Source organism: Aquisalimonas lutea, from assembly GCF_030409225.1.
Taxonomy (GTDB): domain Bacteria; phylum Pseudomonadota; class Gammaproteobacteria; order Nitrococcales; family Aquisalimonadaceae; genus Aquisalimonas; species Aquisalimonas lutea.
This window is the reverse complement of sequence record NZ_JAUFPK010000001.1, coordinates 824306-881976: the sequence shown is the minus strand read 5'-3', so window position 1 is coordinate 881976 and position 57671 is coordinate 824306. Positions and strand designations below refer to the sequence as shown.

Below are 57671 nucleotides of genomic sequence, written 5' to 3'. Positions count from 1 at the left end.
GCACCATGCGCATCCTCATTCCGCCGGCCTGGCAGAACGTCGACAGCATGGACGCGGACCTGCGCGCGTTCTACGAGTACCACTCCATGCACGTGGAGCCCTGGGACGGCCCGGCGGGCATCGTGCTCACCGAGGGCCGCCACGCCGCCTGCGTGCTGGACCGCAACGGCCTGCGCCCGGCGCGCTACGTCATCACCAAGGACCGGCACATCACCCTGGCCTCGGAGATCGGCGTCTACGACTACGCGCCGGAGGACGTGGAGGCCAAGGGCCGGCTCAAGCCCGGCGAGATGCTGGCGGTGGACACGGAGACCGGCGAGCTGCTGCTGCCGCGGACCATCGACGACCGCCTGAAGAAGCGCAAGCCGTACAAACGCTGGCTGCACCAGCACCTGCGGCGGCTGGAGTCGACGCTGGAAGAGACCGAGCTGGAGGACAGCGGCAGCCCCATCGGTGCGGATGAGCTGCCGGTGTTCAAGAAGCTCTACAACCTGACCCTGGAAGAGAACGACCAGATCCTGCGCGTGCTCGCCGAGGGCGGCCAGGAGGCGGTGGGCTCCATGGGCGACGACACGCCGCTGCCGGTGCTGTCGCGCAACGAGCGCGCCCTGTACGACTACTTCCGCCAGCAGTTCGCCCAGGTCACCAACCCGGCCATCGACCCGCTGCGCGAGCAGAGCGTCATGTCCCTGGAGACCTGCCTGGGCCGCGAGCTCAACATCTTCGAGGAGACCGAGGAGCACGCCAAGCGGCTGGTGGTGGAATCCCCGGTGCTGTCGCGCACCAAGTTCCTGGTGCTGCTCAACCAGGACGACCCGGCCTACGCCAACCACGTGGTGGACCTGCAGTACGGCGCCGACGAGGGCCTGCAGGCCGCCATCGAGCGTATCGCCGACGAGGCCGAGCAGGCCGTGCGCGACGGCAAGGTCATCATCGTGCTCAGCGACCGCTACGTGGAGGCCGACAAGCTGCCGGTCCACGCCCTGCTGGCCACGGGCGCGGTGCATCACCGCCTGGTCAGCCGCGGCCTGCGCTGCGACGCCAACATCATCGTGGAGACCGCCACGGCCCGCGACCCGCACCACTTCGCGGTGCTCATCGGCTACGGCGCCACGGCGATCTTCCCGTACCTGGCCTATGCGTCCATCCGCGACATGCGCCGCAGCGGCCAGATCAAGCTCACCCCGGTGGACCAGCTGCGGCGCAACTACCGCAAGGGCATCAACAAGGGGCTGTTCAAGATCCTGTCCAAGATGGGGATCTCCACCATCGCCAGCTACCGCGGCGCCCAGCTGTTCGAGATCGTGGGGCTGGCCGACGAGGTCGTGGACACGTGCTTCACCGGCACGGTGAGCCGCGTCCAGGGGAGCCGCTTCCGCGATCTCGAGGACGACCAGAAGACCCTCGCCCGGGAGGCGTTCTCGCGCCGCGCGGTGGTGCGCAAGGGCGGGCTGCTCAAGTTCGTGCAGAACGGCGAGTACCACGCCTTCAACCCGGACGTGGTGCAGCTCCTCCAGGAGGCCGTGGAGACCGGTGACCGGGAGGTGTGGAACCAGTTCGCGAACCTGGTGAACCGGCGCCGGCCCATGGTGCTGCGCGACCTGCTGGACCTCAAGCTCAGCGACGCGCCGCTGGACATCGACGAGGTCGAGCCCATGGAGGCCATCCTGCCGCGCTTCGACTCCGCCGGCATGTCCCTGGGTGCGTTGTCTCCCGAGGCGCACGAGGCGCTGGCCATGGCCATGAACCGCCTGGGCGGGCGCTCCAACTCCGGCGAGGGCGGCGAGGACGAGTCCCGCTACGGCACCGAGCGCATGTCCAAGATCAAGCAGGTGGCCTCCGGGCGCTTCGGCGTCACGCCCCACTACCTGGTCAACGCCGAGGTGCTGCAGATCAAGGTCGCCCAGGGTGCGAAGCCCGGCGAGGGCGGGCAGCTGCCCGGCCACAAGGTCAACGAGATGATCGCCCGGCTGCGCTTTTCCAAGCCCGGCGTGGCACTCATATCGCCGCCGCCCCACCACGACATCTACTCCATCGAGGACCTGGCGCAGCTGATCTTCGACCTCAAGCAGGTCAACCCGGAGGCGCTGGTATCCGTGAAGCTGGTGTCCGTGGCGGGCGTCGGCACCATCGCCGCGGGCGTGGCCAAGGCCTATGCGGACCTGATCACCATTGCCGGCTACGACGGCGGCACGGGCGCCAGCCCGCTGACCTCGGTGAAATACGCCGGCGCCCCCTGGGAGCTGGGCCTGGTGGAAACCCACCAGGCGCTGCGCGGCAACGACCTCCGGGATAAGGTGCGGGTCCAGGCCGACGGCGGCATGAAGACCGGCCTCGACGTCATCAAGGGCGCCATCCTCGGCGCCGAGAGCTTCGGCTTCGGTACCGCGCCCATGGTGGCCATGGGCTGCAAGTACCTGCGCATCTGCCACCTGAACAACTGCGCCACCGGCGTGGCGACCCAGGAGAAGGTGCTGCGGCTCAAGCACTTCATCGGCACCCCGGAGAAGGTGGCCAACTACTTCCGCTTCGTCGCCCAGGAGACCCGTGAGTGGCTGGCCAAGCTCGGCGTGCGCCGGCTGCAGGACCTCATCGGCCGCACGGACCTGCTGGAGCTCCTGCCCGGGGAGACGGAGAAGCAGCGCCAGCTGGATCTGCGGCCGCTGCTGTCCGACGGCGGCGTGCCGGCGGACAAGCCCCGGCACTGCACGGAGCCCAGCAACGTGCCCTTCGACAAGGGCGAGCTGGCCGAGGAGATGGTGCGCACGTGCCTGCCCGCCATCGAGGCGAAGTCCGGAGGCGAGTTCCACTTCCGCGTGAAGAACATGAACCGCTCCATCGGCGCGCGCCTGTCCGGCGAGATCGCCCGGCGCCACGGCAACTACGGCATGGCCGACCAGCCCCTGGTCCTGCGCCTGGAGGGCAGCGCCGGCCAGAGCTTCGGCGTCTGGAACGCCGCCGGGCTGCACATGCACCTGGCCGGCGACGCCAACGACTACGTGGGCAAGGGCATGGCCGGCGGCAAGCTGGTGCTCTATCCGCCGGAGGGCAGCACCTTCGCCTCCAACGAGACCACCATCATCGGCAACACCTGCCTGTACGGGGCCACCGGCGGCAAGCTGTTCGCCGCCGGCATGGCCGGCGAGCGCTTCGCCGTGCGCAACTCCGGGGCCCACGCCGTGGTGGAAGGCATGGGCGACCACGGCTGCGAGTACATGACCGGCGGGGTGGTGTGCTGCCTCGGGCCCACGGGGCTGAACTTCGGCGCCGGCATGACCGGCGGCTTCGCCTTCGTCCTGGATCTGGAGAACGAGTTCGTGGACAGCTACAACCACGAGCTCATCGACATCCACCGGGTGCAATCGGAGTCCATGGAGGCCCACCGGAACTACCTCAAGGACATGATCCGGGAGTACGTACGCGAGACGGGCAGCGAGTGGGGCCAGGAGATCCTGGACAACTTCCGCGACTACAGCCGGCGGTTCTGGCTCATCAAGCCCAAGGCCGCCGACCTGCAGAGCATCCTGGATACCCTGCGCCAGGCCGCGTAATCCGCTCCGGCGCGGCACTGCTGCTGCCGGCCGTCTCCACCTCCGGATCACCGGAGAACGACCAACGCGACGGGAACCCATGGGAAATATCTTTCAGTTCATCGAAGTACCGCGCCAGGACCCGCGGAAAGAGCCCGCGGAAGTCCGGGTCAACCACTTCAGCGAGATCTACGACCAGTTCGACAAGGAGACCGCCGCCGCTCAGGCCGATCGCTGCCTGGACTGCGGCAATCCGTACTGCGAGTGGAAGTGCCCGGTCCACAACTACATCCCCAACTGGCTGAAGCTCATCGCCGAGGGGAACCTGTTCGAGGCCGCGGAGCTGTCCCACCGCACCAACTCGCTGCCCGAGGTATGCGGGCGCGTGTGCCCCCAGGACCGCCTGTGCGAGGGCGCCTGCACGCTCAATGACGGCTTCGGCGCGGTCACCATAGGCAACATCGAGCGCTACATCACCGACGAGGCGTTCAAGGCCGGCTGGCGGCCGGACATGACGGGCGTCGTGGATACCGGCAAGAAGGTCGCCGTCATCGGCGCCGGCCCGGCCGGGCTGGGTGCGGCGGACATCCTGGTGCGCAACGGCGTCAGGGCGGTGGTCTACGACCGCTACCCGGAGATCGGCGGCCTGCTCACCTTCGGCATCCCGCCGTTCAAGCTGGAGAAGGAGATCGTGCGCACCCGCCGCAACATCATGGAAGAGATGGGCGTGGAGTTCCGCCTCAACACCGAGATCGGCACCGACGTGGACTTCGCCGAGCTGGAGCGCGAGTACGACGCCGTGTTCCTGGGCATGGGGACCTACACCTACATGCGCGGCGGCTTCCCGGGCGAGGACCTGCCCGGCGTCTCGGAGGCGCTGCCCTTCCTGGTGTCCAATATCAACCGGCAGCTTGGCTACGAGAACGACCCGGGCGCGTTCATCGACGTCAAGGGCCAGCGCGTGGTGGTGCTCGGCGGCGGCGACACCGCCATGGACTGCAACCGCACCTCCATCCGCCAGGGGGCACGCAGCGTTACCTGCGCCTACCGGCGCGACGAGGAGAACATGCCCGGCTCCCGGCGCGAGGTCTACAACGCCAAGGAGGAAGGCGTGCGCTTCCTGTGGAACCGCCAGCCGGTGGAAGTGGTCGGCGACGGCAAAGTCGAGGGCGTCAAGGTGGTCACCACCCAGCTCGGCGCCCCGGACGAGCGTGGCCGGCAGCGTCCCGAGCCGGTGCCCGGCACGGAGGAAGTGATTCCGGCGGACCGGGTACTCATCGCCTTCGGCTTCCGGCCGAGCCCGGCGGACTGGTTCGGCGACTATGCCATCGAGACCGATGACCGGGATCGCGTCACCATCCGTCAGGACGAGGCTTATTTCGGCCAGACCGGCAACCCCAAGATCTTCTGCGGGGGCGACATGGTACGGGGCTCCGACCTGGTGGTCACCGCCGTGTTCGAGGGGCGCGAGGCGGCGAAGGGGATTCTCAACTACCTGGACGTCTGAAGTGTTCAGTTTTCAGTAGGCAGTCGGCAATCCTCCGCACCCACCCCTTGGCGGCGGCCACGCGACCTTTGCCGGTCGATTGTGGGAGGGGCTTCAGCCCCGACTTTCCAGTGTGTCTGCGTTCTGGAATGATCGGGGCTAAAGCCCCTCCCACCATGCACTCCGACAACCGAGACGCTCCCGGAGGTTTTCTTTGTGACCACCACCGCGCCCCTCCAGAACGACCTGCTCCTCCGGGCCCTGCTGCGCGAGCCCGTGGAGCGCACGCCCGTGTGGATGATGCGCCAGGCCGGGCGCTATCTGCCCGAGTACCGGGCCACACGGGAGCGGGCGGGCAGCTTCCTGACCCTCTGCCAGACACCGGAGCTGGCCTGCGAGGTGACCCTGCAGCCGGTGGACCGCTTCCCCCTGGATGCGGCCATCCTGTTCTCGGACATCCTGACCGTTCCCCATGCCATGGGCCTGGGCCTGTACTTCGTCCCCGGGGAGGGTCCGCACTTCGAGCACACGGTGCGGGACGAGGCCGGCGTGGACGCCCTGCCGATCCCCGATCCGGAGCAGGAGCTGCGCTATGTCCCCGACGCGCTGCGCCTGGTGCGCCGGGAGCTGGGCGGCCGGGTGCCGCTCATCGGCTTCAGCGGCAGCCCGTGGACGCTGGCCACCTACATGATCGAGGGCGGGCCGTCGAAGAACTACGCCTGGAGCAAGGCCATGCTCTACGAGCGCCCGGAGCTCATGCACCGGCTGCTGGACAAGCTCGCGCAGTCCGTCACCCACTACCTGAACGCCCAGATCGCCGCGGGCGCCCAGGCTCTGATGATCTTCGACACCTGGGGCGGGATTCTCACACCGCGGACCTACCGCGAGTTCTCCCTGCAGTACGCGGAACGAATCATCTCCGGCCTGTCCAAGGATGCAGAGGGTCGTCGCGTTCCGGTGGTGTTCTTCACCAAGAACGGGGGGCCCTGGCTGGAGGCCATGGCCGGTTGCGGTGCCGATGGCCTGGGGCTCGACTGGACCCAGGACATCGCCGAGGCCCGCCGCCGGGTCGGCGATCGGGTTGCCCTGCAGGGCAATCTGGACCCGAGCGTCCTGTACGCCTCGCCCGCGACCATCCGGCAGCAGGTAGGCGCGGTTCTGGCGGACTACGGCCACGGCACCGGTCACGTGTTCAACCTCGGCCACGGCATCCACCCCGAGGTGGACCCCGAGCACGCCGCTGCCATGATCGAGGCGGTGCATGAGCTCAGTCCCCGCTATCATCAGGGGGAGACCCGGTAAACAGGGACAGTACGCATGAAGGTGCGGACGCTTTCCGCAGGGGTGGTCGTGGTGCGCCGCGAGGGCGATGCCTGGCGGTGCCTGCTCCTGCGCGCGTTCCAGTACTGGGACTCCCCCAAGGGCCGGGTCGAGGCCGGCGAGGAGCCCCTGCAGGCCGCGGTACGCGAGGTCCTGGAAGAGACCGGGATCCGCGATCTGCACTTTCTCCTGGGGCATGACTACGTGGAGACCGGGCCGTATGCCCGCGGCAAGGTGGCCCGATACTACCTGGCGCAGACGCGCACCCGGCACGTGGTGCTGGGCGTGAGTCCGGAGCTGGGCCGCCCCGAGCACCAGGAGTACCGCTGGGTCAGCTTCCGCCGGGCACGCCAGCTCGCCTCGCCGCGCGTGCGCCGGGTCCTGGAGTGGGCCGAGGGGCGCCTGCGGCGCCTGGGCACCCAGGACGACCCCACCGACAGCCACGCCGCGCAGGCGGGCCGACCCTGAGACTACGCGATTTCCCGGATGTCTCCGCCGGAACCCCGGTGTATCGTCTGCAACCGGGGTGATCCCATCGACGCCCGACGGGGCGGACACCACGAACGTGCGAGGACGATCCATGGAGAATGCGGCGCAACCCGGACAGTACTTCCTCGACCCGCGGAAATTCCGCGATCCGGAGACCACGGCCAGCGGCGAAGCCCGGGCGCATGTCGCCCTGCGGCGCCTGGAGACGCTGTGGTTCTGCACGGGGACGTTGTGCAACCTGGCCTGCCGCAATTGCTACATCGAGTCCTCCCCCCGCAACGACAGCCTGGTGTATCTGTCCGCCGCCGAGGTGACCGCCTACCTGGACGAGATCGAGCAGGAAGGGCTGGGCACGCGATCCATCGGCTTCACCGGCGGCGAGCCCTTCATGAACCCGGACATGCTCGCCATCCTGGAAGAAACGCTGGCCCGCGGCTTCGAGACGCTGGTGCTCACCAACGCCATGAAGCCCATGATGAAGATGGCCGACGGCCTGCTCGCCCTGCAGCAGCGCTACGGCCACCTCCTGACCGTGCGCGTCTCCATCGACCACTACAGCCGGGCCGTCCACGAGGAGGAGCGCGGGCCGAAATCCTGGGCCCCCACCGTGGAGGGCCTGCACTGGCTGTCCAGCAACGGCTTCACCGTGGATATCGCCGGGCGGCTGTTCTCCGGCGAGACGGAACAGCAGATGCGCGACGGCTATGCGCGGCTGTTCCGCCGCGAGGGCATCGATCTGGATGCCCATGATCGCGCGCGCGTGGTGCTGTTTCCGGAAATGGACGAGCGGATCGACGTGCCCGAGATCACCGAGGCCTGCTGGGGCAAGCTCAACGTCTCTCCGGACGACCAGATGTGCGCCAGCTCGCGCATGGTCCTCAAGCGCAAGGGCGCCGAGCGGCCCGTGGTCGTCCCCTGCACCCTGCTGCCCTACGACCCGCAGTTCGAGATGGGCCACACGCTGCGCGAGAGCTTCGCCTCCGTATCCCTCAATCACCCCCACTGCGCCAAGTTCTGCGTCCTCGGCGGCGCCAGCTGCGGCGGATAGCACCCGATAATCAACCGGTATCTCTGGCAATATTCAGACCATCGTAATTCACCACGCCAGAGGCTTTCGGTTGGGTCGTTGGTTGGCGAGAACCCGTTGGGGTGGGCTCCGAGCTCCGCTTACGGTTCACCTGCTTCGGCTTGAAGCAGGGAACCTATCCTCCGCTCCGGCCTGGCCGGCTGACAGCACATCCCTGTGCTGACAGCCGGTGGCGGCATCCATGCCGCCACCCCTCCGGGGCCGGACGGCCTGCGCTCCGGCGCTACGCAAGTCGCCCACCCCAACGGGTTCTCGCCAACCAACGACGGCTATCGTCACGCGCCGGTGCGCGCCCCATGGACCGAACCTCGGCACGCGCGGGAGCGGGAGGCCGGTCCCGGACCGTCTGCGGCCAGGACGGCCGCAGTCGAGCCTACAGGGACGTATATACGGCGTGTCCGGGACCGGCCTCCCCGCCCCGGCGCCCCGGATATGCCCATGGAGTTCAGCAGCCGGCCCAGCCGCGTCAACCGTCGGAACCCGCACCCATAACGCCGTCGACCTTCCGCCCGGCCGCAAGCCCTCGTACCTAACCCTTGGGCGGAGTCGTGACGGGCAGGCATAATGCAGCCATCATTTCGCTGCAGGACGGCCCATGACCACGCACAGCACGACCATCGGCTACTTCCCCGGCGTGCGCATGCGGCGCATGCGCCGGGACGCCTTCTCCCGCCGGCTCATGCGCGAGCACCGCCTGAGCTGCGACGACCTCATCCAGCCGCTGTTCGTCACCGACGGCGAGGGCCAGCGCGAGCCGGTTCCTTCCATGCCGGGGGTGGAGCGGCTGTCCATCGATCTGCTGCTGGAAGAGGCGGGCCGGCTGCTGGAGCTGGGCGTGCCGGCCATCGCCATCTTCCCGGTGACGCCGCCGGAGCTGAAGACCGCCGACGCGCGTGAGGCGAGCAACCCCAACGGGCTGGCGCCGCGGGCGGTGCGGGCGGTCAAGGCGCAGTTCCCGGAGCTGGGCGTGATGACCGACGTGGCCCTGGACCCGTTCACCAGCCACGGCCAGGACGGCGTGCTGGACGAGCACGGCCACATCCTCAACGACGACACCGTGGAGATCCTCGTGCGGCAGGCGCTTTGCCACGCCGAGGCCGGTGTCGATATCGTCGCGCCGTCGGACATGATGGACGGGCGCATCGGCGCCATCCGCGAGGCCCTGGAAGCGGCGGATCACCAGAACACGCGCATCATGGCCTACTCCGCCAAGTACGCCTCCAGCTTCTACGGCCCGTTCCGCGACGCCGTGGGCTCGGCGACCAACCTGGGCGCCGCCGGCAAGGAGACCTACCAGATGGACCCGGCCAACTCCGATGAGGCGCTGCGCGAGGTGGCGCTGGACCTGGAGGAAGGCGCAGACATGGTCATGGTCAAGCCGGCGATGCCGTATCTCGATATCATTCGCCGGGTCCGCAGCACCTACGGCGCGCCGACGTTCGCCTACCAGGTCAGCGGCGAGTACGCCATGCTCATGGCGGCGGCCCGGGAGGGATGGCTGGACGAGCGGGCCTGCGCCCTGGAGGCGCTGACCGCCATGAAGCGCGCCGGCGCCGACGGCATTCTCACGTACTTCGCAGGACGCGCGGCCGGGTGGCTGCGCGAGGACAGCGCGCGCTAGCATCGCGTCCCCGAAGGGTGCAGCCATGACCGATCACTACGCCGTTTTCGGAAATCCCGTCGCCCATAGCCGGTCGCCCTGGATTCACGCCCGCTTCGCGGAACAGACCGGCGAGGACATCGTCTACACGCGCCGGGAGGTCCCCGTGGACGGCTTCGCCGAGGCGGTGGAGCAGTTCCAGGACGAGGGCGGCCGCGGGCTCAACGTCACCGTGCCGTTCAAGGAGGAGGCCTGGGACGTCGCCGACAGCCACAGCCCGCGGGCGGACGCCTGCGGCGCCGTGAATACCCTGCTGTTCCGCAGCGACGGCGGCCGCCACGGCGACAACACCGACGGCGAGGGGCTGATCCGGGACCTGCGGGACAACCACGGGGTGGCGCTGCGCGGGCGCCGGATCCTGGTGGTCGGCGCCGGCGGCGCCGTCCGGGGCGTGCTGCAGCTGCTGGCCGCGGAGCACCCGGCCATGCTGGTCATCGCCAACCGCACCGTCTCCCGCGCCGAGGGCCTGCTGCGGCTGTGTCCCGAGGCCCACGACAGCGCCGCCTGCGGCTTCGACGAGCTCGCCGGCGCAACCCCCTTCGATGTCGTCATCAACGGCACGTCGACGGGGCTCAGCGGGTCCGTCCCGCCGCTGCCGGACGGCCTGTTCGCCGCCGGCGCGGCCGCCTACGACATGGTCTACGGCGCCGAGCCCACGCCGTTCATGCAGTGGGCCGGGAACCAGGGGGCGGCCACGGTGGTGGACGGCCTGGGCATGCTGGTGGAGCAGGCCGCGGAGTCGTTCCGTCTGTGGCGCGGCGTCGCCCCGGATACCCGGCCGGTCATCCGCGAACTCCGCCGCGCCATGGACGAGAGCACCGGCGAATGAGCCGCGAGCTGACAGCGGATGCGCACCGGCGCATGGCCGAGTGCCTCCGGCAACCCGCCCGCTATCCCCACGCCGTCTCCGGCGTCACCGTAGTGGAGACGCACATCTCCACGGTCCTGCTCACCGACGACTACGCGTACAAGCTCAAGAAGCCCCTGGATCTCGGCTTCCTGGACTTCACCACCCGCGACCGTCGCCGGCACGCCTGCGACGAGGAGCTGCGGCTGAATCGCCGCCTGGCCCCCGAGCTCTACCTCCAGCGCATCGCTGTCACCGGAACGCCGGACGACCCGGCGATCGACGGCGACGGTCCGCTGCTGGACTGGGCCGTGCAGATGCAGCGCTTCGACGACACACGCCTCTACCACCGGTTGCTGGAACAGGATCTTCTCCGGGGAGACGACCTGGAGGCCGTCGCGGCCCAGGTGGGTCCGTTTCACGAGGCCGCGGCGGTGGCCGGGCCGGACACCGGCTGGGGCACACCGGAGGCGGTGGCCGCCCCGGCCCGCGACAACATCACGGCGCTGCGCGGGCAGCTCGGCGTCGATGCCCGTCTGGACCATCTCGCCGGCTGGACCGAGGAGCGCCTGGCGGCGCTGGAGCCGGTCTTCCGGCAGCGGCGCGCGGACCGGCGCATCCGCGAGTGCCACGGCGATCTCCACCTGGGCAACATCGTCGACGTGGACGGCCGGCCGGTGATCTTCGACGGCATCGAGTTCGCCCCGGAGCTGCGCTGGATCGATGTCATCAACGAAGCGGCGTTCTTGGCCATGGACCTGCAGAGCCGCGGGCGCCCGGACCTGGCCGCGCGCTTCCTGAGCGCCTACCTGGAGGCGACCGGCGATTACGACGGCGCGGTCCTGCTGCCGTTCTACCGGGCGTACCGGGCGCTGGTACGGGCAAAGGTCAGCGGCCTGCGGGCGGACGACACCGGTGCGGATGCGCGCACGCGCGACGAGGCCCGACGCCACCGCGACCAGTACCTGGACGAGGCCGAGGCGGAGACGCAGCTGCCGACACCGCGGCTGGTTCTCATGCACGGCCTCTCCGGCAGCGGCAAGTCCACGGTGGCACGCGCGCTGGTGGAGCGCCTGGCGGCGATCCGGGTGCGCTCGGACGTGGAGCGCAAGCGGCTGCTGGACCTGGACGCGGACGCGCGCACCGGCGCCGGTGTCGGCCAGGGGCCGTACGACCGCGCCACTTCCGAGCGTACCTACCGACGCCTGGAGGAACGCGCGGGGCAACTGCTCCGGGCCGGCTGCAGTGTCGTGGTGGACGCCGCCAGCCTGCGCCGCGACGAGCGCGACCGCTTCCGCGCACTCGCGGAGGCCGCCGGCATTCCCTTTACCGTGGTGGCGTGCCAGGCGCCGGAGAACGTGCTGCGCGAGCGCATCCGGGCCCGGCAGCAGGCCGGACGCGACCCGTCCGAGGCGGATACCACGGTGCTGGACCACCAGCTCCGCGCAGCGGAGCTCCCGGATGCCGACGAGCTGCCGGACACCCTGCAGTTGGACACGGCGGCAGACCCGCAGTACCGGGCACTGGACGCTCTGGCCCCGGCTCCGTAGCGCCCGGGGAGCTACTGCATGACGACGTGGTTGCTGCGCACCTCGCCGTCCACCCGGATCCAGCAGCTGAGCGCGTCCACCAGCGGATTGCGGGTGCACCGGATCACCAGGGAACGGCCCCGGAAGCGGCCTTCGGCGCGTGCCTCGCGCCGGCCGCCGAAGAAGCGCATGTGCGCCTCCAGCGCCGTCTCGCCGTCGATGAGCACGCGCACGCGGTCCCGGAGGAGCTGACCCTCCATGGCGTAGTGCCAGTCCCCGGGATCGCGATCCGCCGCGAACAGCGACGCGCTCAGGACAAGCCCCAGCACCGTTGCCCGGGCGCTGCGCCCGTATCCACGCATGGCCGGTCTCTCCGTCGGCCCCCTGCTACCATGGTAGACTGATTCCCGCCGACGCGGAGGCGATTGCCCGTGGCCGCTGCCAGCCTGGTCCTGTTTCTCGCCGGCATGGTCCTGGGGGCGTTGACGCTGTCGCGCAGTCACCGCCGGCGGCGTCCCGTCGTCTCCCTGGGGTATCCCCATGCCCTGGTCGCCCTGGCGGGGCTTGCCGTCCTGGGCCTGCGGCTCGCCACCGGACCGGAGAACCTGCTCCTGAACAGCGCCTTCCTGGTCTTCCTCCTGGCGGCACTGGGCGGTGCATTCACGCTGGCGGTGCGCCGGCGGGACGAGCCCGTGATCCTGCCGCTGATCCTCCTCCACGCCAGCGCCGGGGTCATCGCGTTCCTGCTCCTCGCCGCCGGGGTCCTTGCCGGCGGGTAATCCCGGGACGGGCTTGCATCGGCGTCCGGCCCTCGGTAAAGTCCCTGTCCGACCGACCGGTCAGCCCGGGTAGCCTGCCCCGGCGTCCGGAGATGTGCGATCCCTGGTCGCGCCGGGCTGTTGCGGAACAGCTCCGGCCCCGCGTACCGGCCGGTGTGCACGGGGATCGCCATGAACACGACCAATTGCCGGGGTATTGTGGTGCCGGAACAGACCAGTCCGCACACCGAGGTTCGCACGGAGGCGGCGCAGCGGGTCCTTGCCGCCGCCCGGGAGCTGTTCGGGGAACGGGGCTTCGACGGCGTCTCCATTCGCGACATCGCCGCCCGCGCGGAGGTCAGCAAGGCCAACGTCTTTCACCACTTCAGCAGCAAGGCGCAGCTCTACGAAGCGGTGCTGCAGGACTCGCGGATGACCTTCGACGAGATCCTGACCGAGCTGGCGGACGATTCCGTCCCTCTCGGCGAGCGCATGGAACGCTTCGCCCGCAAGCACCTGGAAAGGATGCTGGAGGATCCCTCGTCGGTGAACCTGTTCCTGCGCCAGATGCTCAATCAGCGCGGCAATGTCCAGCGCGAGCGCGCCGAGGAGACCCTCGGCGACGGGCTCCGGGAGATGCTGGCACTGCTCGAGCCGGCGCTGAGCGAGCGCGGGCGCCGTGACGACACCGTGGCCCTGACCGCCGCCCTGGCACTGGTCGGGAGCACGTTCATGTACTTCGAGCTGCGCGACGTGCTGCCGCGGCTGCAGACCCCGGGGAGCGACTGCGACCCCGATACCTACTGCGCGGCGCTGATGACGCTGCTGCGCCCGGGCCTGGAGCCCCCGGCCGGAACTCCGTGAGCCTTCTTCGCCCACCTTTGCAAGGAACCGCAAGTATGGGACGCATCAACAGCCTGCTCATCCTGCTGATCCTCGGCCTTGTCGCGGGATGCAGCAACGGCAACGCCGACAACGGCAGCGGAGACGGCGAACCCGACAATCCCGGCGTGCTGATTACCACTCAGCAGGCAAGCCGGGACACCGTTGCCGTCACCGAGAGCACTATCGGCCGCCTCACCAGCAAGACGGCGCCCACCCTGACGGCGGAGGTCTCGGGGACGATCCTGGAGATCCACGCCGAGGAGGGCGACGAGGTGACCCAGGGGCAGCCGCTTCTGCGGATCGACCCGGAACCCTACGAGCTTGCGCTGGCGCAGGCCCGCACGGACGTGCGGCGGCTGCAGGCCAGTCTGCGGACCCGGCGCCGGGAGCTGGAGCGCAACGCGGAGCTGCTGGAAGACGGCTACGTCACCCAGTCCCGTTTCGACACCCTCGAAAGCGAGGTGGAATCCCTGGAAGAGGATCTCGAAGCCGCCCGTTCCCGGGTCGAGAGCACCGAGATCGATCTGCGCCACACCACCGTGGAGGCACCCGTCGACGCCGCCATTGACGCCCGACTGGTCTCGGTGGGCGACTACACGGCGCCGGGCGAGCCCCTGTTCCGCCTGATCAGCCAGGACCTGCTGCGCGTGCGCCTGCCCTTCCCGGAGACCGTGGCCCAGCGCCTCGAGGTGGGCCAGCCGGTGCGGCTGCGCGCGCCCGTGGCGGAGGGCACTGTCAACAGCACCATCAGCGAGCTGCGCCCGGGGCTGGCCGACCAGAGCCGCACGTTCGAGGCCATCGTGAACGTGGAAAACCCCGGCGGCTGGCGCCGGGGCGGCAGCGTCAACGCCACGGTCACCGTGGCCGAGCGGGACAGCATCGTGGTGCCGGCGACGGCCGTGATCCAGCGGCCCGCCGGTGAAGTGGTCTACGTCATCCGGGACGGCACGGCCCACGAGCGCAGGGTCGAGGTCGGCGAGCGCCTGCCGGCTCGCCTGGAGATCCGCGACGGCCTGGAGGCGGGCGAGGTGATCGCGGTGGACGGCGCCGGCTTCCTGTCCGACGGCGCCACGATCCGCACGGACGAGGAGTAGCGTCCATGACCCTGCCCGAGCTCTCCATCCGGCGACACGTGCTGGCGGTGATGATCAGCGCCGTGCTGGTGCTGTTCGGCGTCATCGGCTACCAGGAGGTGGGCACCGACCGCATTCCCAACATCGACTTCCCGGTCATCAACGTGACGGTGGTCCAGCCCGGCGCGGATCCGGAGATCATCGACGCCGCCATCACCTCGGAGGTGGAGCGGGCGGTGAACACCGTCCCCGGCATCGACTCCATCCAGTCCACCTCCAGCCCGGGCACGTCCGTGGTCACCATTACCTTCGATCTCGACGTGGACATCGACGTGGCCTTCAACGAGGTCCAGGCGAAGATCAACGAGATCCGCCAGCGGCTGCCCGATGACGCCGAGGCACCGGTGATCCAGAAGGTCGAGACCGATGCCCAGCCCATCATGTGGCTCAGCGTGCAGGGCGACCGCACGCAGCAGCAGCTGAGCACCTACGCCCGCAACGTGGTCCGGCCCCGGATCGAGAACATCAATGGCGTGGGCGAGGTCCAGGTGGGCGGCGGCCTGGAGCGCACCATCCGCGTGGAGGTCAAGCCGGACCGCCTGGCCGCATACGGCCTGACCGTCAACGACCTGATCAACGCCATGGAGGCGGAGCACTTCCAGCTTCCCGGCGGATTCCTGGTGGCGGAGCGCACCGAGCGGCTGCTCAAGCTGGACATGGAGTACCACCAGCCCCACGCCCTGGAGCAGCTCATCGTCGCGTCCCAGGACGGCGCCCTGATCCGCCTCGAGGACGTCGCCGAGGTGGTGGACGGCCTGGCGGACCGGCGCTCGCTGGCGCGCTTCAACGGCGAGCCCACGGTGGGCCTGGGCATCGTCAAGGTCTCGGGCACCAACACCGTGGCCATCATCGACGAGGTCAAGCGGCGCCTGGACGAGGAAATCCGGCCCCAGCTGCCGCCGGGGATGGAGATCAACATCTCCTCGGACCAATCCGTGTTCATCCTGGAGATGATCGACACCCTGTACGTCACCCTGGGACTGGGCGTGCTGTTCGCGGCGTTCGTCCTGTGGATATTCCTGAAGAACCTGCGCTCGACGCTCATCGTCACCCTGTCGATCCCGGTCGCGCTGGCGGCGGTGATCGCGGTGATCTACTTCCTCGGCTACACCCTGAACGCGCTCACCATGCTGGCGATGCTGCTGCTCATCGGCGTGGTGGTGGACGACTCCATCGTCGTCCTCGAGAACATCTTCCGCCACCGCGAGGAGGGCATCGACGATCCCGTGGAAGGGGCCATCGTGGGCTCCAACGAGGTGTTCTTCGCGGTGATCGCCACCACCCTGGCACTGATCTCGATCTTCCTGCCGGTGCTGTTCATGGAGGGCATCATCGGCCGGTTCTTCGAATCCTTCGCGGTGGTGGTGGCCATGGGCGTGCTCGCCTCGAGCATCGTGGCGCTGACGCTCACGCCCATGCTGTGCTCGCGGTTCCTGTCCGTGCCCCGGGAGCACGGCCGGGTCTACAACTTCCTGGAGCGCGGCTTCCGCGCCATGGAGAACGGCTACCGCTGGCTGCTCGGGCGGGCCCTGCGCTTCCGCTGGCTCACGCTGCTGCTGGCCGCGCTGATCACCGGCGGCACCGCCAGCCTGTTCGGGGACCTGGGCGGCGAGTTCGCGCCGGAGGAAGACGAGGGCCAGTTCCTGGTCAATATCCAGACGCCGCTGGGCTCCAGCATCGACTACACCGACGACAAGCTCCGGGAGGTGGAGGAGATTCTGGCGGATCAGCAGGGCGTCCGCTCCTACTTCACCGCCATCGGGCTGGGCAGCCAGGGACAGGTGAACGAGGGCATCTCCTTCGTGCGCCTGGATCCGCGGGACGAGCGCGAGCTGAGCCAGCAGGAGATCTCCGCGCAGGTCCAGGAGGAGCTGTCCGGGCTCAGCGGCGTGCAGGCGTTCACCTCGTCGGTACCGCTCATCGGCGGCCAGCGCGGCGAGCCCCTGCAGTTCAACATCACCGGGCCGAATCTCCAGGAGGTCGCCCGCCTTGCCGAGGAGATGGAGCAGCGCCTGCGCGCCAGCGACGCCATCGAGACCCTGGACCTGGACCTGAGCCTGAATCAGCCGGAGCTGGTGGTGGACGTGGACCGCGACCGTGCGCGCACGCTGGGGATCACCAGCTTCGAGGTGACGCGGGCGGCCAACGTCCTGGCCGGCGGTGTCGACATCGCCCGCTACAACGACGAGCCCGGCGGCGGGCAGCGCTACGATGTCCGTCTCAAGGCCCGGCAGGGCACCCTGCAGACGCCCGGGGACCTGGAGAAGCTGTTCCTGCGCACGGACTCCGGCGACATGGTCCGCCTGGACACCCTGGCCACCTTCCGGCCCGAGCTCGGACCGGCCGTGATCGGTCGCTACAACCTGGAGTACTCCGCCCAGTTCTATTCCAATCCCTCGGTGTCGCTGGCCGAGGCCGTGCGCCTGGTGGAGGCCGAAGCCGAGGAGATCCTGCCCCTGGGCTACTCCCTCAACCTGGTGGGCCAGGCGGAGGAGTTCGAGCGCACGCTGGGGGCCATCATGTTCGTGTTCGTGGTCGCCATCGTGCTCGTGTACATGGTGCTGGGCAGCCAGTTCAACTCGTTCGTCCAGCCGCTGATCATCCTGGCCGCGCTGCCCCTGGCCATGGTGGGCGGGGTGCTGGGGTTGTGGCTGTTCGGCCACACCCTGAACATCTACTCCATGATCGGCCTGGTGCTGCTGGTGGGGCTGGTCACGAAGAACGGCATCCTGCTGGTGGATCTCACCAACCAGTACCGCGAGCGGCTGGAGCTCAGCATCGACGATGCCCTGACACGGGCCTGCCCCATCCGGCTGCGGCCCATTCTCATGACCTCGCTGACGCTGATCCTGGCCATGCTGCCGGCGGCCATCGGCATCGGCGCCGGGGCCGAGACCCAGGGCCCGCTGGCGGTGGCCATCATCAGCGGCATGGTCTCGTCCATGCTGCTCACCCTGGTGGTCATCCCCGCGGCGTACTCCCTGGTGGAGAACGCTTCCGCGCGCCTGTTGCGGCGTTAGATCCGGACCGAACGGCTCCGGAGGGTCGGCCCGGGAGGGCGGGGATCTGGTTGGGGCTCCGGAGCTCCGCTTACGGCCCCTGCTTCAGTGGAAGCAGGGGCCTATCCTCCGCTCCGGCCTGGCCGGCTGACAGCACATCCCTGTGCTGACAGCCGGTGGCGGCATCCCTGCCGCCACCCTGACGGGCCGAACGGCCTGCGCTCCGGCGCTGCGCGAGTCGCCCCAACCAGATCCCCGCCCTCCCGGGCCGACCTACGTCCACATGGTGCTGGCAGGCTCCCGTCGAGGGATCAATCCTACAGGGGCCCCGGCGGGCGACGGCGGAAGGCGCCGGTGTGGCGCCAGTAGAGGATCAGCAGCAGGCCGAAGACCATGCCGCCCAGGTGCGCGAAATGCGCCACCCCGGCCAGGGTCCCGGTCATGCCGGCCCACAGCTCGAAGGCGCCGTAGGCGACCACGAAGTACTTGGCCTTCATGGGAATGGGCGGAATCAGCAGCATGATGCGCTCGTTGGGAAACATCATGCCGAAGCCGAGCAGGATGCCAAATACGCCCCCGGAGGCGCCCACCGTGGGATAGACGTTGCCTTCCGCGGCCGCGCCCGTGGCGACCACGAGCTGGATCAGGCCCGCCCCGACGACGCAGACCAGGAAATAGACGGCGAAGCGGCGGGAGCCCCAGAGATTCTCCAGGGCCACGCCGAACATCCACAGGGCGAACATGTTCACCAGCAGGTGCAGGGTGCCGCCGTGGAGAAACCCGTAGGTGAGCAGCTGCCAGACCTGGAACGGCGGGACCCGCTCCATGCCCATGGTGGTCATCACGGTATCCGGCGAGCCCAGGGGCCAGAGCGCGAACATCACCGTGAGCCACGACCCGAATCCGCCCTGCATCAGGAACACGGCACCGTTGACGATGAGCAGGGCCAGGATGACCGGCGGCAGCAGCGACGGGCCCGCAACCCGCCGCGGCGGCGGCTGCGGTGGCGGCTCGCCCGTATCCCGTCCGTCCCAGTCCCGCATGCCCGTCACACTCCCGATGCCGACAACGTCCGCGCACTGTAGACCGCGCCCGGCGGCCAGGCAACCGCGCACCCGCCGTCCGGCAGGCGCTGCGGGCCAACCGTCATAGCGAGCCGGCGAACTGGTAGCGCCAGAACACGCCCGCCTTCCAGAGTTCCAGGTCCTCCCCGGCCGAGGGGGCGGCCAGGTGATGCTCGTACTCGAGACCCAGCTGGTGGCGCCGGAGGCGGTAGTGCCAGTCCATGGCCAGCCGGTACTCGTCGATGCTCCGCGCCCGGCGTCCCGGCCGCTCCAGCTCGTGGTAGCCCAGGGAAACGTCCAGCTCCTGGAGTGCGCCCGCGGCCTCCAGCGACAGCGTCGGGTCGATGGCACGCTGCGCCAGAAAGCCGTCCCGGGTGCGGTAGGCGAGGCCGGGCGTGGCCGTGATCTGCACGCCGCCCAGCCGGAACCGCGTCCGATGGCTGAGACTGATGCGGCGTTCCCTGTGGCCGTAGCGTCCGGTGGCGCGGTCGTCCAGGTTGCGCCAGTACAGCGTCAGCCGCGTCTCCCGGGTTTCCGCCAGCGGCAGGATCATGTCCCAGCTCAGCCGGCGGGTATGCTCATCGATCCAGCCGCGCTCATCCCGGCGCTCGCGATGAGCCGCATCCAGCTCGTGGCGCGTATGCACCGGTCCGAGCCCGAAGGGGACGACCGCCTCCACGCCGTGCTCGACCAGATGCACCGGGTTCGGCCCGGATGCATGGTCGACGTGACGCTGGTAGCGGCCCTGGAGGCGGGCCCGCTCCTCGCTGCCCACGCCCGCCGTGGTCACGAAGGCGCGCCGGTCGCCGACGACATCGGTTCCGGCGGGCCGGAACCCGGCACCGTAGTCCTCGTAGCGAAGCCGGTAATCCAGCGGCATCTCCAGCGCGGTGTTGGAACCGTCCACCTGCGCGAACAGGCCGGTATCCGCAACCGCTCGCTCGCCCGCGCCGCCCGAGCCCCGACGGGTCGTCCCCTGGAGATGCGCCCACTCCAGGTCGGTGTCCAGCCGCTGGTGCAGGAAGCGGATATCCAGCGCGGCCGCAAGGCTGGTCACCAGGTGCCGGTCGCCGCCGTCAGCACCCGCCGTCCGGTCGTGATGGACGGTGTTGAGCGACCACTCGCCCAGCGCCGGGTCCGCAACCAGCCAGGAAACACCGTGGTAGTCGGCTTCCGGCTCCAGCAGCCCCGGATCGAGCCGCGCATCCACGTCGTGCCAGTGGCGCCGGTAGGCGCCGGACACCCAGACCAGGGAGTGGTCGAGGCCGCCCAGCGCCGGCTGGATCTCGCCCCGTACGCCGCGCAGGTCCTGGTCCAGGCTCAGGCGGCTGAAGCGCGCGTGCTGGTCGCCCACGTCGAGCCGGTACGGTACCGCGGCGGCGGGATCCTCGCGGCGCAGGCGCAGGTACTCCACGTGCCCCCCGGGCTCGGTGGTCCGGTACTCGGAGGCGCTGAGCACGCCGGCGAACTCGAGGTCCCACAGGGCGCCGCTGTCCGCCTGCCGGGACAGACCCAGGTGCAGGGACTGATACGCCTGCACGCCGTCGCGGCCGTATGGGCCCAGCAGCGAATCGCCATCGATATCGTAGTACTCGACGCGGCTGGTGGTCTGCCCGCGCATACGCCAGTCACCGCTGTCCTGCGCCGCGGCCACGACCGGCAGCAGCAACAGCGCCGCGGCGAGCGCACGGCCTATTGCGGTACCCGTCGCAGCCATTCCACCACCAGTTCCTGCTGCGTCTCCCGCCGCGTCGGGGAGCCATCGGCATCGGTGCCCACAACGGCCCAGCGCACGGTGATCCGCAGGGTACGGACAATGCGGCCGGTCTCCCGGCTCTCGGAGAGCACGCGCACCGGACCCACCGACAGCACCCGCAGGCGTGCATCCGGGGGTACCCGGTCCTCCAGGGCCCCGAGCAGCCGCTGGCGTTCCGGAAAGGCCGGGGCCAGCAGCGGGGCCAGGCGCGGAGTGTTCCAGGCCTGCGCCAGGGACTCGAGCCAGTCCTCCACCAGTGTCCGGTCGTGCGGCGGCAGGGTGACGCCGGCGCCCGCCTCCCCGCCGATGGGCTCGAACGAGCGCTGCTGGGCGGGCGCGGCCAGGGAGACGCCGAGGAAAACCAGGAAGAGGAGCCGGATCATTCGCCCTGCTCCGGCGGGCCGAAGCCGCCCGGGGCCCGGGGATCGAACGGGTCCACGCCGTCCGCGGGCCGCGCCTCCAGCAGCCGCCCCCGGCTCTCGCCGCAGCCCGGGCGCGCGAGAATGGCGTCGGTCACCGCCGCCAGCTCGTCCGGGCGAACGCCGTCGTCGCCGCGGAGGGCGCCGTGCAGCGCGACCAGAACGCGGCAGTCGTGCGCGCCCAGCGCCGGGGACGGCGAGTCATCCGCCGCGGACGGCGGCAGGCCGGCGGCAAGCAGCAGGGTCACGAGGAAGGCACGACGGCACGGGGCCATGGGTTTCACACTCCGGAGGTCGACAGCAGGCGCACCCGATGACCACGAAGCGTAACGGCCGGCCGGGGCCGTCTTCCGGGATTTCCGTCACACCACGGCATGCCGGGCCGGCGAACCGCGGCGGCGTCAGACGATAGGGGGCTCCTCGCTCCACTCGTCGCCGTGCTCCAGGGCCTCGCTGAAGCGCTCCATCTCCCGGTGCACCCGCCCCACATGATCGAACCGCGCGACATGAAAGAGGGCCTCGCCCTCGTGCACCAGGGGCAGGTTGGCGCGACCGATCACCAGGCCGGAGAAGGCTGCCTCGACGGCGATCTCGGCGCCGCCGAAGGGGTCGGCGATCCAGCCGAGGGGCTGGCCGGCCCGGACCCGGTCCCCCAGGGCCACGGCGGCCCGGAACAACCCGTCCTGGCCGGCACGCATCCAGCTGCTGTCGTCGGCGATGTACTGCGGCTCGGGCGCCGGGCGGCGGCTGCGCGCCGGCGGCAGCATGCGCAGATGACGCATCACCCGGATCACGCCCTTGAGCCCCGCCCGGATGGCGGTCTCGTTGAACCGCAGCGCCTCGCCCCCCTCGTAGGTGATCACGGGCACGCCCGCCTCCCGGGCGGTGCTGCGCAGGCTGCCCTCGATCAGGGGGGAGTTGATCACCACCGGCACGCCGAAGGCCCGGGCCAGGGCCTCGTCGGCGGGGTCGTCCAGGTCCGCCCGCACCTGGGGCAGGTTGTCCCGGTGGATCGCGGCGGTGTGGAGGTCGATGGCATGGGTCGCGCGATGCATCACCTCGGTGCGGAACAGGTGCGCCAGGCGGGAGGCCATGGAGCCGGACTCGCTGCCCGGGAAGCTGCGATTGAGATCCCGGCGGTCGGGCAGATACCGGGAGCGGCCGATGAAGCCGAGGACGTTGACCACCGGCACGGCGATCAGGGTCCCGGCCAGCCGGCCGATCATCTGCTGGCGCAGCAGGCGGCGGATGATCTCGGCGCCGTTGATCTCGTCGCCGTGGACGGCCGCCGTGACCACCAGGCACGGCCCGTCACGGCGGCCATGGATGACCTGCACGGGAATATTGACCGGGGTATGGGTGTACAGCTGGCCGGCGGGCAGCTCGACGGTGTCGCGCCCGCCGGGCAGGATGCGGGTGCCGGCGATATCCAGGGGGGAACGGGCCACGATTCCTCCGGCTATGATGGGACGCTGTCGGCACACCGGCCGTGCGCGGCACCCCGGTGCGCCGCCGGGCCTGTACAATCGCCCCGGTTACCGTCGACAGGCGGGGCGAGGATCGAACCGACGGGGAGCTGCGTCATGATGCCATCCTGGACCACGCTGCTGCTGGTGATTGCCGTCGTCGCCGCGGTCATCGGCTTCACCGGGCTCGCCGGCGCGGCGGCATGGGTTGCACAGGCGGTGTTCGTGGTATGCATCATCGTGTTCCTGGGGGCGCTGATCCTGCGCAGGGACTGAGCAGCCGCCGGAGCCTGGCTCAAGCTGTCCCCCGGTGGCGATTCTTCACCTCCACGTAGTGCCGGGCGGAATAGCGGAGGAAGTCCTTCTCCTCGTCGGTCAGCTCGCGCACCGCCTTGGCCGGGCTGCCCATGTAGAGGTGGCCGCCGGCGAGCTGCTTGCCCGGCGGCACCAGGGCGCCGGCACCCAGCATGCTCTCGGCGCCGATGACGGCGCCGTCCATGACCGTGGCCCCCATGCCGATGAGACAGGCATCCCCGATGGTGCACGCATGCACGATGGCCTTGTGCCCGACGGTGACGTCCTCGCCGATGATCGTGGGGTAGCCGGTGGGATTCATGCCGCCGGCGTGGGCCACATGGACCACCGAGCCGTCCTGGATGTTGGTGCGCGCACCCACGCGGATATGGTTCACGTCGCCGCGCACCACGGTCATCGGCCACACGGAGACGTCCTCGGCCAGCACCACGTCGCCGATCACCAGCGCGGTGGCATCCACCCAGGCGCTGTCCGCGACCTCGGGACGACAGGATTCGAACGTGCGGATCATGGGGTCCTCCTTGCTCAGTCAACGCGTCCGCGAGCCGGGGCCGGCGGGGATGATTCGGTGGGGCGACTTGCGCAGCGCCGGAGCGCAGGCCGTCCGGCCCGTCAGGGTGGCGGCACGGATGCCGCCACCGGCTGTCAGCACAGGGATGTGCTGTCAGCCGGCCAGGCCGGAGCGGAGGATAGGCCCCTGCTTCACACGAAGCAGGGGCCGTAAGCGGAGCTCCGGAGCCCCACCGAATCATCCCCGCCGGCCCCCGGCTCGCGGACGCGGTTTCATGTCATCGTGACCATTTCCTCGGCGCTGGTCGGGTGGATGGCCACGGTCTCGTCGAAGTCCCGCTTGGTCGCACCCATCTTCACCGCCACCGCAAAGCCCTGGAGCATCTCGTCCGCTCCGATCCCCATGATATGACAACCCACCACGCGTTGCTCGTCGCCGACAGTCACCAGCTTCATGCGCGTGCGCGGCTTGTGGTCGGAAAGCGCGTAATCCATGGCGACGAACGTGGTGCTGAAGCAGGTCACGGCGTCGCCGTACTGCTGCCGGGCCTCGTCCTCCGTCATCCCCACCGTGCCGATGGGCGGATGGCTGAACACCACCGTGGGCACGTTATCGAAATCCATGCGCCGGTCCTTCTGCCCGCCGAACAGGCGATCACTCAGGCGCCGGCCGGTGGCAATGGCCACCGGCGTCAGCGGGACCCGCCCGGTGACATCGCCCAGGGAGTAGATGCCCGGCACGTTGGTCTGCTGCCACTCGTCCACCGGCACCTGGTCGGCGCCATCCGTGGTCACGCCGGCCGCCTCCAGGCCCAGGGACGCGGTGTTGGCCCGGCGCCCCACCGCCCAGACCACCGTATCCAGGCCGTCGACGACACGGCCGTCCTCGGCGGTCAGGGTGAGCGACCCGTCGCCGGCCCGCTCGAGGCGCGCCGGCGTGAAATGCGTCACCAGGTCCACGCCGTGCTGGGGCAGGGCTTCCTGCAACCCCTCCTGGATCACCGCATCGAAATCGCGTAGCGGCGCATGGCGGCGCACCACCAGGCTGGTCTCCGTGCCCAGGCCGGCCAGGACGCCCGCGAGCTCCACGGCGATGTAGCCGGCGCCGACCACCGCGGCCCGGCGCGGCTGCTCACGCAGCGCGAAGAAGCCGTCGGAGTCGATGCCCAGCTCGGCACCCGGCACGTCCGGAAGGATCGGCCGGCCGCCGGTGGCGATGACGAAGTGATCCGCCGTGTAGCGGTTGCCGTCCACCTCCACGGCATTGGCATCGACGAAACGCGCATAGCCGCGGATGTGGGTAACGCCGTCGTTGTCCAGATTGCGCGCGTAGATGCCGTTGAGCCGCTGGATGTACGCGGCCCGCCGCTGCGTCAGCGTGGCCCAGTCCAGTCCGTGGTAGCGCACGGCCATGCCGTAGTCCGGCGCCCGGTGCACGGCATCCAGGGTATGGGCCGCGTTCCACATGACCTTCTTGGGCACGCAACCCACGTTGACGCACGTCCCGCCCAGCGCGGCGCCCTCGATGACCGCGGCGCGAGCTCCGTGACTGGCGGCCCGGCGTGCCGCGGCAAGACCGCCGCTGCCGCCGCCGATGGCGATGCAATCAAAGTGACCCGTCATGATCGATCCTCGGTGGAACAGGGAACGCACGAGACCATAGCACGCGTTCTGCCGCCGGGGCTTCCGCAATACCCCTCACATGCGGACGGGCATCCGCGCCATAATGGCACGCATGACCACGCGACTTTCGACGGAGACAAGCCGATCATGACCAACCCCCTGCTCGCACCGGCCGACCTGCCCCGCTTCTCCGCCATCCATCCGGAGCACGTCGAGCCCGCAGTGGACCGGGTGCTGGCGGACAACCGCGCGGAGCTGGAGACGCTGCTGCAGCACGAAGGCCCCTGGACCTGGGACAACCTGGTCCAGCCGCTGGAGGCCATGGACGACCGCCTGACCCGGGTCTGGGCGCCGGTGAGCCACCTCAACGCGGTCATGAACGACGACGCCCTGCGGGAGGCCTACAATGCGTGCCTGCCCAAGCTCTCGGAGTACGCCACCGAGATGGGCCAGAACGAGGCGTTGTTCCGGGCCTTCCAGGCGGTGCGCGGGCGCGGGGACTTCGCGGATCTGCTCGCCGACCGGCGGCGCACGGTGGACAACGCCCTGCGGGACTTCCGCCTGGGCGGCGTCGACCTGCCGGCGGAGGACAAGCAGCGCTTCCGGGAGATCGCCAGCCGCCTGTCCGAGCTGGGCGCGCGCTTCCAGGAGAACGTCCTCGACGCCACCAACGCCTGGAGCAAGCACCTGGACAGCGCCGAGCGCCTGGCGGGCATGCCCGAGTCCACCGTCGCCATGCTCCGCCAGGCCGCCGAGCAGCACGGCGACAGCGGCTACCGCATCGGCCTGGACTTCCCCAGCGTGTTCGCCGTTCTCAGCCACTGCGCCGACCGCGAGCTCCGCCGCGAGGTCTACGAGGCCTTCGGCACCCGCGCCTCCGACCAGGGCCCTCACGCGGGGCGCTGGGACAACAGCGAGATCATGGAAGAGATCCTCGCCCTGCGGCACGAGGAGGCCCGGCTGCTCGGCTACAACAACTACGCCGAGCTGTCGCTGGCCACCAAGATGGCCGACTCAACCGACGCCGTCATGGGCTTTCTCTCGGACCTCGCCGAACGCGCCCGCCCCGTGGCCGAGCGCGAGCTGGAGGAGCTGCAGGCGTTCGCCCGCGAGCACCTGGGGCTGGACGAGCTCCACCCCTGGGACGTTACCTGGGCCTCCGAGCAGCTGCGCCAGTCCCGCTACGCCCTGTCCCAGGAAGACCTGCGCCCCTACTTCCCGGCGCAGCGGGTCATCGACGGCCTGTTCCGGGTCGTGGAGCGCCTCTACGGCGTGCGGATCACCGAGCGCACCGGGGACGTGGACACCTGGCACACGGATGTCCAGTTCTTCGAGATCCGCGACCCCGACGGTGCCCTGCGCGGGCGCTTCTACACTGATCTCTACGCCCGCAGCAACAAGCGCAGCGGCGCCTGGATGGCCGAGTGCAAGGTCCGGCGGGACACCGGCGAGGGCGTGCAGACGCCGGTGGCCTTTCTCACCTGCAACTTCGCCCCACCGGTGGAGGACAAGCCCGCGCTGCTCACCCACACCGAGGTGGAGACGCTGTTCCACGAGTTCGGGCACGGCCTGCACCACATGCTCACCCGTGTCGGCGCCGCCTCGGTGGCCGGCATCCACGGTGTCCCCTGGGACGCGGTGGAGCTGCCGAGCCAGTTCATGGAGAACTGGTGCTGGGAGCGCGAGGCCCTGGACCTGTTCGCCGCCCACTACCGCACCGGCGAGCCCATCCCGGATGACCTCTTCCGGCGCATGCAGGCGGCCCGCAACTTCCAGTCCGCCATGGCCATGATGCGGCAGCTGGAGTTCTCCCTGTTCGACTTCCGGCTGCACCTGGAGTACGACCCGCAGCAGGGCGCGCGGGTACTGGAGACCCTGGAAGCCGCCCGGGAGCAGGCCGCCGTGGTGCGCCCGCCGGCCTGGCACCGCTTCCCCCACGGCTTCGCCCACATCTTCGCGGGCGGCTACGCCGCAGGCTATTACAGTTACAAGTGGGCGGAAGTGCTGTCCGCGGACGCCTACGCCCGCTTCGAGGACGAGGGCGTGTTCAGCCCGGAGGCCGGCCGCGACTTCCTGGTCAACATCCTGGAGAAGGGCGGCTCCGAGGACCTGATGACGCTGTACAAGGCCTTCCGCGGCCGCGAGCCCAGCGTCGACGCCCTGCTCCGCCACAGCGGGCTGGCGGCATAAAGGCGGGCGTCGAGGGGCGACAAGCAGGAGGGCACGGAGCGTGGGCGGGGTGATCCAGTCACGGACCGTCACTGGCCATGGATGGCCAGTGTCGAGCGTACAGGGACGTATTCACAGCGTGTCCGTGACCGGATCGCCCCGCCCGCGCGCCCGGAACAGAGGCACCACTCGATAACACGACAATCAACCAAAGGAGGCACCATGTCCGACATCGCCACCGATCCGAACTGCATCTTCTGCAAGATCCGCGACGGCGAGATCCCGGCCGCCGTCATCGGCGGCAACGAGCACGCCGTCGCCTTCATGGACGCGTTCCCGTCCTCCCGCGGCCATACCCTGGTCATTCCCAGGGCGCACCACCCGGACCTCCTGGAGATCCCCACGGACCTCCTGCGGGACTTCATCGCCTCCGTTCAGGAGGTCGCCCGCGCCGTCCAGGCCGCCATCCAGCCCGACGGCATCGCGCTGACCCAGTTCAACGGCGAGGCCGCCGGCCAGACCGTGTTCCACTACCACCAGCACATCATCCCCCGCTGGGAGGGCCAGGACCGCCGCAGCCACGGCAAGGACCAGGCCGACCCCGAGGAGCTCAAGGCCGTCGCCGAGACCATCCGCGCGCAGCTGGGCTGGGAGGCCTGATGAAGCTCGCCTCCTGGAACGTCAACTCGCTCAAGGTCCGGCTGCCCCACGTGCTCCAGTGGCTGGACACGGAGCAGCCGGACATCGTCGGCCTGCAGGAGACCAAGCTGTCCGACGACGCCTTCCCGGAGACCGCCCTGCGCGAGGCCGGCTACGAGGTCGTCTACAGCGGCCAGAAGACCTACAACGGCGTGGCCGTGCTGGCGCGCCAACCCATGCACGACCCGGTCACCGAGCTGCCCGGCCTGGAGGATCCCCAGCGGCGGGTACTCGCCGTCACCGTGGGCGAGCTGCGCTTCATCAACCTGTACGTGCCCAACGGCTCCGAGGTGGGCAGCGACAAGTACGCCTACAAGCTGGACTGGCTGGCGCGGCTGCGCGACTGGCTGGCCGACGAGCTCACCCGCCACCCCCGGCTCGCCGTGGTCGGCGACTTCAATATCGCCCCCACGGACGACGACGTGCACGACCCGGAGGAATGGCGCGGCAAGGTGCTGTTCAGCGAGCCCGAGCACGAGGCCCTGCGCATGCTCACCGACCTGGGCCTCGAGGACACCTTCCGCCGCTTTCCGCGGGAGGGGAAGACCTTCTCCTGGTGGGACTACCGCATGAACAACTTCAAGCGCAATCGCGGCCTGCGCATCGACCTGATCCTCGCCAGCCCCGCCCTGGCCGCGCAGTGCGTCGACAGCCGCGTGGATATCGAGCCACGCCGCTGGGAACGGCCCTCGGATCACGCACCCGTGGTAGCGGAGTTCGCCGAAGGCTGACGGCAGCAGCCGAGCGCATGGCCCCGTTGGCTCCGTCGCGCGCCTACGGCGCGCCCGGAGATCGGGCCCTGCCGGCCTCGCCGGCCCAGGGGGCAGGACCCGGGGGCCTGCGATCATCAGGCCCGCGGCGGCCCGATGGCCGGGCAGATCAGCCCGGAACAGCGGGCAGGAGGTTGAGCACCAGCAGCAACGGGGCAAGCCAGAGCAGCGGTCGCCAGACCATGCCCGGGGCCCGGCGCAGGCGCCGCCAGCCGCCGACCCGCAGCGCCAGCGCCAGGAGAGCGGCCCCCGGCAGCAGCGCCGTCCCGCCCAGGCGCAGCATCCCGGCGGACGCTTCCGCCCCGGCCGCCTCCGCGGCATCCACACCCGCTGCCTGCGCCAGGAGGAACAGCCCGAACGTGGCCCCGTTGTGCGCGGCGTGAATGGCCACTCCGGTCCACACGCTGCCGGTCACCCAGACCGCGAAGCCGAGCAGGAGGCCGAAGACGAAGTACACCGGCACCAGCGACGGGATGCCGTGGAGCCACGCGAAGACGGTCGCCGACACGGCGATGGCCGCGGGGACGCCCCAGCGACGGGCGATACCGGTCTGCAGCCGGCCACGCACCAGCCACTCCTCGACCAGCGGCGCGGCAAACAGCAGCAGTACCAGCAGCATGGCGGCACCGCCCGGCTGGCCGAGGACGCCCTCCAGCACCGGGACCCAGACCTGCTCCGGCCGCAACAGCCCGGTGAGAACCATGAGCGAGCCATAGTTGAGCACCAGCACGGCCCCTACCAGCAGGACGAACGCGGCAGCACCGCCCCGCGGCGCCCGCAGCCGATAGCCGGCCAGGCGGCGGGCAAACCCCGGCCGGCGCGGACGCAGCAGCACCAGCAGGAACGCGGCCAGGACGGCGACGATCAGCAGTGCCCGCAGGTACCCGTGCAGCGCATCCAGCCGCAACGGCCACTGGCTGAGCAGGGAACCCGCCAGAGCCAGGGCTGTGCACCAGGCGGTGAGTACCATCGGCTCCAGCTGGTTCCACCATCGAGTCCGCATGCACGCTCCTGATTACCCCGGAACCGGCGGCCGGCGCCGCCTGCCTATGCCGGTGCGGCGGGTAAGGCGACGCCAGCCGATCACGACACCGGTGACGCTGAAAGCCAGACCCGCCAGACACAGCCCGAGGACCACCACGTCCCACAACGGCCGGCGTTGCCACAGCACCGCGAAGTCCAGGCTGTGGAGACCATTGTACAGCCAGCGGCGCCAACGCCCTCGGGTGTCCATGCGCGCCTCGATCACCGCAGTCTCCGGGTCGATGTACAGGGCGGTGGCACCCGGGTCGTCGAAGCGCACCCGGAGGACCGGCAGCGGTCGCGCACCGCGCCGGGCGTAGTAGTACGCATCGTAGTCGTCCAGACGCCGCACACCGGTGACGTCCGCCTCCGGCAGCAGCGCGTCCGCCCGCCGGACGAGCTCCCGGCGGCCGAAGTCGGCCGGGCGCCCGTCCGCCCGCAGGACCCGGGTGGCATCCGGCCGATGCAACAGCACAAGGGACGTGCCCGCCTGGCGCTGCCACTCCAGCTCCCGGACGCCGTTCAGCGGGAGCTCGTCCGGCGGCACCGCGCTCGCGGTCACCAGCGGGCCGCCCTTCCAGGCCCCGCGCTGCTCGGGCGGCGGCGCCGGCGACGTGAAGATCCGCCCCGGATTCATGGAGAGCAGACCGCTCACCATGAACGTGAACACGAACGTGACGCAGGCGATCCCCAGCACGTGGTGCCAGCGCTGCCAGCCCCGGTACGGGGTCATGCGGTTGCCCTTGTAGCGGCGGCGCACGCGCAGCCGCCAGATGCCGACCAGCGCGCCGGTGGCGATCAGCGCCAGCGCCGGCACGCACAGCCAGATCACCACCTGCCGCCACAGCTCCGGGTGCTGACGCAGCTGCCAGGGATAGATCCAGTGGACCACCGCCCCCACCCAGTTCCACGCCCGCTCAAGACGCGTCGCCTCCTGGACCACCTCGCCCGTTTGCGAGGACAGGTACAGCCAGGTGCCGTCGGCGTCGTCCATGCGGGCGCGCCAGAGGGGCCGGTGACTGTCGAGGCGGCCGGAGACGGTCCACTGGTCGACGCGAACCGGCTCCAGCTCCAGGACCCGGGCACCGGCGTGGCGTTCCGCGGCCGCGGAACGCCACGCGTCGTCCGGCGACAGGACGTCGCCGGTGGCGGCGTCCAGGACGTGCCGCTCGCCGTGCTCGCGTACAATGTACACGGGGCGGCCGGGGCTCGCGTTCAGGCGCAGCGCGTCCGCGTCCGGATGCCGGGCGAGCACGCGGGCCGGCGGCAGGAACGGGCCGGGCTCCAGGGACGGCAGGCCGGCCAGCCGCCGCTGCTCGTCCAGCGACGGGTAGCCCACGTACATGAGCACCATGCCCGAAGCGAACCACATGGCCATGAGCAGGCACAGGGCAATGCCCAGGTACCGGTGCAGCAGATAGACGTGGCGCCGGAACCGCATCAGAACTGCGTACTCAGGGTCAGGTCGACACTGCGCGAGTCACCCAGCAGCCACTGGCTGCCGCCGAATGAGCTCCAGGTCACGTGCTGCTCGTCGGTGAGGTTGCGCCCCCGCAGGGTGATCTCGAGTTGCCGCAGCTGCCAGGTGGCGGCGGCGCCGAACAAGGTATACGACGGCACGTCGACGGTGTTGGCGTCGTCGCCCTGGCGCGGCCCCACGTAGCGGAGGCTCGCCTTCAGCGTGAGCCGATCCGTGGCGAACCACTCGGCGCGCAGGTTGGCCAGGCGCTCGGGCACGTTCGGGGGCGTATTGCCGTCGTAGCGGCCGTCCGCGGTGGCGTAGTCGGCAAACTCGGCGTTCAGCAACGTGCCGTCCGCCCGGAACCGCCAGCTCCGCCAGGGGCGGACGACGACCGCGAGCTCCACGCCCCTGGACTCCTGGCGGCCGATCTGGCGTTCCAGGTCCCGGTTGTCAGGGTCGCGAACCGTCAGATTGCGCTTGGCGATATCGTACGCCGCCGCGCTCCATTGCAGCCGGTCGCCCCAGGCGCGGTGCCGCACCCCCAGCTCGACGCCCCGGGAGCGCTCCAGCCGGTCGCCCTCGTCACCGGGTGAGAACGTCACGGTACTCCCCGTGGGCTTGGCGCCCGTGGCGTACTGGGCGTAGGTGGTCACTCCGGCGGGAAGATCCCATACGGCGCCGATGCGCCCGGTGGTGGGGCGGTAGCGTTCGGTGGCGCGCTCGCCCGCCCGCAGGTCCTCGCCGTCCAGGCGAATGAGCTCGTGCCGCAGGCCGCCGACAAGACTCAGGCCACCCCCGAGCCGCAGGCGGTTTTCGCCGAACACCGCGTAGCGGTCGTTGGTCGTCCGCACACCCGGTTCAAAGGACGTGTCGGAGAAGTAGAGCCCGGGATCCGGATCGTCCACGTCGACGGTGTCCGCGCCCTGGTAGGGAGCGTTGTTGATGTGCTCGAAGCGGTTGCGGCTGATGTCCAGGCCGACGCTGACCCGGTGCGACAGGCCGAACAGCGTGTGGTCGTGGATCGCCTCCAGGCGGTTGCCGAACAGGGTCTGATCGTGGGTGATCCGGATGGGCACGCTGCGACGGATGACGTCCTGGTCCGGGTCGTAGCTGTAGGCCTCCATGTTCTTCCAGTTGCGCTCGCCGGTATAGGCGTAGACCCGGTTGCGCAGCCGCAGGCGGTCCGTGGCGGCGAAGTCGGTGTCGAAGCGCAGCCAGTAGCCCACCATGTCCATCTCGGCATCGGCGACGTTGTAGTTGTTGCCCACCGTTCGCCGGTCGATGCCGCCGTCGATCACCGGGGTGCCGAAGTAGGGCTCGATGTCGTCACGCTGGACCTCCGCGGAGAGAGTGAACCGCAGGCGCCGGGAAGCATCCAGGCGCAGCGAGCCGCCGAGGCTTTCGTAGCGGGCCCCGCTGCGGTCGATTTCGCCGTCCCGCGCCAGGCGGCTGGCATCGACGCGGTACGAGAGCCCGTCCACCGCCGTGGGCCCGCCCGCCCCGGCGGCGACCCGCGTCTCGCCGAAGGAGCCGGCGCCGAGCAGCAGCTCGCCCGAGCTGCGGTCCGGGTCCGGCCGGCGCGGGACGAAGTTGATAGCGCCCGCCACCGCCCCCTCGCCGTGCAGCACCGAGGCCGGGCCGCGCAGGATTTCCACGCGGTCGTAGAGCCAGTTGCTGCCCGGCCGCGCGAACATGCCGGGCTCGGCCACCCGGACGCCGTCGTAGAGAATGGTGATGTCGTTGCCCGTGAACCCGCGGCTGGAGAAGGATGCTGGTGCTCCGGGCGGCTCGCCGCCGGTGAATCCGCCGGCCGCCTCGACCGCTTCCCGCGTCGTCCGGACACCTCGCCGGCGCTGGGTCTCGGCGTCGATGATCGTCGCACTGGCGGGAAGATCCTCCAGCGGCACGCCCAGCCGGCTCACGCTCCTTGCCGGCCGCTCGAGGCCGAGCTCGTCCGTGCCCCCGGCGCCCTCCACCTGCAGCACGTCGAGAGTGACGGGATCCTCCGCGGCGGCGACACCGGCTCCCAGTACAGCCAGCGCAACGACGACGGCTCTCGACACGTCGCCGGGATACCGCAATGCCCTCGCGTTGCGCGCACGCTCCGTTTTCATGGTGGTTGCTCCTGTCCCTTGGTTGTCGTTGATCCGGCAGGCGAGGGACAAGGGAACGAGGCGGCGACCTGCCCGGAACGGTGGACAGGCGGGGCTGAACGGCACGGCCGACAGGCACGGATTCGCTGCGTCCTCGCCGGCGGCGCCCCTCGCACCACCAGGAGATGTCCCGCATCCATGCCGCCAAGGGCATCGCGGGACCACTCATCGGGCCGGTCTCCGGACTCGCGTGCGGGCATGAATCCACCCGAGCGGACCGCCTTCCCGTGGCATCAGCCACAGTGGCGGGATGGTCCGCTGCAACACGCTCACCGTTGCGGGGGCAGTCCCGGAATCGGCAGCAGCGCGCACGGCTGCTGCCTCACCGGGTTCCCGTTTCACCTTCCCGGCCGGAACGGCCTGAAGGCACCCGAGAGCGAGCGAAGAAACTAGCGGGTGCGAGGTGCCGGATCAAGCAGTCCAGAAACCAAGAAAAGAAATGTTATAACATCTCTATTAGTTCGGCAAACTGCGAAGCATGGCCCCGGCATGCGATGATCCCGCACGTTGGTCACACTTCGCTCGGCAACGGAAAGGGGGCCCAACATGGGCGACATGCAGTACCGGGACCTGCGCGACTTCATGGCGCGCCTGGAGCGCGACGGCCAGCTCAAGCGCGTCCGCGCCGAGGTGGACCCGCACCTGGAGATGACCGCGGTATGCGACCGCACGCTGCGCAGCGGCGGCCCGGCACTGCTTTTCGAGAACCCCGCCGGGTACCGGATGCCCGTTCTCGGCAATCTGTTCGGAACGTCGCACCGGGTGGCGCTGGGCATGGGCGCCGAGGACACCGAGGCCCTGCGCGAGATCGGCCGGCTCCTCGCCTTCCTCAAGGAGCCGGATCCGCCCAAGGGGATGAAGGATGCCTGGAAGCAGCTGCCCGTGTTCAAGCAGGTGCTGAACATGGGGCCGAAGCAGGTGCGCCGCCCGGAGTGCCAGGAGCATGTCATCGAGGGCGAGGACGTGGACCTGTCGCGCATCCCCGTATGGACGTGCTGGCCCGAAGATGCGGGCCCCCTGATCACCTGGGCCCTGGTGGTAACCCGCGGCCCACACAAGGAGCGCCAGAACCTCGGCATCTACCGCCAGCAGGTCATCGGCCGCAACCGCGTGATCATGCGCTGGCTGGGTCACCGCGGCGGCGCCCTGGACTTCCAGGAATGGCAGCAGGCGCGCCCGGATGAGCCCTTCCCCGTGGCGGTCGCCCTGGGGGCGGATCCGGCGACCATCCTGGGCGCGGTCACCCCGGTCCCCGACACCCTGTCGGAGTACGCGTTCGCCGGGCTGCTGCGCGGCAGCAAGACCGAGCTGGGCACCTGCATCGGCTCCGATCTGCAGGTCCCGGCAACCGCGGAGATCGTGCTGGAGGGGCACATCCACCCGGACGACTGGGCGCCGGAGGGCCCGTTCGGCGACCACACGGGCTACTACAACGAGGTGGAGCAGTTCCCGGTGTTCACCATCGACCGCATCACCCACCGGACCGATCCGGTCTACCACAGCACCTACACGGGCCGGCCCCCGGATGAGCCGGCGGTGCTGGGGGTGGCGCTGAACGAGGTGTTCGTACCCATCCTGCAGAAGCAGTTCCCGGAGATCACGGACTTCTACCTGCCGCCGGAGGGGTGCTCCTACCGCATGGCGGTGGTCACCATGAAAAAGCAGTACCCGGGCCACGCCAAGCGGGTGATGCTGGGCGTGTGGTCGTTCCTGCGGCAGTTCATGTACACCAAGTTCGTCATCGTCACCGACGACGACGTCGACGCGCGCGACTGGAACGACGTCATCTGGGCCATGACCACGCGCATGGACCCGCAGCGGGACACCACGCTGATCGACAACTCGCCCATCGACTACCTGGACTTCGCCTCCCCGGTCTCCGGGCTCGGATCCAAGATCGGCTTCGATGCCACCAGCAAGTGGAAAGGCGAGACCAGCCGCGAGTGGGGACGCCCGATCACCATGGACCCGGACATCCGCCGCCGCGTCGACGAGCGCTGGGACGAGCTGGGGATCGATACGTAGTCGCCTTCCCGAGGGGGGTGCCGGGGCCGGAGTTTCGGGCACGGAGGCGTTGCGCCACAATGGTGGTCCGGCATCATAGGAAACGCTGAACCATTCGCGCGCGCTTCTGGCTGCCGCTTGCGCCGCTCGGCCCCGCAGGGCGTGCGAATGGTTCAGCGTTTCCTTAGGGATGCGGCGGGCTGAGCCCCGGGAGGCGAGCGGCGATGAGCTACCACGTCACCATCGAGCCCAGTGGCCGCCGTTTCACGTGCAGCGGCACCGAGCCTGTCCTGGAGGCCGCGTTGCGGCACGGGATCATGCTCCCGTACGGCTGCCGGGACGGCCGCTGCGGCCTGTGTACCGGCAAGGTGGTGGAGGGCGCCGTTACCTATCCGGGCGGCGAGCCGCCGGAGCCCCTGGACGAGAAGGCCGTCGCCGTGGGCCAGGCCCTGTTCTGCCGGGCCCGGCCGACGACGGATGTCACCATCGAGCTCCGCGAGGCGGACAGCTCCGAGGCCGTTCCCGCCCGCCGCATGCGTTGCCGGGTGGCGCGCATGGAGCGAATGGCGCCGGATGTCATGGCCCTGTGGCTGCAGCTGCCCGAGAACGAGCGCCTGGCCTTCCTGCCGGGCCAGTACGTCGACGTTCTCCTGCGTGACGGGCGCTGCCGCAGCTACTGCCTGGCGAATGCCCCCCACGACGACGGCCTCCTGGAGCTCCATGTGCGGTACGTGGACGCGGGTGAGTTCAGCGGCTACGTGTTCCACGCCATGCGGGAACAGGCCGTCCTGCACCTGGACGGACCCCACGGCGCCTTTCATCTCCGGGCCGGGGACCGCCGCCCGATCATCGCCATGGCGGGCAGCACAGGGATTGCACCGATCAAGAGCATGCTGGAACATCTGGTTCATATTGGTGACGAACGCCCGGTACACGTGTTCTGGGGCGTGCGCACACGGGAGGATCTCTACCTGGACGCACGATTGCGACAGCTGGCGCGCGCGCACGGCAGACTCCGGTATACGCCCTGTCTGTCGGATCCCGCGGGGAGCGACGCCTGGGACGGACGCATCGGGCTGGTGCACAACATGCTGCTGCAGGACTACCCGGATCTGGCGGGCCACACCCTCTACATGAGCGGACCTCCCTCCATGATTGCCGCCGCGCAGAGGGATCTCTTCCGGCACGGCGCAGATCCCGAGCACGTGCTCGGGATCCCGTTCCGCACGGCGGCGGACGCGCAGCCGGATCTCGCTGCGGCCGAGCAAGGGAACCAGCATCAGGGACCACGCTGACGGGGTTGCGGACACCCCTGACCGACAGGACTTCCATGGGACGGATCGACCCTTTCCAGACAATGGCGCGGCATGAACCAGGCACAGGCAGTCCGCCGGGACGCGGCAGGCCCCTGTGGATCGTCGCCATCGGCATCGTGCTGACCGTCGCCGCCGCCGGCGGGCTCCTGTACCACGAGCACCAGCAACGGCTGGCGGCGTTCCGGGCGGACGCGGCCGGCACGTTCACCTCCCTGGAGCGCATCGTGGAGCGGGCCCTGGAGCGCACCGGCAACCTGTCCACGCTCCTGCGCACCGGCGCCGAGATCGACACGGACGATCCGCCGTCCACCCGCCAACCCACGACGGCCAGCAGCGTGGAGTTCCTCGCGTGGATGGAGCCCGTGCCCGGCAGCGACGATCTCCGCGTCACGCCGCTTCTGTCGGCCTCGGGCCGGGGGGTGATCGCGCGACAGGTCCTGAACCGCGAAGAGGGGGACAGCGACGAGCCGCAGTGGCGGGCCCTGGAGGCGGCACTCGCCAACGACGAGCTCACGGGGACCGAGGGGGTCGTGCTGTTCCAGGTCGACGGCCGCCCGGCCCCGGGCTTCATCGTGTTCTCGCCGGTGAAGCGCAACGGCGCGTCGCTGGGGGTGGTGGCCACGGCGCTGCGGCTGGACCGGCTGGCGGAATCGGCGCGGGGACACCGCGATGTCAGGCTGCACATCTTCGACGAGGGCGACGCGGACGGCCGCCTTCTCCTGTACGGGCCCGGGAGCGGGCCCACGGTCGCCGAGCGCACGGATCCGCAGTCCCTCGAGGCACACGCCCACGCGCGGCGGGACATCGACATCGCGGGACGCACCTGGACCGTGTATGCAACGCCGGGGCAGACCAGCCTGTGGCCCGTCGCACCGGCACTGGCCCTGCTGGTCGCGGGCCTGGGGATCAGCGGTGTCACCGGTCTGCTGTCCCGCCGGGAGCTGCGGTACCGGCAGGCACTGGAGCGACAGCTGACGTCCAGCGAAGCACGCCTCGGCGCGCTCCAGCGCGACTATGCCGCCACGCGGGAGACGCTGGAGAGGGAGGCCGTGGCGCGGACCGCGGCCGAGCAGTACGCCGGCCTGCTGGAGAACAGCATCCCGGATCTGGCGATCCGCCTGTCGGCGGACGGCACCATCGTGTCCGCGTCGCCGGCCGCCGAGAGCCTGCTGGGGTATTCCGGCGAGGCGATGATCGGCCGGCCCCTGGACGGATTCGTCGCCTCCCGGGAACCCGACCGCGCCGCGACCAGGCAGCCGGCGCCGGGGGTTCGCTACACGCTGCGCGACGCGCGCGGGGGCGTTCGGCAGCTGGAGGGGGCCCGGCTGGCGCTGCCTCCCGGCATGAGCAACGGCGAGGTCGAGCTGCTGATCCTGTCGCCGACGACACCGGCGCGGGATCGCCCGGACGCGGAGCCGAGCCTGCCCTTCCGCGAGGCGTTCGACAACGCCACCGTCGGCATGGCGCTGTTCCACCCCGACACCGGTCACTGCCTGTACGTCAACCAGGCCCTGTGCGACTGCCTGGGCTATGCCAACGACGAGCTCCTGCAGCTGACCTACCACGATCTCACGCATCCGGCCGACCAGCAGGCCACGCGCGAGCAGCTCAACGAGATGCACAACGCGGCACGCGACACGTTCCAGCTGGAGAAGCGCTACCTCCACAAGAACGGCCACGTGGTCTGGGTCCTGGTCTCCGGCAGCCTGGTGCGCGATCGCGACGGCCATGTCATCTGCGTCGCCAGCCAGATCCGCGACATCACCGAGCAGAAGGACACCGAGCGCGCGCTGGAGGAGATCAACCGGCGCCATGATCTCATCCTCAACGCCGCCGCCGAGGCCATCTTCGGCGTCGACACCGGCGGCCGCGTGAGCTTCGCCAATCATGCCGCATGCCATCTGCTCAGCCGGGAGCCCGTCACCCTCGAAGGCCAGTCGCTCTACCAGCTGCTGCACGGCGTCGAACGGGCCTCGCCGGAAGAGTGGCCCGTCCAGCGCTGCATGATCGAGCGCCGGGTCAAGCACGAGGAGGGCGCGGTGTTCCGGCGCAGCGACGGCACGCCGTTCCCCGCCGACTACACCGCAGCGCCGATCATCGACAACGACCGGGTCACCGGCGCCGTCGTGGTCCTGGCCGATGCCTCGGAGCGCCAGGAAGGCGAAGCACGCTTCCGCAGTGCCTTCGAGGACGTCGCCGTGGGCATGGCGCTCATCGGCATGAACGGCGAGTTCCTGCGCGCCAACGCCGCCCTGTGCAGCCTGGTGGGCTACGACCACCAGGCGCTGCTGGAACTGCGCTCCAGCGAGCTTCTCCACCCCGAGGACCGCGAGGCCAATTACCGGGTCAACCGCCTCATCCTCGACGGTCATCGCCCCGCCGGCCCCCTGGAGCAGCGCCTGTGCCACCGCGACGGCGGCATCGTGTGGGCGCTGACAAGCACCTCGGTGGTCCGGGACCCGGGCGGCGAGCCCCGTTACCTGCTCAAGCAGACCCAGGACATCACGCCCCGCAAGGTGGCCGAATCCGCCCTGCGAACCAGCGAGACCCGGTTCCGGGGGGTGTTCGACCAGGCCGCCGTGGGCATGGCGCTTCTGTCCGGGCGCACCGGCACCGTGCAGCGGATCAACCTCGCCCTGCGCCGGCTTCTGGACTGCGATGCGGACAGTCTCGCCGGAAGGGCGTTCACCGACCTGGTCCACGCCGAGGATCAGGCGTCGGTGGAGGCAGCGCTGCGCGACGGGGTCCCGCCGGACGGCTATCACCTCTACCTCCGGCTTACCGGGTGTCGCGTCAGCAGCGCCCGGGTGACGCTGCACATCGCCCCGCTCGGGGAGGCCGGGGATACCGAGATCCTGCATCTGGTGCAGCTACAGGTGCCCGTCAACGAGGCGGCCTGAACCCTCGGCGCAGGCGACGAGTCCGGCTATACTGCGCGGCTGTTGCATCCACCGGGAGGACTCCATGGCCACGGCGGAACACAATGGCGTGCGCCTCTACTATGAAATCCACGGCCGGGGCACGCCGGTGGTCCTGATCATGGGCCTCGGCGGCAGCGGCCGCGCATGGGGACTGCAACTGCCCGAGCTCTCCCGCCATCACCGGGTCGTCCTGCCCGACAACCGGGGAGTCGGCCGCTCGGACATGCCCCAGGGGCCGTACACCATGGCGGACTTCTCCGGGGATCTCCTGGCGGTCCTCGAGGCAGCGGACGCGGCCCCGGCGCACCTCGTCGGCGTTTCCATGGGCGGGCTCATCGCCCAGGAGTTCTATCACCTGCATCCCGACCGCGTCCGCAGCCTGACGCTGGTGGCCACCGGGGCGGGACCGGCCGACCCCGCGTACATCCCGCCCGAGCCCGGGGTCTGGGAGGTCCTGAACATGGACCGCGCCACCACGGACCCCCGTACCGTGGTCGAGCGCATGAACGAAACCTTCTACCACCCGGACTACCGGGCGCGGATTCCGGATCTCGCGGAGCGCATCCTGCAGTTCCAGGAGCGCGAGCCGCAGCCGCCCCATGCCTTTCACGCGCAGCTCGCCTCGGCGAGCACGCATACCCTGAACAGCCCGCGGCTGCACCGGATCGGCGTCCCCTGCCTGGTGGTCCACGGCGAGGATGACCGCGTATGGCCGGTGGCCAATGCCCGCTACCTGGCCGAGCACATCCCCGGCGCCCGTCTGGAGGTCATGCCCCGCACCGCGCACATGCTGCCCCTGGAGCAGCCGCGCGCGTTCAACCGCTGCGTGCTGGAGTTCCTGGCCTCCGTGGATGCGGACGGAGCATGAGCGGCATGCCGGCCGAAGCCCTGGCATTCCAGGAGCGCGTGCTCCCGGGCGTGTCGCGCACGTTTGCGCTGACCATCCCGCAGCTGCCGCCGGCGCTGCGCACCGCCATCGGCAACGCCTATCTGCTGTGTCGCCTCGCCGATACCATCGAGGACGCCGCCGAGCTGCAGGCGAGCGCCAAGCAGGATCGCTTCGCGCTGCTGGTGCGGGCCCTGGACGATGCGGACGCGGCCCGGCAGCTGAGCACCGCGCTGGAAGGCGAGATCACCACCGCGACCGGTGCCGAGCGGGAGCTGGTCGCCGGCGCCGAGCAGGTCTTCCATGTCCTGTGGAGCCTGCCGGCCGGGCAGCAGGCACCGGTACGGCGCTGCCTGCGCATCATGGCCGCCGGCATGAGCCGTTTCGAGCCACTCAAGGGGCCTCGGGGCCTGGCCACCTGTACCGACTTCCGGGACTACTGCTACTGCGTCGCAGGCGTGGTCGGCGAGATGCTCACCGACCTGTTCGCCCTGCACGAACCGGCGGTGGCCGCAGCCCGCACCCGCCTGCGCTGCCGCGCCGTGGCGTTCGGGCAGGGCCTGCAGATGACGAATATCCTCAAGGACATCTGGGAGGATCACGAGCGCGGTGTATGCTGGCTGCCGCAGGACGTGTTCGTCCGTCACGGGCACGATCTGGCGGCGGACGGTCCGCGGCATACGGCGCCGGCCTTTCACGCGGGCCTGCAGGAGCTCATCGGCGTCGCCCACGGACAGCTCCAGCGGGCCCTGCGCTATACCCTCGGCATACCGCCGGGCCAGCCCGGAATGCGCCGGTTCTGCGCCTGGGCCATCGGCATGGCCCTGGAGACCCTGCACAATATCCACGCCCGTCCGGATTTCACCGCGGCGGACCAGATCCGGATCTCCCGCGGGCGGGTACGCCTGATCATCGGTGCCTGCAACGCGGCGGTCCGGCGGGACCGCCTGCTCCGGGCGGCCTTCTGGTGGGAGGCCCGGGGCCTGCCGTCGCCCGGCCCGGAACACCATGCCCTGATGGCCATCGACGAGGAGACTCCATGGACGCCATCGCCCTGAAAGCCCGTCTCCGCCGCTTGCAGCGCCTTATCGCCGTGCTCGCCGTGCTGCCCCTGGTAACGGCCTGCGCGACCTCGCCGCCGCCGGAGCCCCGTGCCTACGACCCCGCGGAGCCGGTGAATCGCGGCGTCTATACGTTCAACGACCAGCTCGACACCTACATCGCCAAGCCGCTGGCCGACGCCTATGTCTTCGTGACCCCGCGGTTCGCGCGGCGCGGCGTCACCAACTTCTTCAACAATCTCGGCGAGCCCGGCAACGCCCTGAACAACGCGCTCCAGGGCAAGCCGGGGGCCGGCGCCCGGGACACCGGGCGGTTCCTGATCAACAGTACCGTCGGGGTGGTCGGCCTGTTCGACGTGGCCAGCGCCATGGGGCTGGAGGAGAGCACCGAGGACTTCGGCCAGACGCTGGCGGTGTGGGGCGCGCCCGAGGGCATGTACCTGATGCTGCCCGCCTACGGGCCGAGCACCACCCGGGACGTTCACGACATCCCCGCCTCCATCGTCACCAGCCCCCTCACCTACGTCGGCTGGACGGTGGCCCTGCCCCTGTACGCCCTGGACCTGGTGAACACCCGGGCGCGGCTGGACCAGGCCGACCGCTTCCGCAGCGAGGCCGCCCTGGATGAATACGACTTCACCCGCTCGGCGTACCGCCAGCACCGGAACAGCCTCATCTGGGACGGCGATCCCCCGGAGAGGGACCTGCTGGACGACCTGGAGGGCGGCGACTGGTAGGACTACGAGCCCTTCGTCGCCGCGAGCAGGCGGTGGATGAGATCCCGGGCCTGCCCGGCGTAGAGGCCGCCGAACAGGTTCAGGTGGTTGAGCACGTGGTAGAGCTGGTAGAGATCCCGGCGCGTCGCATAGCCGGGATCCAGCGGCCAGACGGCGTCATAGGCATCGTACGCCGCCCGCGGGAACCGGCCGAACAGCTCGGACATGGCGACATCGCTCTCGCGGTCGCCGTAGTAGACGGCGGGATCGTACAGGACCGGCCAGCGGGCCTCGTCGAAGGCCACGTTGCCGGACCATAGATCGCCGTGGAGCAGGGAGGGAACGGGACGGTAGTCGCGGAAGAAGGCGCCCAGCCCGTCCACCAGGCGCTGCCCCGCGTCCATCAGCTCACCGCCGTGGCCGCGCTCGGCCGCGAGCTCCAGCTGGAATGCCAGGCGCTGCTCGCCGAAGAAGGCCACCCAGTCGGCATCCGGCGTGTTCACCTGCGGCGTCGATCCGATGGTGTTGTCGCGGTGCCAGCCGTGCCGCTGCGCCGTGATCCGGTGCATGTGCGCCAGCCCCTCGCCCAGGGCCGCCCAGTCGCCCCGGCCGTGGAGGGTCAGCCATTCCAGTACCAGGTAGCTGCGGTTGCCCGCCCGCCCCCAGGTCAGGGGCCGGGGGACGCGCAGCCCTTCGGCGGCATCCAGCTCGCGCAGCCCTTCCGCCTCGGCCTCGAACATCGCCAGCTGGTCGGCGCCGTTGAGCTTGACGAACCAGGCGTATCCGTCGCCCTCGAGCCGGTAGGCGGCGTTGATGCTGCCGCCGCCCACCGGAGCCCGGTCACGGCTGGCATACGCCGCGCCAAGCGCCTCGGCGATGGCCGTATCAATGGTCTGCCACGGCATCGGTCACTCCTTGGTCAATCAGCGCGCGGGCGCGCCGGCGCACGCGCTCGGGAAGCGGAAGATCGGCGACGGCATCACCCCGCACCGGGCGAACCGCGATGGATTCCGCGTCCGCCTCCAGGGGAGCGGAGCAGTGGATGGTCGCCAGCTCCCTGGACAGGAACGCCTGGTCGCGATGACGGATCAGCAGCTGCCGGAAGCGCTCGCCACCGCGCAGGGGCAGGCCGGGAATCCGGTCCAGGCCGGCATAGATGTCTTCCAGGCTGCCGAAGGCGTCCAGCAGGGCGCATGCGGTCCTGGGCCCGATCCCGGGCACGCCCGGGATGTTGTCCACGCCGTCGCCCGCGAGCCCGAGGAGGTCCGCCACCTGGTCAGCGCGCACGCCGAGGCTGTCCCGGACCCCGTCGCAATCGAGGTTGCGGCGGCCGCTGACGTCGACGATGCGGTCGCCGGGCTGGAGAAGCTGGGCGTAGTCCTTGTCCGAGGTGAGGTAGCGCATGGTGAAGCCGTGGCAGCGAAACCGGCTTGCGGCGGTTCCGATCAGGTCGTCGGCCTCGTATCGGTCGCTGCTCGCCGCGGCCAGCCCCAGCGCGCGGGTCAGCGACCGGCAGATGTCGATCTGGCGCTTGAGGTCCTCGGGGGCTTGCGGGCGGTTGGCCTTGTAGGCCGGGTAGATGTCGTTGCGAAAGCACGTGGCCAGGCTGGCATCGAAAGCCGCCAGTGCATGCCGCAGCGTGCCGTCTTGCAGCAGATCCAGGAGGAAGTTGCCGTAGCCGTAGACGGCATTGGCCGGGTCACCGGCGTCGTCCCGCAGGCTCTCGTCGATGGCGAACCATGCGCGGAAGATATAGACGCTGGCGTCGATGAGGTAGAGGGGCTGCATGGCACGCAGTCTACCACCGGAGGCGGGTCTAAGGACCCGCCTCCGGTACGGCTGGTGTCGCGTCTACGCCGGCGCCTCCTTGCGCGCGGCCTTGAGCTCCTCGTCACCGGCGTTGTCCAGCACGCTGCGGCCGGCCAGGCGGTTCACCGCGTTGAGCAGCGCGTGCAGCGACGCCGTCACGATGTTGCCGTGCCGCGCCACGCCGAACAGGCTGGTGCCGTCGGGGCCGCGCATCTCCACGTAGGCCACCGCCTGGGCGTTGGCGCCGGCGTTGGTGGCATGCTCGGTGTAGTCCGCCACCTGGAGGTCGACACCGGTATGCCGGGACAGGGCGGTCACGAACGCGTCGATGGGCCCGTTGCCCTCGGCGGCGATGATGCGCTCCTCGCCGTTGTCGCGGATGGTGGCGGTGAGCCGGTCGTTGCCCTCGGCGTCGGTGCCCTCGCGGTAGTCCACCAGCTCCAGGGGATGGGGCACGTCCATGTATTCCTTCTGGAAGGCGTCCCAGATCTCCGGGGCCGTCAGCTCGCGGCCGGTCTCGTCGGTGACCTTCTGGATCACGTGGCTGAACTCGATCTGCAGGCGGCGCGGCATGGCCATGCCGTAGTCCCGCTCCATGAGGTAGCTGATGCCGCCCTTGCCGGACTGGCTGTTGATACGGATCACCGCCTCGTAGCTGCGGCCCACGTCCTTGGGATCGATGGGCAGGTACGGCACTTCCCAGACGCCGGCCTGCTCCTGGGCCTTGAGACCCTTGTTGATGGCGTCCTGGTGCGAGCCCGAGAACGCGGTGAACACCAGCTCGCCGGCGTAGGGATGACGCGGGTGCACCGGCAGCTGGTTGCAGTACTCCACCAGCCGCACGGTGTCGTTGATATCGGAGAAGTCCAGCCCGGGATGCACGCCCTGGGTGTAGAGGTTCATGCCCAGGGTCACCAGGTCCACGTTACCGGTGCGCTCGCCGTTGCCGAACAGCGTGCCCTCGATGCGGTCGGCCCCGGCCATGACGGCGAGCTCGGCCGCGGCCACGGCCGTGCCCCGGTCGTTGTGCGGGTGCACCGACAGGATGATGCCGTCGCGGCGCTGCACGTTGCGTGCGAACCACTCGATCTGGTCGGCATAGACGTTCGGCGTGGCCACCTCCACCGTTGCCGGCAGATTGATGATGACCGGATCGTCCGCGGTCGGCTGCCAGACCGCATTGACGGCGTCGACGATCTCCAGGGCGTAGTCGAGCTCGGTCTGGGTGAAGCTCTCCGGCGAATACTGGAACAGCCAGTTGGTCGCCGGCTGCCGGGCGGCCAGGCTCTGCACCAGCCTGGCGCCCTCCACCGCCAGCTCGGTGATGCCGTCCCGGTCCATGCCGAAGACCACCCGCCGCTGCACCGTGGACGTGGAGTTGTACAGGTGCACGATGACGTTGGGGGCGCCGCGGACCGCCTCGAAGGTCTGCTCGATGAGCTCCGGGCGGGACTGGGTGAGCACCTGGACGTAGACGTCGTCCGGGATGAGGTCGTTGTCGATGAGCTCCCGGCAGAAGTCGTAGTCCGTCTGCGACGCCGCCGGGAAGCCCACCTCGATCTCCTTGAAGCCGATGCTCACCAGGGCCTCGAACATGCGCCGCTTGCGCTCGCCGTCCATGGGCTCGATCAGCGCCTGGTTGCCGTCTCGCAGGTCGACGCTGCACCACACCGGCGGCGCGTCGATGACATGGTCCGGCCACGTGCGGTCATGGAGCCGGACCGGCGGAAACGCTCGGTATTTCTGGCTGGGCTGGTTCAACATGTTGCTCGCTCCCATGAATTCACTGATTGGTTGCCACAAGCGCTGGCGTACGAGGCCCGGCCACCGGGTCGCCACATCCCCGGTGGCCGCCGGGCAGTCGCAGGAGTGCAAACAGGAGCGCGCAATACACGGGCGAGTGGGGGGATTGCCACCGCGCCGAAGGTCGTATGCTGGAAGATTCCGAAGAGGACATGATTCTTTACCCGACTGCAACCGCTGCCACGCTACGAACTACACCCGACGCTCCTTCAGGAGGCCGGGCCAAGCAGTCGCAGTCGAAGCAGGGTCGCTGTCCGGTTCATCATGCCTTAACGCTATGCCCATCCCGACGGCACGTCAACCCCCGCCAGCTCATCGCTGACGCTGCGGTGCCGCAGCGGGCTCGTGCGCGGGAAATGCGCCCGCAGGAATTCCATCTGGTCCGCGAGGATCCGCCGGCCCTGGAGGTAGACGTACTCGGCGTGAGTGGGCTTGAACGGGACGGCCAGCAGCTGCATGCCCGCCTGCTCCGGCGTGCGCCCCGCCTTGTCGTTGTTGCAGCGCTTGCACGCGGCCACCACGTTGGTCCAGACGTCCTGCCCGGACTGGCTGATGGGCGTGACATGATCCCGGGACAGGCCGCTGGTGCGGAAGCGGCCGCCGCAGTACATGCAGATATGGTCGTCACGGCGGAAGAGCGCCTTGTTGTCCAGCGGCGGCGTGTAGTTGCTGTGTCCCTTGAGGCTTGCCTGGACGGAACCGTTGGTGGCGATGATGGAGTTGAGCTCGAGGATGCTGCGATGGCCGGAGACCGCGTTGTAGCCGCCCCGCACCCGGTAGAGCAGGCGCCCGCAACTGAATACCACCTGGTCAAGGTAGTACAGGCGCGCCGCTTCCTGGTAGGTAATCCATTCCAGCGGCATGCCGGAGACATCCGTTCGCAGAATCTGGTTGCTCAGGTCGAGCACGATGCGCTCTCCTCGCGAGGCGACCGCGGACGGCCACGCCCCATATATCCCAGAAGTGTCGCCAAAAGGCAATCCCGCGGCGGCATGGTTCACGGAACCGTCAAGAACCGCCGGCCGAGCTTCCCTGTCCTGGCCGTCAGGATATTCGTGCCGCTACTCACCTTCAAAACCGCGCATGGGTACGTTATGCTTTCAAAGCCAGCGCGGCCGGGGCCTCCGACCGCGCTTTTTTGTCCGGGGCTGCGGCGTCGGGGGGCGGCACGGCCGGGGGCGGTCGCGGCGCGCGGGGTGTTGGGCCGGCGCGGCGGGGCGCCCGGCAGGCGGTGCGGCCGCAGCCACGCACTCGGACCCATCCTGTTGGGCAACACGGGAGAGAGAAGACCATGGCAATACGTGTAGCCGTGCCCAAGGAGACCCACTCGGGCGAGCGCCGGGTCGCGCTGGTGCCCAGCGTGGTCAAGCAGCTCGACAAGCTCGGCGTGGAGATCCTCATGGAGTCCGGCGCCGGCAAGGACAGCGGCTTCGACGACGCCGCCTACGAGGGGGTCACGGTGGTCGAGGCCGCCGACAAGCTCTACAAGGACGCCGACGTGGTGCTGCGCGTGCAGCCGCCCACCGTCGAGGAGGCAGGCAAGCTCGCCGCGGGCAGCGTGGTGCTGGGCTTCATGGCCCCGCACGAGGGCGACACCCGCATCAAGACCTTCACCAAGAACAAGGTCACCAGCTTCGCCATGGAGCTGGTGCCGCGCATCACCCGCGCGCAGTCCATCGATGCGCTGTCGTCGCAGGCGTCGATCTCCGGCTACAAGGCCGCGCTGCTCGCCGCCAACCTCAGCCCGCGGCTGTTCCCCATGCTCACCACCGCCGCGGGCACCATCCGGCCGTCGACGGTACTGGTCATCGGCGCCGGGGTGGCGGGCCTGCAGGCCATTGCCACGGCCAAGCGCCTGGGCGCCGTGGTCGAGGCCTACGACGTGCGCTCGGCGACCAAGGAGCAGGTGGAGTCGCTCGGCGGCAAGTTCGTCAAGACCGGCGTCTCCGCCGAGGGCGAGGGCGGCTACGCCCGTGAGCTCACCGACGAGGAAAAGCAGCAGCAGGCCGAGGTGCTCGCCGACCACGTGGCCAAGGCCGATGCGGTGATCACCACCGCCGCGATCCCCGGCAAGCCGGCGCCCAAGCTCATCGACACCGCGACTGTGGAGCGCATGAAGCGCGGCGCGGTGGTCATCGACCTCGCGGCCGAGACCGGCGGCAACTGCGAGCTCACCAAGGCCGGCAAGGAGGTCGACCACAACGGGGTCACTGTCTACGGCCCCAAGAACGTCGCCAGCGCCCTGTGCCAGCACGCCAGCGAGATGTACGCGCGCAACCTGTACAACTTCCTGGCGCTGCTGGTCAAAGACGGCGAGCTCCGCCTGGACTGGGACGACCAGGTGCTGGCCGACAGCTGCCTGACCCACGACGGCGAGATCCGCCACGCGCCCACGCGTGAGCGCCTGGAAGGAGGCAAGAAATCATGATCGAGGGCTTCACTGCGCTGTATATCTTCATGCTCTCCGCGGTGGCGGGCTATGAAGTCATCTCCCGGGTGCCGGTCATCCTGCACACGCCGCTGATGTCCGGCTCCAACTTCATCCACGGCATCGTCGTCGTCGGCGCGATGATCGCGCTCGGCCACGCCCAGACGCCCATCGAGCAGCTCATCGGCTTCATCGCCGTGCTGCTGGGCGCGGGCAACGCCGTCGGCGGCTACGTGGTCACCGAACGCATGCTCGAGATGTTCAAGAGCAGCAAAGACGAAGGCTAAGGGGGCGCACGGGCATGGCAACACTGATTCAGATGAGCTACTTCCTGGCCGCGGTGCTGTTCATCTTCGGGCTCAAGGCCATGAGCTCGCCGAAGACCGCGCGCAAGGGCGTGATGTGGGCCGGCGCCGGCATGGTCCTCGCCGTGGTGGTGACGCTGTTCCACGGCGACATCCACGGGGTGTCGAACTATCTGCTGATCCTCGTCGCCATCGCCATCGGCGGCGGCCTGGCCTGGAGCACCGCCAAGAAGGTGCAGATGACCGAGATGCCGCAGATGGTGGCGCTGTACAACGGCATGGGCGGCGGCTCCGCCGGGGCGATCTCGGCGGTGGCGCTGCTCGAGGCCCAGCGCAGCCTGGCCGCCTCCGGCCACAGCGCGATCTTCCAGCAGCTCGGCGTCGACATCGCCGTGCTGGCGGTGCTCGGCGGGCTCATCGGCTCGGTGGCGTTCTCGGGCTCGCTGATCGCCTGGGCCAAGCTCGACGGCCGCATGAAGCGCAGCAGCCTGGTGCCCGCCCAGCAGGTGGCCAACATCGTGCTGTTCGCCGCCGCGGTGCTCGCCGGCCTGTGGGTGTACTTCAGCGGCGGCGTGTTCCCCATCTTCGCCTTCTTCGCCCTGGCGCTGGCGTTCGGCGTGTTCATGACCGTGCCCATCGGCGGCGCCGACATGCCGGTGGTGATCTCGCTGTTCAACGCCCTCACCGGCCTCGCCGTGGGCTTCGAGGGCTTCGTGCTCGGCAACGCCGCGCTGATCATCGCCGGCACCCTGGTCGGTGCCGCCGGCATGCTGCTCACCCACCTCATGGCCAAGGCCATGAACCGGCCGCTGTCCAACGTGCTGTTCAGCGGCTTCGGCACCCAGGCCACCGCCGCCGCCGGGCCCGAGGGCGAGATGAAGGAAATGGGCGCCGAGGACGCCGCCTACCTCATGGCCTACGCCGACAGCGTCGTCATCGTGCCCGGCTACGGCATGGCCGTCGGCCAGGCCCAGCACAAGATCTGGGAGATGGTCCAGGGCCTGCAGGGCCGCGGCGTGGAGGTGAAGTTCGCCATCCACCCCGTCGCCGGGCGCATGCCCGGGCACATGAACGTGCTCCTCGCCGAGGCCGGCGTGCCCTACGACATGATCTACGACATGGAAGAGATCAACGAGGAGTTCAAGCTCACCGACGTGGCGCTGGTCATCGGCGCCAACGACGTCGTCAACCCGGCGGCCAAGAACGACGAGGCAAGCCCCATCTACGGCATGCCCATCCTCGACGTCGAGGACGCCGAGAATGTGCTCGTGATCAAGCGCGGCCGCGGCACCGGCTTCTCCGGGGTGGAGAACCATCTGTTCTTCGGCGACAAGACCAAGATGGTCTTCGGCGACGCCCAGAAGGTCGCCAGCACCATGGCCGCCACCGTCAAGGACCTCTAGGGCGGCACCTCCAGGGCCGCCCGCCGGGCGGCCCTGGAGGGCCAGTGTTCAGTGTTCAGTTGGCAGTCTTCGATTGGCCGCCCCTAGAGGGAGGCAGCGACCGCCAACTGAACACTGAAAACTGTCCACTGAAAACTTCCCCCCCTACCCCTCGACCGCCAGCGCCCGCTCCAGCACCCGCTGGATGTGCAGACTGTCGTAGTCCTCCAGCGCCACGCTCAGAATGCAGCCGAGAATCTGCCGGGTATCGGTGTCCGGGGGCAGCCGGCGCAGCCGGAGATAGCGGGCGACGCTGAGGCAGGCATCGCCGCAGGGATCATCCGGCGGGCAATGGCCATCCCCTTCAAGACACCGCAGGACGAATCCCTGCTCCAGCCGCTCGGCGGCGAGCTCACGGTCGAGGAGATCCTGCCGCAGAGCCGAAGCGCCTTCCAGGGCTTCCAGCCAGCGCTTGAGACCGTCACGGGAGGCCCGCAACGGGCGCAGCACCTCCGCCTGGAACGCCTCGGTGAGCGCGGCCACATCGCTGGCGGCCTGGCGGGTGACCGCGCCCCCGCCGTGAACCGCGGTCCAGATCAGCGTCAGCAGTGTCGTGACGCTGGTTCCATCGCGTTGCTGCAGGGCGAGACAGCGCTCCGCCATGCCGGGGCGGGTATAGAGCGCCGCAACCCCCGCCCAGGCCGCATCGCCGGCCGACGGCGATTCCGGCTCATCCGTCTCCGAGGTCATGGCGCTTCACGCTCCAGGACCATCATGGCCTCGTTGAGCTGCTGCAGGGTTTCGGTGTCACCCCCCTTGTCGGGATGGTGCCGCTGGGCGAGCTGGCGGTACCGGTGGCGAATGGCCGCCGGCTCGGCCGGCTCTTCCATGCCCAGCACCCGGAGCGCTTCCTGCCGGCGCTCGGAGCCGTTGAGGCGCCGCCAGAAGCCGCTCAGCATGGCTTCCACCGTCGCGGCGTCCATGGCCTCCAGGTTGGCCAGGTCGAGATAATAGCTGCGCAGCGCATCGCCCGCGGCCAGGCCGCGGCCATCGGCCGCATCCCCGCCTGTCGCCAGAGGGCCCACGCCGATGTCCAGGCAATGAATCCGCAGCCACTCCCCCTGCTGCGCAAGCTGCTCCTGCAGCCGGTACAGGCAATGGAACAGCAGGAAGTGGGCCCTGAAAAGCTCCAGCGGCTCGTCCAGGCGTGCCTGGGCGAAGGGCGCAACGTCCCGGCTCTTGAGCTCACCCAGCAGGGCGTGCTCCGTCTGCCCTCCAGGTGCCTGGCGCACGGCCGCGAGTACGGCGGACAGGACGGCGTGTTCCGGTGTGAAATCACTCATCGCGGCAGTATAGCCGGGGAATCCGGTGTCCTGTACCCCGAATTCGTCGGATCAGGACACCGGGGTCTTGACATTGGCGAGGTTATGCACAACGCGCACGGGTGTCGTGTTTCACTCCCCGTTCCACGGCGGCCCTGCCGGAACGGAGCAACAAGCGGAACGTAAATACCTGTTTTATTAGTTTTTTTACGTTCCGGCCAGTTTCTGGACAATTTAAAGCGGCTCCCCGCAGAACAGGAACTTCGGCGTTTCCACACAAGAGTTTCCACAAGTTTATCCACAGGTTCTGTGGATGGGATCCGGAACGCGACGCAACCGCCCCCCGACCGGTAGACTCCCGATACCACGGAATCCGACTACGCAGACAGGCGGCCCATGCCCGATCACCGCGTCATCCAGGTGGCCGTACCGGCCCCCCTGGAGCAGACACTGGACTACCTGCCCGCTTCTCCCGGCCCGCTGCCCGAGCCGGGAACCCGTGTCCGGGTCCCCTTCGGGCGGCGGAGCGTGACCGGCGTGGTCACGGGACACGCAACACAGTCGCGGATACCGGATCACTGCCTGCGGCGCGTGCAGCAGGTGCTCGACGACGCCCCGCTGCTGCCCGCGGAGCTGCTGGAGCTGGGACTGTGGGCCGCCGACTACTATCACTGCCCGCCGGGTGAGGTCCTGGCCGGCTTCCTGCCCGCGCCGCTACGCAAGGGCCAGGCACCCACGCGCCGCCCGCCCGAGTACTGGCAGCTCACGGACGACGGCCGGGCAACCGACACCGGACGACTCCGGCGACGGGCACCGCGCCAGGCGGCCGTGCTGGAGCGCATCGCCGAGAGCCCTGACGGCCTGCCGGTCGCGGCACTGGCGGACCTGGACGGCGACTGGCGGGCGGCGCTGCGCCACCTCCGCGGCCACGGCCTGGTGGCGCCCGCCGCGCCGGCGCCCACGCGCGTCGTCGAGCCACCGGCCCTGAACCAGGCACAGCAGGAAGCGGCCGACGCCATCATTGCCTCCCTGGGGACGTTCACCACCCATCTCCTGGAGGGGGTCACCGGCAGCGGCAAGACGGAGGTCTATCTGGCCGCCGTGGACGCGGCACTGGCGCGCGGCGAGCAGGTGCTGGTGCTGGTGCCCGAGATCGGGCTTACGCCCCAGCTCATCGAGCGCTTCAACGCCCGTGTTCCCGGGCGGGTCGCCGTGCTCCACTCGGGGCTGGCCGACGGCGAACGCCAGGACGCCTGGCTGGCCGCCGCCGACGGCGAGGCGGAGGCCGTCATCGGAACGCGCTCGGCGCTGTTCACGCCCCTGGCGCGACCGGGCCTGATCGTCGTGGACGAGGAGCACGACGCATCCCTCAAGCAGCAGGAGGGGTTTCGCTACCACGCCCGCGACCTGGCGGCGGTGCGCGCCCGCAACCTGGGCATCCCGCTGGTGCTCGGCTCGGCGACGCCGTCGCTGGAGAGCCTCTGCAACGCTCTCGCGGAGCGCTACCGGCTGCTGAGCCTGCCCCGTCGCGCGGGAGCGGCGCAGCCGCCGCGCCTGGAACTGCTGGACATCCGCGGCCAGCCGCTGGACGCCGGGGTCTCCCGCCCGGTCCAGGAACGCATGCGAGCCCACCTGGACGCGGGCGGCCAGGTCCTGCTGTTCCTCAACCGGCGCGGCTACGCACCGGTGCTGTTGTGCCACGACTGCGGCTGGATCGCCGGCTGTCCCCGCTGCGATGCCCGGCTCACCTGGCACCAGGCGGACCGGCGCCTGCGCTGCCATCACTGCGGCCACGAACGCCCGGTGGACCGCCGTTGCCAGGAATGCGGCAGCACCGACCTCCGGGACGTGGGCCAGGGCACGGAGAAGCTGGAGCAGTCCCTCGGCGAACGCTTTCCCGACACCGGCGTCATCCGCATCGACCGGGACAGCACGCGGCGGAAAGGGGCCATGGACGAGCTGCTCGACCAGGCGCGGCAGGGGGAGGGGCGCATCCTCCTGGGCACGCAGATGCTGGCCAAGGGCCATGATCTGCCGGATATCAGCATGGTGGCCATCCTGGACTGCGACCACGGCCTGTTCGGTGCCGACTTCCGGGCACCGGAGCGCATGGCCCAGCTCATCACCCAGGTGGCCGGCCGCGCCGGCCGCCGCGAGCGTCCCGGCGAGGTGCTCATCCAGACGCACCACCCGGAGCATCCGCTGCTGGACACGCTCCTGCGGGAAGGCTACGGCCGGTTCGCCCGCAGCCTCCTCACCCAGCGCCGGGAAGCCGCCCTGCCGCCGTACAGCCACCTGGCCCTGATCCGCGCCGAGGCGGTGGACCAGGACCCGCCGCGCGCGTTCCTGGAGCAGGTCCGCCGCGCAGGGACCGACATGGCCTCCGGCGACGTGCTGCTGATGGGACCCGTCCCCGCCCCCATGGAGCGCCGGGCCGGCCGCTACCGGGCCCAGCTCCTGGTCCAGGCCACCCACCGCGCCCCCCTGCACAGGCTCCTCCGCGCGCTGGTGCCGCGCGCCGCCGAACTGCCGGGAGCGCGGCGCGTGCGCTGGTCCGTGGATGTCGATCCCCAGGACATGCTGTAGCCCCGCGCCACGACGGGATTCCGGCCCCCTGCGCCTCGGCCCCGGATGCCAGGGCGTTCCCGAGAACGACTTCCCGGATCATTGAGGGTTGCTCCATTAGATTGTTCAGTCTAAATTTAGACTGAACAATCTAATGGAGGTGACCATGCACAGCTTCGCGGACGAAGAGGTCGAGGAACTGCTCCGGCAGGTCGCGCTCACCAGCGGATACAATCAGTGGCTGGGAGCGCGCCTGGTTGCGGCCGGCAACGGGCAGGTCGAGGTCGAGCTGCCGGTCCGTGCGGAAATGCTGCAGCATCACGGCTTCGTCCATGGCGGCGTCATCGGCGCGCTCGCCGACAACGCCTGTGCATGGGCTGCCGCCTCCATCGCGGGGGACGTGGTCACGAACTCCTATACACTCCAGTTGCTGGCGCCGACCTCCGCATCGAGGCTCCGTGTCGCCGGCAACGTCATCAAGGCCGGCAAGCGCCATGTCTCCGTGGAGGCAAGGGTCTTCGCGGAGCGGGACGCCGGCGACCCGAAGCTCACGGCGGTGGCACTGGCATCGATCTCCGTTGTCAGCGAAGGGAGCGCCGCATGAACGCCCTTGCCCGCGCTCACCATGATCGGTGCATCCACCACTGGCACGTCGCGGAACGGTCCATGGCATGTTCGCGCTGACGTCCGCCGCATCGCGACAATCCTTTCCCGACCCCGAATCGGCCGCACCCCGACAACGACTGATTCGCGGCGCAACAGCCCTGTTTCAGCGACGCGGCTACCACGCCGTCGGTATCACCGAGATCCTGGAAGCCGCACAAACACCTCGCGGCTCCCTCTACTATCAGTTCCCGGGCGGCAAGCCGGAGCTCGCTTGCCGGTGCATCGACTGGGTCACCGGCGAGGTCGTCAACGGACTGCACAAGGCGAGACACTCCGGCCATCCCGCAGCCGATATCTTCGCTGGTATCGCCACGGCAACCGCGGCATGGCTGGAAGCATCGAACTGGACTGAAGGCTCGCTCCTCGCCGCGCTGACGCAGGGGACTTCCCCGGAAGACACGGCACTCGCCGATGCGCTCGCCCATGCGTACCGGCGGATCCGGCGGGAGATCGCCACGATACTGGCGCTTGATGACATGCAGCGCCCCGAAGAAACCGCCGATTCCATCGTTGCGAATCTGGAAGGCGCGACGATTCTGGCCCGCGCCCTGCAATCCCGCGAGCCGCTGCTGCTGGCGGCAGAATCCATCCGGCACCGCCTCGAGTCCAACTGAGCCGGACAGCCGAACCCGCATTACGGCGCCGATTGCTGCCGGCTGATCCCGGGACCGGCCACGCCGATTTGTGGGCAAGGCCGCGAACCGGGATAATACGCGCCCACACCCTGACCGACGGCCCGTTCACGACCCATGAAAGAGAAACTTCGCAGCCTTGTCGCCCGCGCCGTGGACCAGCTCGGCCGCGACGGTACACTGCCCGCCGACACGCAGGTGGAGATCCAGGTTGAGCGTGCCCGCGACAAGGGTCACGGCGACTATGCCGTGAACACCGCCATGGTCCTGGCCAAGCAGGCCGGCATGAAGCCCCGGGAGCTGGCCGAGCGCCTGGTCGCCGCCCTGCCGGACGATCCCGGCGTCGCCGGGATCACCATCGCCGGTCCGGGGTTCATCAACTTCGAGATCACCCAGGAGGCGGCGTACGCTGCCGTGCGCGATGCCCTGGCCGAGGGCGCGGCCTACGGCCGCAGCAAGCTGGGCGCGGGGCAGCGGATCAACCTGGAGTTCGTCTCCGCCAATCCCACCGGGCCGCTGCACGTGGGCCACGGGCGCGGAGCCGCCTTCGGCGGGGCGCTGGCCAGCCTGCTGGCCGCCGCCGGCTACGACGTCCACCGGGAGTACTACGTCAACGACGCCGGCCGCCAGATGGACATCCTGGCCACCAGCGTATGGCTGCGGTACCTGGAGCACCAGGGCGAGTCCCTGCGCCTGCCGGACAACGCCTACCGCGGCGACTACGTCCGCGGGATCGCCCGGAAGCTCGCCGGGGAGAAGGGCGATACGCTGCTGCAGCCGGCCGAGGTGGTCATGGCCGAGCTGCCCCTGGACGGCTCGGAGGGCGGCGACAAGGAAGAGTACATCGACACCCTGGTGACCCGGTGCAAGACGCTGCTGGGGCCGGAGGCCTTCGCCGGCGTGTTCCAGCTCGCCCTGGACACGGTGCTGGAAGACATCCGCGACGACCTCGCCGCCTTCGGCGTCACCTACGACGAGTGGTTCTCGGAGCGCTCGCTCACCGACACCGGCGCCGTGGAACGGGCCCTGGAACGGCTGGACGAGGCCGGCCATCTCTACGAGGCGGACGGGGCCGTATGGTTCCGCTCCAGCGCATTCGGCGACGAGAAGGACCGCGTGGTCCGCCGGGACAACGGGGCGACCACGTACTTCGCCTCGGACATCGCCTACCACCTGGACAAGCTCGAGCGCGGCTACGGGCACTGCATCGACGTCTGGGGCGCCGACCACCACGGCTACGTCCCGCGGGTCCACGCCGCGCTCCGCGCCCTGGACCGCGATCCGGAGCAGCTCGACATCCGCCTGGTGCAGTTCGCCATTCTCTACCGGGGCAGCGAGCGCATGCCGATGTCCACGCGCTCCGGGCAGTTCGTCACCCTGCGGGAGCTGCGCGAGGACGTGGGCGCGGACGCGGCGCGCTTCTTCTACGTCATGCGCAAGCCGGAGCAGCATCTGGATTTCGATCTGGAACTGGCCAAGTCGGAATCCAGCGACAATCCGGTGTACTACATCCAGTACGCCCACGCCCGCATCTGCAGCGTCCTGGTGCAGATGCGCGAGAAGGGGCTGAGTCACGATCCCGACAATGGCGACCGGCACCTGACCCGGCTCACGGAGTCCCACGAGACGGAGCTGGTCAGCGCCATCGGCCGCTACCCGGAGCTCATCGAGCTCGCCGCCCGGGCACGGGAGCCGCACCAGCTCGCCCACTACCTCCGGGAGCTGGCCAGCCACGTGCATACCTACTACAACGCGCACCAGTTCCTGGTCGAGGATCCGGATCTGCGCGACGCGCGCCTGAACCTCGTTCTCGCCGCACGGCAGGTGATTCGCAACGGACTCGGGCTTCTGGGCGTCTCCGCCCCGGAAGCCATGTAACGGACAGGAATCCCCATGGCCAACAGCAAGCGCACCGGTGCCCGGCGCAAGCCACAGTCCCGCAAGGCCAGCAACCAGCGCCCCGGCGCCTGGGTGCTGTTCCTCAGCGGGCTGATCCCGGGCCTGTTCGTGGCACTCCTGGTTCACCTCCATCACGCCAACGACGGCGGCCTCACCGGCGTCACGCCCGCAGGCCAGGCCGGGGAGCAGCCGCGCGAGACGGGAGACCGCGGCGGCCGGGACGATCAGCCGCGATTCGAGTTCTACGAGCTCCTCTCGGAGATGGAGGTGGTCGTCCCCGAGGAGTCCGAAGGCGGGGGCGGGGGCACGCCCGAGGCCGCCGGCGCGATGCCGGAGGCAACCACGGCACCGGAGCCGACGGATGCACCGGCCGAGGCCGGGACACCGGGCGACGATGGCGCACGCTACATGGTCCAGGCCGGATCGTTCCGCACCCACGAGGATGCCGACCGGCTCAAGGCCCGGCTCGCCCTGATCGGCGTCCAGGCCGAGATCCAGAGCGTGGAGGTCGACGGCGGCGAGACCTGGCACCGGGTCCGCGTCGGCCCGTTCGCCGACCGCGAGCGCGTCGACTCGGTGCGCGACCGGCTGCAGGACGAGGACGTCGACAGCATCCTGCTGCGGCTGCGCGGCTGAGCCTAGTGTCCCGTCCGGGGTCAGGACGGCGGCGCCGCGTCGCCCTTCATGCGCTGCACGGACTCCGGCGGAAGCGTCAGGCCGACGCCCCAGCCCGGGTTCACCACGATCCCCATGCCCGCCCAGGTGGCGTGCACGGCCCAGGCGAAGGACACCTCCACGGCGAAG

At 69.9% G+C, this 57671-nt stretch carries 48 protein-coding genes and 1 riboswitch (2 of these 49 running past the window's edge); of the genes, 30 read left to right on the top strand and 18 right to left on the bottom strand.

Annotated features, from left to right (window positions below):
• The 8 genes from gltB to QWY84_RS04135 form a co-directional block, all read left to right on the top strand.
• Window positions 1–3551 carry the 3' portion of a glutamate synthase large subunit gene (gene gltB, locus QWY84_RS04170; RefSeq protein WP_290201191.1) on the top strand. 925 nt of this gene lie to the left of the window's left edge, so only the last 3551 of its 4476 coding nucleotides appear in the window; its start codon lies off the left edge, out of view; it ends in the stop codon at window positions 3549–3551.
• Window positions 3552–3630: 79 nt separating this feature from the next.
• Window positions 3631–5037 carry an FAD-dependent oxidoreductase gene (locus QWY84_RS04165; RefSeq protein ID WP_290201190.1) on the top strand — a complete coding sequence of 469 codons (1407 nt, stop codon included), beginning with the start codon at window positions 3631–3633 and terminating at the stop codon, window positions 5035–5037.
• A gap of 195 nt (window positions 5038–5232) precedes the next feature.
• The gene (hemE, locus tag QWY84_RS04160) at window positions 5233–6318 is read left to right on the top strand and encodes a uroporphyrinogen decarboxylase (RefSeq protein WP_290201189.1); all 1086 of its coding nucleotides are present in this window, start codon (window positions 5233–5235) and stop codon (window positions 6316–6318) included.
• A 15-nt stretch (window positions 6319–6333) separates the two neighbouring features.
• Complete coding sequence (locus tag QWY84_RS04155; protein ID WP_290201188.1) at window positions 6334–6804, top strand: NUDIX domain-containing protein; 471 nt, start codon at window positions 6334–6336, stop codon at window positions 6802–6804.
• Window positions 6805–6916: 112 nt separating this feature from the next.
• Window positions 6917–7873, top strand: a complete 957-nt coding sequence (locus QWY84_RS04150) for a radical SAM protein (protein ID WP_290201187.1) — start codon at window positions 6917–6919, stop codon at window positions 7871–7873.
• A 634-nt stretch (window positions 7874–8507) separates the two neighbouring features.
• Window positions 8508–9533, top strand: coding sequence for a porphobilinogen synthase (gene hemB / locus QWY84_RS04145; RefSeq protein ID WP_290201186.1), 1026 nt, complete (start codon window positions 8508–8510; stop codon window positions 9531–9533).
• Window positions 9534–9558: 25 nt separating this feature from the next.
• Window positions 9559–10401 (top strand): shikimate dehydrogenase, encoded by an 843-nt coding sequence (aroE, locus tag QWY84_RS04140; RefSeq protein WP_290201185.1) that lies wholly within the window; start codon window positions 9559–9561, stop codon window positions 10399–10401.
• Window positions 10398–11969, top strand: coding sequence for a bifunctional aminoglycoside phosphotransferase/ATP-binding protein (locus tag QWY84_RS04135; RefSeq protein ID WP_290201184.1), 1572 nt, complete (start codon window positions 10398–10400; stop codon window positions 11967–11969). Before aroE ends, QWY84_RS04135 begins: the two co-directional genes overlap by 4 nt.
• An 11-nt stretch (window positions 11970–11980) precedes the next feature.
• On the opposite strand, the gene QWY84_RS04130 is transcribed toward QWY84_RS04135, so the two are convergent.
• The gene (locus QWY84_RS04130; protein ID WP_290201183.1) at window positions 11981–12310 is read right to left on the bottom strand and encodes a hypothetical protein; all 330 of its coding nucleotides are present in this window, start codon (window positions 12308–12310) and stop codon (window positions 11981–11983) included.
• Window positions 12311–12379: 69 nt separating this feature from the next.
• Between QWY84_RS04130 and QWY84_RS04125 the strand changes: the two genes are divergently transcribed.
• The 4 genes from QWY84_RS04125 (at window position 12380) to QWY84_RS04110 (ending at window position 17744) form a co-directional block, all read left to right on the top strand.
• Window positions 12380–12727: a hypothetical protein gene (locus QWY84_RS04125; protein ID WP_290201182.1), complete on the top strand. Its 348-nt coding sequence runs from the start codon at window positions 12380–12382 to the stop codon at window positions 12725–12727.
• Between the two features lie 171 nt (window positions 12728–12898).
• Entirely contained in the window at window positions 12899–13570 is a 672-nt protein-coding gene (locus QWY84_RS04120) for a TetR/AcrR family transcriptional regulator (RefSeq protein ID WP_290201181.1), read from the top strand.
• Window positions 13571–13605: 35 nt separating this feature from the next.
• Window positions 13606–14685, top strand: coding sequence for an efflux RND transporter periplasmic adaptor subunit (locus QWY84_RS04115; RefSeq protein WP_290201180.1), 1080 nt, complete (start codon window positions 13606–13608; stop codon window positions 14683–14685).
• Between the two features lie 5 nt (window positions 14686–14690).
• On the top strand, window positions 14691–17744 hold the full coding sequence (locus tag QWY84_RS04110; RefSeq protein WP_290201179.1) for an efflux RND transporter permease subunit: 3054 nt from the start codon (window positions 14691–14693) through the stop codon (window positions 17742–17744).
• 296 nt (window positions 17745–18040) lie between these two features.
• On the opposite strand, the gene QWY84_RS04105 is transcribed toward QWY84_RS04110, so the two are convergent.
• The 5 genes from QWY84_RS04105 to QWY84_RS04085 all read right to left on the bottom strand — a co-directional run bounded on the left by QWY84_RS04105 (window position 18041) and on the right by QWY84_RS04085 (window position 22410).
• Complete coding sequence (locus QWY84_RS04105) at window positions 18041–18637, bottom strand: rhomboid family intramembrane serine protease (RefSeq protein WP_290202674.1); 597 nt, start codon at window positions 18635–18637, stop codon at window positions 18041–18043.
• A 232-nt stretch (window positions 18638–18869) separates the two neighbouring features.
• Complete coding sequence (locus QWY84_RS04100; protein WP_290201178.1) at window positions 18870–20504, bottom strand: hypothetical protein; 1635 nt, start codon at window positions 20502–20504, stop codon at window positions 18870–18872.
• Window positions 20480–20926: a hypothetical protein gene (locus QWY84_RS04095; protein WP_290201177.1), complete on the bottom strand. Its 447-nt coding sequence runs from the start codon at window positions 20924–20926 to the stop codon at window positions 20480–20482. The genes QWY84_RS04100 and QWY84_RS04095 overlap by 25 nt, the downstream gene beginning before the upstream one ends.
• Complete coding sequence (locus tag QWY84_RS04090; RefSeq protein WP_290201176.1) at window positions 20923–21237, bottom strand: hypothetical protein; 315 nt, start codon at window positions 21235–21237, stop codon at window positions 20923–20925. The genes QWY84_RS04095 and QWY84_RS04090 overlap by 4 nt, the downstream gene beginning before the upstream one ends.
• Window positions 21238–21363: 126 nt before the next feature.
• Entirely contained in the window at window positions 21364–22410 is a 1047-nt protein-coding gene (locus QWY84_RS04085; protein WP_290201175.1) for a succinylglutamate desuccinylase/aspartoacylase family protein, read from the bottom strand.
• Between the two features lie 135 nt (window positions 22411–22545).
• Between QWY84_RS04085 and QWY84_RS04080 the strand changes: the two genes are divergently transcribed.
• On the top strand, window positions 22546–22704 hold the full coding sequence (locus QWY84_RS04080) for a DUF1328 family protein (RefSeq protein ID WP_353959866.1): 159 nt from the start codon (window positions 22546–22548) through the stop codon (window positions 22702–22704).
• A gap of 19 nt (window positions 22705–22723) precedes the next feature.
• Here the strand turns inward: QWY84_RS04080 and QWY84_RS04075 are convergent, their stop codons facing one another.
• Both QWY84_RS04075 and gorA read right to left on the bottom strand, forming a co-directional pair.
• Entirely contained in the window at window positions 22724–23254 is a 531-nt protein-coding gene (locus QWY84_RS04075; protein ID WP_290201174.1) for a gamma carbonic anhydrase family protein, read from the bottom strand.
• A gap of 272 nt (window positions 23255–23526) precedes the next feature.
• Window positions 23527–24876: a glutathione-disulfide reductase gene (gene gorA / locus QWY84_RS04070; protein WP_290201173.1), complete on the bottom strand. Its 1350-nt coding sequence runs from the start codon at window positions 24874–24876 to the stop codon at window positions 23527–23529.
• A gap of 147 nt (window positions 24877–25023) precedes the next feature.
• On the opposite strand from gorA, the gene prlC reads away from it, so the two are divergent.
• The 3 genes from prlC (at window position 25024) to xth (ending at window position 28475) form a co-directional block, all read left to right on the top strand.
• Entirely contained in the window at window positions 25024–27066 is a 2043-nt protein-coding gene (prlC, locus tag QWY84_RS04065; RefSeq protein WP_290201172.1) for an oligopeptidase A, read from the top strand.
• Window positions 27067–27267: 201 nt separating this feature from the next.
• Window positions 27268–27705, top strand: coding sequence for an HIT family protein (locus tag QWY84_RS04060; RefSeq protein WP_290201171.1), 438 nt, complete (start codon window positions 27268–27270; stop codon window positions 27703–27705).
• Window positions 27705–28475 (top strand): exodeoxyribonuclease III, encoded by a 771-nt coding sequence (gene xth / locus QWY84_RS04055; protein WP_290201170.1) that lies wholly within the window; start codon window positions 27705–27707, stop codon window positions 28473–28475. The genes QWY84_RS04060 and xth overlap by 1 nt, the downstream gene beginning before the upstream one ends.
• A 148-nt stretch (window positions 28476–28623) precedes the next feature.
• Here xth and QWY84_RS04050 read toward each other — a convergent pair whose 3' ends face one another.
• The 3 genes from QWY84_RS04050 to QWY84_RS04040 are packed head-to-tail and all read right to left on the bottom strand — an operon-like array spanning window position 28624 to window position 33113.
• Window positions 28624–29517 (bottom strand): CPBP family intramembrane glutamic endopeptidase, encoded by an 894-nt coding sequence (locus tag QWY84_RS04050; RefSeq protein WP_290201169.1) that lies wholly within the window; start codon window positions 29515–29517, stop codon window positions 28624–28626.
• A gap of 12 nt (window positions 29518–29529) precedes the next feature.
• Entirely contained in the window at window positions 29530–30978 is a 1449-nt protein-coding gene (locus tag QWY84_RS04045) for a PepSY-associated TM helix domain-containing protein (RefSeq protein WP_290201168.1), read from the bottom strand.
• Entirely contained in the window at window positions 30978–33113 is a 2136-nt protein-coding gene (locus tag QWY84_RS04040; RefSeq protein WP_290201167.1) for a TonB-dependent receptor, read from the bottom strand. Before QWY84_RS04040 ends, QWY84_RS04045 begins: the two co-directional genes overlap by 1 nt.
• Before the next feature lie 193 nt (window positions 33114–33306).
• A riboswitch (cobalamin riboswitch) is annotated at window positions 33307–33541 on the bottom strand.
• A 166-nt stretch (window positions 33542–33707) separates the two neighbouring features.
• Between QWY84_RS04040 and ubiD the strand changes: the two genes are divergently transcribed.
• From ubiD to QWY84_RS04010, 6 genes are all read left to right on the top strand, one after another.
• Window positions 33708–35177, top strand: a complete 1470-nt coding sequence (gene ubiD / locus QWY84_RS04035; RefSeq protein ID WP_290202671.1) for a 4-hydroxy-3-polyprenylbenzoate decarboxylase — start codon at window positions 33708–33710, stop codon at window positions 35175–35177.
• Between the two features lie 203 nt (window positions 35178–35380).
• Entirely contained in the window at window positions 35381–36451 is a 1071-nt protein-coding gene (locus QWY84_RS04030) for a 2Fe-2S iron-sulfur cluster-binding protein (protein ID WP_290201166.1), read from the top strand.
• A gap of 35 nt (window positions 36452–36486) precedes the next feature.
• Complete coding sequence (locus QWY84_RS04025) at window positions 36487–39372, top strand: PAS domain S-box protein (RefSeq protein ID WP_290201165.1); 2886 nt, start codon at window positions 36487–36489, stop codon at window positions 39370–39372.
• 64 nt (window positions 39373–39436) lie between these two features.
• Entirely contained in the window at window positions 39437–40261 is an 825-nt protein-coding gene (locus QWY84_RS04020) for an alpha/beta fold hydrolase (protein ID WP_290201164.1), read from the top strand.
• Window positions 40258–41337: a phytoene/squalene synthase family protein gene (locus QWY84_RS04015; protein WP_290201163.1), complete on the top strand. Its 1080-nt coding sequence runs from the start codon at window positions 40258–40260 to the stop codon at window positions 41335–41337. The genes QWY84_RS04020 and QWY84_RS04015 overlap by 4 nt, the downstream gene beginning before the upstream one ends.
• On the top strand, window positions 41319–42077 hold the full coding sequence (locus QWY84_RS04010) for an MlaA family lipoprotein (RefSeq protein WP_290201162.1): 759 nt from the start codon (window positions 41319–41321) through the stop codon (window positions 42075–42077). The genes QWY84_RS04015 and QWY84_RS04010 overlap by 19 nt, the downstream gene beginning before the upstream one ends.
• A gap of 2 nt (window positions 42078–42079) precedes the next feature.
• On the opposite strand, the gene QWY84_RS04005 is transcribed toward QWY84_RS04010, so the two are convergent.
• The 4 genes from QWY84_RS04005 to QWY84_RS03990 form a co-directional block, all read right to left on the bottom strand.
• On the bottom strand, window positions 42080–42961 hold the full coding sequence (locus QWY84_RS04005; RefSeq protein ID WP_290201161.1) for a fructosamine kinase family protein: 882 nt from the start codon (window positions 42959–42961) through the stop codon (window positions 42080–42082).
• Complete coding sequence (locus tag QWY84_RS04000) at window positions 42942–43844, bottom strand: 5'-3' exonuclease (protein WP_290201160.1); 903 nt, start codon at window positions 43842–43844, stop codon at window positions 42942–42944. The genes QWY84_RS04005 and QWY84_RS04000 overlap by 20 nt, the downstream gene beginning before the upstream one ends.
• Before the next feature lie 63 nt (window positions 43845–43907).
• On the bottom strand, window positions 43908–45629 hold the full coding sequence (gene leuA, locus QWY84_RS03995; protein WP_290201159.1) for a 2-isopropylmalate synthase: 1722 nt from the start codon (window positions 45627–45629) through the stop codon (window positions 43908–43910).
• Between the two features lie 314 nt (window positions 45630–45943).
• Window positions 45944–46531, bottom strand: a complete 588-nt coding sequence (locus QWY84_RS03990) for an HNH endonuclease (RefSeq protein WP_435372980.1) — start codon at window positions 46529–46531, stop codon at window positions 45944–45946.
• Between the two features lie 428 nt (window positions 46532–46959).
• Between QWY84_RS03990 and QWY84_RS03985 the strand changes: the two genes are divergently transcribed.
• Genes QWY84_RS03985 through QWY84_RS03975 form a run of 3 tightly spaced genes read left to right on the top strand, consistent with a single transcriptional unit; the run spans window position 46960 to window position 49804 of the window.
• Window positions 46960–48096, top strand: a complete 1137-nt coding sequence (locus tag QWY84_RS03985) for a Re/Si-specific NAD(P)(+) transhydrogenase subunit alpha (protein WP_290201157.1) — start codon at window positions 46960–46962, stop codon at window positions 48094–48096.
• Entirely contained in the window at window positions 48090–48383 is a 294-nt protein-coding gene (locus QWY84_RS03980) for an NAD(P) transhydrogenase subunit alpha part 2 (RefSeq protein ID WP_290202670.1), read from the top strand. Before QWY84_RS03985 ends, QWY84_RS03980 begins: the two co-directional genes overlap by 7 nt.
• 14 nt (window positions 48384–48397) lie before the next feature.
• A complete protein-coding gene (locus QWY84_RS03975; RefSeq protein WP_290201156.1) occupies window positions 48398–49804 on the top strand; it encodes an NAD(P)(+) transhydrogenase (Re/Si-specific) subunit beta in 1407 nt (468 codons plus the stop codon).
• A 144-nt stretch (window positions 49805–49948) separates the two neighbouring features.
• On the opposite strand, the gene QWY84_RS03970 is transcribed toward QWY84_RS03975, so the two are convergent.
• Together QWY84_RS03970 and QWY84_RS03965 are read right to left on the bottom strand one after the other, a co-directional pair.
• Window positions 49949–50533: a TIGR02444 family protein gene (locus QWY84_RS03970; RefSeq protein ID WP_290201155.1), complete on the bottom strand. Its 585-nt coding sequence runs from the start codon at window positions 50531–50533 to the stop codon at window positions 49949–49951.
• A complete protein-coding gene (locus QWY84_RS03965) occupies window positions 50530–51126 on the bottom strand; it encodes a DNA-J related domain-containing protein (RefSeq protein WP_290201154.1) in 597 nt (198 codons plus the stop codon). Before QWY84_RS03965 ends, QWY84_RS03970 begins: the two co-directional genes overlap by 4 nt.
• 375 nt (window positions 51127–51501) lie before the next feature.
• On the opposite strand from QWY84_RS03965, the gene QWY84_RS03960 reads away from it, so the two are divergent.
• From QWY84_RS03960 to QWY84_RS03940, 5 genes are all read left to right on the top strand, one after another.
• Window positions 51502–53691, top strand: a complete 2190-nt coding sequence (locus QWY84_RS03960) for a primosomal protein N' (protein WP_290201153.1) — start codon at window positions 51502–51504, stop codon at window positions 53689–53691.
• Between the two features lie 145 nt (window positions 53692–53836).
• The gene (locus QWY84_RS03955; RefSeq protein WP_290201152.1) at window positions 53837–54274 is read left to right on the top strand and encodes a PaaI family thioesterase; all 438 of its coding nucleotides are present in this window, start codon (window positions 53837–53839) and stop codon (window positions 54272–54274) included.
• Between the two features lie 67 nt (window positions 54275–54341).
• Window positions 54342–54950 (top strand): TetR/AcrR family transcriptional regulator, encoded by a 609-nt coding sequence (locus QWY84_RS03950; protein ID WP_290201151.1) that lies wholly within the window; start codon window positions 54342–54344, stop codon window positions 54948–54950.
• Between the two features lie 135 nt (window positions 54951–55085).
• Window positions 55086–56846 carry an arginine--tRNA ligase gene (gene argS, locus QWY84_RS03945; protein WP_290201150.1) on the top strand — a complete coding sequence of 587 codons (1761 nt, stop codon included), beginning with the start codon at window positions 55086–55088 and terminating at the stop codon, window positions 56844–56846.
• Between the two features lie 15 nt (window positions 56847–56861).
• A complete protein-coding gene (locus QWY84_RS03940; RefSeq protein ID WP_290201149.1) occupies window positions 56862–57503 on the top strand; it encodes an SPOR domain-containing protein in 642 nt (213 codons plus the stop codon).
• Window positions 57504–57523: 20 nt separating this feature from the next.
• Here QWY84_RS03940 and QWY84_RS03935 read toward each other — a convergent pair whose 3' ends face one another.
• On the bottom strand, window positions 57524–57671 hold the final stretch of the coding sequence (locus QWY84_RS03935; RefSeq protein ID WP_290201148.1) for an SseB family protein. The gene runs 290 nt beyond the window's last position; 148 of the gene's 438 nt are visible here — the last part of the coding sequence; its start codon lies off the right edge, out of view; its stop codon occupies window positions 57524–57526.

Excerpts from the sequence above, each read along its gene's own strand:
- QWY84_RS03955 (WP_290201152.1), top strand. The coding sequence starts at position 53,837 with ATGCACAGCTTCGCGGACGAAGAGGTCGAGGAACTGCTCCGGCAGGTC.
- QWY84_RS04050 (WP_290201169.1), bottom strand. The coding sequence starts at position 29,517 with ATGCGGACTCGATGGTGGAACCAGCTGGAGCCGATGGTACTCACCGCC.
- QWY84_RS04090 (WP_290201176.1), bottom strand. The coding sequence starts at position 21,237 with ATGGCCCCGTGCCGTCGTGCCTTCCTCGTGACCCTGCTGCTTGCCGCC.
- QWY84_RS04080 (WP_353959866.1), top strand. The coding sequence starts at position 22,546 with ATGATGCCATCCTGGACCACGCTGCTGCTGGTGATTGCCGTCGTCGCC.
- QWY84_RS04105 (WP_290202674.1), bottom strand. The coding sequence starts at position 18,637 with ATGCAGGGCGGATTCGGGTCGTGGCTCACGGTGATGTTCGCGCTCTGG.
- QWY84_RS04165 (WP_290201190.1), top strand. The coding sequence starts at position 3,631 with ATGGGAAATATCTTTCAGTTCATCGAAGTACCGCGCCAGGACCCGCGG.
- QWY84_RS04015 (WP_290201163.1), top strand. The coding sequence starts at position 40,258 with ATGAGCGGCATGCCGGCCGAAGCCCTGGCATTCCAGGAGCGCGTGCTC.
- QWY84_RS04130 (WP_290201183.1), bottom strand. The coding sequence starts at position 12,310 with ATGCGTGGATACGGGCGCAGCGCCCGGGCAACGGTGCTGGGGCTTGTC.
- QWY84_RS03940 (WP_290201149.1), top strand. The coding sequence starts at position 56,862 with ATGGCCAACAGCAAGCGCACCGGTGCCCGGCGCAAGCCACAGTCCCGC.
- QWY84_RS04150 (WP_290201187.1), top strand. The coding sequence starts at position 6,917 with ATGGAGAATGCGGCGCAACCCGGACAGTACTTCCTCGACCCGCGGAAA.
- argS (WP_290201150.1), top strand. The coding sequence starts at position 55,086 with ATGAAAGAGAAACTTCGCAGCCTTGTCGCCCGCGCCGTGGACCAGCTC.
- QWY84_RS04120 (WP_290201181.1), top strand. The coding sequence starts at position 12,899 with ATGAACACGACCAATTGCCGGGGTATTGTGGTGCCGGAACAGACCAGT.
- prlC (WP_290201172.1), top strand. The coding sequence starts at position 25,024 with ATGACCAACCCCCTGCTCGCACCGGCCGACCTGCCCCGCTTCTCCGCC.
- QWY84_RS03960 (WP_290201153.1), top strand. The coding sequence starts at position 51,502 with ATGCCCGATCACCGCGTCATCCAGGTGGCCGTACCGGCCCCCCTGGAG.
- QWY84_RS04155 (WP_290201188.1), top strand. The coding sequence starts at position 6,334 with ATGAAGGTGCGGACGCTTTCCGCAGGGGTGGTCGTGGTGCGCCGCGAG.
- ubiD (WP_290202671.1), top strand. The coding sequence starts at position 33,708 with ATGCAGTACCGGGACCTGCGCGACTTCATGGCGCGCCTGGAGCGCGAC.
- QWY84_RS03990 (WP_435372980.1), bottom strand. The coding sequence starts at position 46,531 with ATGCCGCTGGAATGGATTACCTACCAGGAAGCGGCGCGCCTGTACTAC.
- QWY84_RS04115 (WP_290201180.1), top strand. The coding sequence starts at position 13,606 with ATGGGACGCATCAACAGCCTGCTCATCCTGCTGATCCTCGGCCTTGTC.
- QWY84_RS03950 (WP_290201151.1), top strand. The coding sequence starts at position 54,342 with ATGTTCGCGCTGACGTCCGCCGCATCGCGACAATCCTTTCCCGACCCC.
- hemB (WP_290201186.1), top strand. The coding sequence starts at position 8,508 with ATGACCACGCACAGCACGACCATCGGCTACTTCCCCGGCGTGCGCATG.
- leuA (WP_290201159.1), bottom strand. The coding sequence starts at position 45,629 with ATGTTGAACCAGCCCAGCCAGAAATACCGAGCGTTTCCGCCGGTCCGG.
- QWY84_RS04010 (WP_290201162.1), top strand. The coding sequence starts at position 41,319 with ATGGACGCCATCGCCCTGAAAGCCCGTCTCCGCCGCTTGCAGCGCCTT.
- QWY84_RS04100 (WP_290201178.1), bottom strand. The coding sequence starts at position 20,504 with ATGGCTGCGACGGGTACCGCAATAGGCCGTGCGCTCGCCGCGGCGCTG.
- QWY84_RS04020 (WP_290201164.1), top strand. The coding sequence starts at position 39,437 with ATGGCCACGGCGGAACACAATGGCGTGCGCCTCTACTATGAAATCCAC.
- QWY84_RS04030 (WP_290201166.1), top strand. The coding sequence starts at position 35,381 with ATGAGCTACCACGTCACCATCGAGCCCAGTGGCCGCCGTTTCACGTGC.
- QWY84_RS03970 (WP_290201155.1), bottom strand. The coding sequence starts at position 50,533 with ATGACCTCGGAGACGGATGAGCCGGAATCGCCGTCGGCCGGCGATGCG.
- QWY84_RS04075 (WP_290201174.1), bottom strand. The coding sequence starts at position 23,254 with ATGATCCGCACGTTCGAATCCTGTCGTCCCGAGGTCGCGGACAGCGCC.
- QWY84_RS04025 (WP_290201165.1), top strand. The coding sequence starts at position 36,487 with ATGGGACGGATCGACCCTTTCCAGACAATGGCGCGGCATGAACCAGGC.
- QWY84_RS03975 (WP_290201156.1), top strand. The coding sequence starts at position 48,398 with ATGGCAACACTGATTCAGATGAGCTACTTCCTGGCCGCGGTGCTGTTC.
- QWY84_RS03985 (WP_290201157.1), top strand. The coding sequence starts at position 46,960 with ATGGCAATACGTGTAGCCGTGCCCAAGGAGACCCACTCGGGCGAGCGC.
- QWY84_RS04045 (WP_290201168.1), bottom strand. The coding sequence starts at position 30,978 with ATGCGGTTCCGGCGCCACGTCTATCTGCTGCACCGGTACCTGGGCATT.
- QWY84_RS04110 (WP_290201179.1), top strand. The coding sequence starts at position 14,691 with ATGACCCTGCCCGAGCTCTCCATCCGGCGACACGTGCTGGCGGTGATG.
- QWY84_RS04000 (WP_290201160.1), bottom strand. The coding sequence starts at position 43,844 with ATGCAGCCCCTCTACCTCATCGACGCCAGCGTCTATATCTTCCGCGCA.
- aroE (WP_290201185.1), top strand. The coding sequence starts at position 9,559 with ATGACCGATCACTACGCCGTTTTCGGAAATCCCGTCGCCCATAGCCGG.
- QWY84_RS04060 (WP_290201171.1), top strand. The coding sequence starts at position 27,268 with ATGTCCGACATCGCCACCGATCCGAACTGCATCTTCTGCAAGATCCGC.
- xth (WP_290201170.1), top strand. The coding sequence starts at position 27,705 with ATGAAGCTCGCCTCCTGGAACGTCAACTCGCTCAAGGTCCGGCTGCCC.
- QWY84_RS04040 (WP_290201167.1), bottom strand. The coding sequence starts at position 33,113 with ATGAAAACGGAGCGTGCGCGCAACGCGAGGGCATTGCGGTATCCCGGC.
- QWY84_RS04135 (WP_290201184.1), top strand. The coding sequence starts at position 10,398 with ATGAGCCGCGAGCTGACAGCGGATGCGCACCGGCGCATGGCCGAGTGC.
- QWY84_RS04005 (WP_290201161.1), bottom strand. The coding sequence starts at position 42,961 with ATGCCGTGGCAGACCATTGATACGGCCATCGCCGAGGCGCTTGGCGCG.
- QWY84_RS04095 (WP_290201177.1), bottom strand. The coding sequence starts at position 20,926 with ATGATCCGGCTCCTCTTCCTGGTTTTCCTCGGCGTCTCCCTGGCCGCG.
- gorA (WP_290201173.1), bottom strand. The coding sequence starts at position 24,876 with ATGACGGGTCACTTTGATTGCATCGCCATCGGCGGCGGCAGCGGCGGT.
- QWY84_RS03965 (WP_290201154.1), bottom strand. The coding sequence starts at position 51,126 with ATGAGTGATTTCACACCGGAACACGCCGTCCTGTCCGCCGTACTCGCG.